Here is a 57,671-nt window from a genome sequence, read left to right on the forward strand (position 1 = left end):
TCGTGGCGCTCGCTCGACGCCGGACCTCGGTTCTTCCCGACCGCCGCGTGGTCTCAAGGGCGGTTGCGCAGGATGGGGAGCAGTGCGTCGAGCACGGAGGCGTCCTCGATGGTCGCGGGGACCGGCTCGTCCCGGCCGTCGGCGATACCACGCATGGTCTTGCGGAGGACCTTGCCGGAGCGGGTCTTCGGCAGTGCGGGGACGACTGCGACGTCGCGGAAGGCCGCGACGGGTCCGACGTCGCGACGGACGGCCGCGACGAGTTCGGTGCGCAGCTGCTCCGGGTCCGGGTCCGCGCCGGACTTGAGCACGACGAGGCCGTAGGGCACCTGTCCCTTGAGTTGGTCGGGGATGCCGATCACGGCGCATTCGGCGACCGCGGGGTGGGTGGCCAGGGCGGCCTCGATGGCACCGGTCGACAGGCGGTGTCCGGCGACATTGATCACGTCGTCGGTACGGCCCATGACGAAGAGGTAGCCGTCGTCGTCGAAGTAGCCGGAGTCGCCGGTGTGGTAGTAGCCGGGGAACCGGCTGAGGTAGGACTCCACGAATCGGTCGTCGTCGTCCCACAACGACTGGAGCGCGCCCGGAGGCAGCGGCAGCCGGATCGCGATCTCACCCTCCCGGCCTGGCGGCAGCGGTCGTCCGTCGTCGTCCAAGATCTGCACGTCCCAACCAGGGACGGGCACGGTGGCCGAGCCCGGCTTGACGGGCATCGCCTCCAGGCCACGAGGGTTGGCCGCGATCGCCCAGCCGGTCTCGGTCTGCCACCAGTGATCGGTGACCGGGACCCCGAGGACCTCGGAGGCCCAGTGGTAGGTCTCCGGGTCCAGACGTTCGCCGGCGAGGAACAGTGAGGTCAGGGAGGTGGTGTCGTACTTTTCGAGCTCCGCGGCGGCCGGATCGGCCTTCTTGATCGCCCGGATCGCGGTCGGCGCGGTGAAGATCGCCTGCACGCCGTACTCCTGGACCACCCGCCAGAAGGCGCCCGCGTCAGGGGTACCGACGGGCTTGCCCTCGTAGACCACGGTCGTGGCGCCGACCAGCAGCGGGCCGTAGACGATGTAGCTGTGGCCGACGACCCAGCCGACATCCGAGACGGTCCAGAAGACGTCGCCGGCGTGGATGTCGTAGATCGCGCCCATCGACCAGGCGAGCGCGACCGCGTGCCCGCCCGCGCTGCGCAGCACCCCCTTGGGGCGGCCGGTCGTGCCGGAGGTGTAGAGGATGTAGAGCGGATCGGTGGCCGCGACCGGGACCGGCTCCACGGGCCGCGCGCCGGGCACGACGTCGGCCCAGTCCAGATAGCCGGCGCCCAGATCGGCCTGGAGGGTCTCGCGCTGGAGCATCAGGGTGTGCTCCGGCTGGTGGGAACTGAGGGCAAGTGCCTCGTCCAGGATCGGCTGGTAGGCCACCACGCGGCTGGGCTCCAGCCCGCAGGAGGCGGCGACGACCAGCTTGGGACGGGCGTCCTCGATCCGGGTGGCGAGCTCCTTGGGCGCGAACCCGCCGAACACCACCGAGTGCACTGCTCCGATCCGGGCGCAGGCCAGCATCGCCATCACGGCCTCGGGGACCATCGGCATGTAGATGACGACCCGGTCGCCCCTGCCGACACCCAGTCCGGTCAGCGCACCGGCGAGACGTGCCACCTCGTCACGCAGTTCGCGGTAGCTGAACGACCGCTTCCCCGGAACCATCGCCGAGTCCCAGATCAGTGCCGTGCGCTCGCCGGCTCCGTTCGCAACATGCCGGTCCAGTGCGTTGGCGCAGGTGTTCAACTCGCCGTCCGGGAACCAGCGGTAGAACGGCGCACCACTGCTGTCGAGGGCACGCGACGGCGGCGCCGTCCAGTCGACCAGTCGCGCTGCCTCCAACCAGAAGCCTTCTGGATCGGTGAGGCTCCGGTGACGGCTCTCCCTGTAGGTTCCCACTGTCGTTCTCCTCTGATCTCAGCGCCGCCGCTGCATGAGGACCGCGGACGCGGTTCGCGTCCGAGGATCCCGCCGGCGCCCGACATCGATGCCGGTTTCGGTCCTTGAAGGTTCTAGCGGCCTGACGCCGTGACAGCACGGTCTTCGGCCCCTGTGGCGAGTCCTATGCTGCCGCGCGCGACCGGGGACCGCTCCGCCGGGTGGCACGCAGGGCCCTGCCACCACACGCGGCAATCCCGGACGGAGTTCCGGGCAGTCGGTCACAGGGCCGCCGCGCGCCATCGGCACCTCACAGGTTCACCGGCGTCGCCCCACGTTGACGTGGCTCCCCCTATCAGGGGGTCCCTGGAGGACTCCCGCTCACGCGTGTGCGCCGCCCGCTAGGAAGGGCACATGACCCAAGATCACGAGGCGGTACCCGCCGAAGGCTCCCTGTCCCGACGTCAGTTCACCGCGGCGGTCGGCACAGTCGCCGCGGGAACAGCCGTCGGCGGCACCGCCACCGCCACCGCCGCATCCGCCACGGCCGCGACCGTTCCCGGCGACGCGCCTCCCACCGAACCCGGCACGGCCGACTTCGAGCGGTGCCTGACGGTCGCCAGGGCGCTGCTGGTCCTGGACGGCCGCGATCAGCCCCTGGTGCCCCGGTACGAGCGGATCCTCAAGGACGGCCTGCCACGGCGGTCCGGTACGAGCAGGAAGATCCTCGTCATCGGCGCCGGACCGTCCGGCCTGGTCGCCGCCTGGCTGCTCCGGCGGGCCGGACACCGTGTCACCGTGCTGGAGGCCAACGGCAACCGCGCCGGGGGCCGGATCAAGACGTTCCGTGCGGGCGGGCACGAGAAGGCCGACCAGCCCTTCGCGGATCCCCGTCAGTACGCGGAGGCCGGAGCCATGCGCATCCCCGGCAGTCACCCTCTGGGTGATGGGCCTCATCGACCAACTCGGCCTGAAGAAGCGCCCGTTCCACTACCTGGACGTCGACCATGACGGCCGCCCCGTCGGCCGTACCTGGATCCATGTCAACGGCATCCGCATGCGCCGCGCGGACTACGCCCGCTCACCCCGCAGGATCAACCAGTCGTTCGGCGTACCGCGCGCCCACTGGGACACGCCCGCCGCGACCATCCTCCGCAGCGTTCTGGACCCGGTACGAGACGAATTCAGCCGCGTCGGTCCCGACGGCAGGCGGGTCGGAAAGCCGCTGCCCGAGCGTGTCCAGGGGTGGGCCCGGGTCGTCCAGCGCTTCGGCGACTGGTCCATGTTCCGGTTCCTCACCGAGCACGCCGACCTCGACGAACGCACCGTCGACCTGGTCGGCACGCTGGAGAACGTCACGTCGAGGCTGCCGCTGTCCTTCATCCACAGCTTCATCGGATCGTCACTCATCAGCCCCGACACTGCCTTCTGGGAGCTGGAGGGCGGCACGGCCGTGCTGCCCGACGCGCTGCTGCGGCAGGTCGGAGACACCGTGCGGTTCGACCGCCGGGTGACCCGCATCGAGTACTTCGACCCCGAGCAGCCCGACGACGGCTCAGGGCACGTCCGCCGAGACGGCCCTCACGTGTGGGTGGACACCGTCTCCGAAGGACGTGACGGACCCGTCGTACGCGAACAGTTCACCGCCGACGCGGCCGTCGTCACCGTCCCCTTCTCCGGGCTGCGGCACGTCCAGATCGCCCCGCTGATGTCCTACGCCAAGCGCCGGGCCGTCACCGAACTCCACTACGACAGCGCGACCAAGGTGCTCCTCGAGTTCAGCCGCCGCTGGTGGGAGTTCACCGAAGCCGACTGGAAACGCGAACTCGACCTCATCGACGCCGGACTGTACGACGCGTACCGCACGGGCCGTACCACCGCTGACGGAAGTCTGCTCGGCGCACATCCCTCCGTGCCGCGCGGCCACATCACCCCGGCCCAGCGCGTGCACTACGCCGCCAACCGGTTCACCACGCGTGACCAGCCCGAAGCCGCCACGCTCTTCGGAGGGGGCTCGGTGTCGGACAACGCGAACCGGTTCATGTTCAACCCTTCCCATCCCGTGCCCGGCAGCGATGGCGGCGTGGTCCTGGCCTCGTACAGCTGGGCCGACGACGCCCGGCGCTGGGACTCCCTCCCCGACGACGCCCGCTATCCGCACGCACTGAGCGGCATGCAGCAGGTCTACGGACAGCGCATCGAGGTCTTCTACACCGGTGCGGGCCGCACCCAGAGCTGGCTGCGTGACCCCTATGCGTACGGAGAGGCTTCCGTCCTGCTGGCCGGCCAGCACACCGAACTCCTCCCCGTCATCCCCACCCCCGAGGGCCCCCTGCACTTCGCGGGCGATCACACCTCCGTCAAACCCGCATGGATCGAGGGCGCCCTGGAGTCGGCGGTACGCGCAGCCCTGGAGGTCCACACCGTCTGACAGCCGGCCGAGCCGCCCACCGAACCGTGAACGGAACCCGGACCGGCGGAAGCGCGGTCTGTTGCGCCAGCGGGGGTGAGGCGGGCTCGTCGACGGTGATACCGAAGTCGGTGGCGAGCCCTGCCAGGCCGGAAAAGTATCCCTGGCCCCCTGCCCGGAACTTCCATGCGCCGTTGCGCCGATACAGTTCCCCGAGCACCAACGCCGTCTCCGACGTGGCACCCGTGGCGTCGAATCGCGCCGTCTCGGCGCCACTCTCCGCGTCCAGCACGCGCACGAACAGGCCGGGCACCTGACTGAACGTGCCGTCGGTGGAAGCCGCGAGGACCACGGTCCCGATCTCCTGCTCCACCGCGGACAGTTCCACACCGATCGTTTCGACCTCGCCGGTGCCGTCCTGGCGCTTGCCCTCGTGACGCACAGCACCACTGCGATGCACAGGCTGGTTGAGTAGAACACGAAGTCGTCATCCGACCGCACCTTGCCGGCCGCCGTCAGTAACAACGCTGACGCATCCACCTCAGGCGTCCCCGGCCCCCCTCGCCAACCCAACTCCACCCGGACCCTGGTGGTCGACACCTGTACGTCGGCACCTTTTTGCAACGACATGGTGGGGCTTCCCTCCGTGGCCTTCCAACCTCGGAGGCTTAGATGTCCGGAGTCCCGCACAACACCTGCCGGTCCGGGAGTGGCCGGCCGCCGGAGTATCGCAAGCGGCGCTCTCGTAAAAGATCTCGATGGCTGAGTCCGGCCACGCTCTGGCGTGGTTTATTCATGTAACTTCTCGGGTTACGTCAACTGAGTAATTAGGGGCTCGGCATGGGGCACCCATTCTTGGAAGGGGGATTTTCGCTTTACCTACTCTATGTGCAATCCGTCAGCGGTTTTCTCACCGAGCGTGGTCGCGTGTCCGGAGTTCTGAGTTGTGACACAAGCCATTGCATGGTCGAAACACCCCACCATAAAAGGTGCATACCGTGTCATGTCGTCTCGTCAGGCGTCACTCCATGGAGCGGAATGAATTATTCAGGCGTCGAATCGCAATGGCAGGACATTGCCGTCTCACTACCAACCATTGACCTTCATTGGCCGATACTCATAGCCTGCACGTCAATATCGGCGCCGGGGAGAACGGAGCGCCGGAACCCGGGCCTGATTCACTCTCAGGTGCCTGATCTGATTCGTGGGGGATCGCGTGTACGACGTCATTGTTGTGGGTGCCCGCTGCGCCGGCTCGCCGGTTGCCATGCTCTTGGCGCGACTCGGACACCGGGTCCTCGTGGTGGACCGGTCCTCCTTTCCCAGCGACACCGTTTCGACGCACTACATCCACCAGGCGGGGCTGCTGAAGCTCCAGGAGTGGGGCCTGCTCGACGAGATCGTGGCGGCGAAGACGCCGGCGATCCGCAAGATGCACTACTCGTACCGGGGAATCGAGCTCAACGGGTTCGCCGACCCCGTCGACGGCATCGACGCCGTGTACTGCCCGCGCCGCACCGTGCTCGACGAAATCCTGGTCAACGCCGCGCGCCGGGCCGGCGCCGAAGTGCTCGAGGGCTTCACCGTCTCCGACGTGATCGCCTCCGACGGCCAGGTGACGGGCATCCGCGGACGCGAGGGCGAAGGGCCGGAGCGGGAGTTCCGGGCCTCGCTGGTCATCGGCGCGGACGGATTCCACTCCACGGTCGCCAAGAAGGCCGGCGCGGAGCTGTACAACGTGCGTCCCGCGGCCGGATTCATCTACTACTCGTACTACAGCGGACTCGACTGGGGCCTGCACCACAAGACCGGCCTCAACGAGCGCTGGTTCGGCAGCTGGCCCACGAACGACGGGCTGAGCATGCTGGCCGTCATCTGCACCCGCAGCCAGCTGAAGGACTTCCGCCAGGACGTGGAGGCCCGCTTCCAGGCCGTCTTCGACGACGTCGACCCGGAGATGGGCGCCCAACTGCGCGAGAGCGGGCGGCGCGAGGAGGACTTCCGTCCCATGCGCTACCCGGACAACTACTACCGCCGCGCCTACGGCCCCGGCTGGGCCCTCGTGGGCGACGCCGGCTACCACAAGGACCCCTACACCGGGTGGGGCATCACCGACGCCTTCCTCCACGGCGAACTGCTCGCCGAGCGCATCCACCAGGCGCTGTCCGGAGAGCGTCCGATGGACGAGGCGCTGGCCGAGTACAACAAGGTGCGTGATGAGGAGAGCGCCGGCGTCTACGACTTCACCACCACACTCGGCGAACTCACCGAACTGCCGCCGTTCTTCAAGGCGACGATGAGCGCGATGAGCGCCGGCCAGGAGTGGACGAACAAGATGCTCGGCCTGATCGGCGGCGTGGTCCCGGACTACGAGATCTACGCGCCGGAGGCCCTGGAACGTCTCTACGACGACGCGGGCGTACCGCAGGAGGAGCGGGTCTACGATCCGGCCGCCTGACCTTCCGGCACCGCGGCCCCGGGCGGGCCGCGGACCGGTGCAGCGACCGCAGCGACCGCAGTGACCGAAGCGATCCATGCAGCCGAAGCGCCCCGAGCGCCGGGCGCCGTGACACCATGCGCGCACCACCTCGCGCCCCGGGCATCACGACCCGTACGGCGTGCGCCGCGTGGCGACGGGCGGCCGTGGGCACTGTGGTCCGCCGGCACGGTGGCGCAACGGCGCCGCCGGCCTGCCGATCGCCCAACCCTTCCCGTCGTTCCGTCCTGTCCCGGATCCCGGGCCGACCGATGCCGCCGCCGTCCATGGAGCCGCGCCGGTGCCTGCCACCAGGCACCCGAGCGCGCTCCACGGCACGGGCGCTCCGGTGCGCAGACCCACACGGCCCGGGGCCGGCACTCCGCCACCGCCTTCCACGCACCTCACCCCGAGGGAGCCCAGCAGATGACGCGCGCGTCCAGCATGTTCGACCTCATCAGCGAGCAGACCGAGCAGAGGCCCTACTTCGAGTCCGGCGGCATCGGCCGGTCGCACGAGTTCTACACCGGCGACGAGCAGTACCGGCGGGAGATGTCCCGCATCTATGGCCGGCACTGGCTCCCGGTGGACCATGCCTCCCGCCTCAAGGAGAAGGGCGCCTACAGCACCCTGAACATCGGCAGCGGATCCGTCCTGCTCCTCCACGGCGACGACGGCATCCAGGCGTACCACAACTACTGCCGGCACCGGGGCTACAAGCTCGTGGAGGAGGCCAGCGGCAAACGGCAGAGCCTCGTGTGCCTCTACCACTGCTGGGTGTACGACCGGAACGGCAAGCTCAAGAGCCTCAACGGCACGTACTTCGACCACTTCTTCGAGAAGGAGAAGAACGGTCTGTTGCCCATCCGCACCGAGATCCGTCACGGCGTCGTCTTCATCAACTTCTCCGACGACGCCCCTGATCTCGACAAGGCCCTGGGCGAGTTCGGGGAGTTCGCGCGCGTCTACGAACTCGCCGACCTGGAGTGCGTCCAGGCCAAGGACTACCCGGTCGCCTCGAACTGGAAGCTCGTCGCGCACAACGTCAACGAGAGCCTGCACTTCCCGACCGCGCACAAGGACCTGCACGGCATCACCGACTTCGACGACGCGGGCACGTACGACCTCGAGGGCGACATCGTCGGGGCCTGGCAGTCCATCCGCAGCGGCTTCAACTCCGTATCCATGACGGGACACAGCCGGCGTACGCCCATGCCGCTCGTGCCCGAGGCCGACCGGCAGAGGATCAACTGGATCACCATTCTGCCCAACCTGCTGTTCGGGTTCACGGCCGACTACGTGATGATGCAGTGGGTCTGGCCCGAGAGCCCCGGAACCTGCTTCGTGCGGCACTTCTGGCTGTTCCACCCTTCCGAGACCGCCAAGAGCGACTTCTCCCACGAAGCCGTCTTCGCCCTGTGGGACAAGGCGAACTACGAGGACTGGGAGATGTGCGAGCGCACCCACCGCGGTCTGTCGAACCCGCTGTGGACCCCCGGTCAGCTCTCCCTCGACGAAGAGGTGGTCTCCCAGATCGACGGCTGGGTCGCCGCCCGGACCGCGGACCCCGCGCAGGACGCGGACAGCAGGAACAGCCTGAACGGCACGCACAGCGTGAGCGGTACGCCCGGCACGAACGGTACGCCCGGCACGAACGGCACGCCGAACGCGGAGAGCACCGACCCGGCACACCCCGCCGAGCCCGCCGCGGCAGAGGGGTGAGCATGACGACCAACTGCTACATCATCGGGGGAACCAGGGTCCTCACCCAGTGCGCCGGGCAGCTGCTCGACGCGGGCGTGCGCATCGAGGGAATCCTCAGCGACGAGCCGGCGGTCGTCGCGTGGGCCGGCGAACACGCCGTGCCCGTGCTCGACCCGTACGGCGACCTGGCGGCGACGCTCTCCGGGCGGAAGTTCGACTACCTGTTCAGCATGGTCAACTTCCGTATCCTGACGGCGGACGTCCTGGACCTGCCCGAGGTCGCCGCGGTCAACTTCCACGACGGGCCCCTGCCCCGCTACTCCGGCAGCAACGTCCCGGCCTGGGCCCTTTACGAGGGCGCGACCCGGCACGCGGCGACCTGGCACCGGATGACGGAGGCCGTGGACGCCGGCAGCGTCCTGCTCGAACGCTGGTTCCCGGTCCGCGACCACTCCACCGCGCTCTCGCTGACGTACGAGACCGCCGAGGCCGGCATCGAGCTGTTCAAGGACCTCGTCCCGCACGTCGTGGCGGGCACCCTCCCCGACCCCGTCGACACCGCTGACCGCGAGCGGCGGTTCTACCGGCGGTCCGCCCGCATGGCCTCCGGCGGGCTCGTCCACGCCGGCACCTCGGCCGCCGAGGCCACCCGGATCTCCAAGGCCCTGGACCACGGCACCTTCCCGAACCCGCTCGGCGTACCCACGCTCGTCACCGAACAGGGCACCGTTCTCACCCGGCAGATCCGGCTCATCCCCCGGGACGAGACCCGCACGGACACCGTCGTGCGGTCGGTGACCACCTCGGCGCTGACCCTGTCCGCCCCGGACGCCGACCTCGTCCTCAGCGACTTCGCCGCCCTCGACGGCAGCGCCCTCAGCGGCCAGGCCGCCGCACAGCGACTCGGCGCCGTCGAAGGCGCACCCCTGCCTCCCGTCGGCGAGGAACGGCTCGCCGCCATCGCCGCCGCCCAGAAGCCGCTGCGGGCCCACGAACCGTGGTGGAGCGCGCGGCTGCGGGACCTGCGCCCGGCGCGGCTGCCCGTCGACGACTTCAGTGCCGGCGCGGCGCACTACGGCCGCTACGAGCTCGCGTTCGTCCCCGGCTCCCGCGAGGAGGCGATCGGTGTCGTCCGCGCCTTCCTCGACGTCGTGGCCGAGCGCGCGGGCGAGCGGACCTTCGACTTCGCCTGGTCGTCGTCGGCCGCCCGCGCACGGGCCGAGGAAACCCACGGCATCGCCGCCGCGCGCTTCCCCGTACGGTTCGACGGCGACAGCGCCCGTGCCCTGCGCGACAAGCTCGACGAGGCCGCCGCCCGGCACGGCTACGCCGCCGACCTCGAGGTCCGGCTCGGCCTCGCGGGACGCCCCCTGGGCTCCGGGGAGCCGACGTTCACCGATGTGATGGTCCTCGAACGCAGCGCGGGGGAGGAGGCGTCGGCCGAACCGCACACCGAGCTCGCGCTGCTGTGCCTGCAGGACGGCCCGCCGACCGTCTTCATCCGCGACACCGCGATGGGACGCGACGAGGCGCTGGAGTTCACCGAGCGGGTCGAGGACCTCGCCCTGGCCGCCCTGTTCCACGGCGACGAGACGCAGCCCGCGCCCCGGCCCGACGCCACCCGGCCGGAACCCGAGGAGACGACGGCGACGACGGCACCCGGCGGCGCGACCGTACTCGGCCTGTTCGCCGCCGCGGTCGCCGACCGGCCCACGGCCACCGCCGTGCGCAGCGGCACCCGCACCCTCGACTACGCCGCCCTGGACTCCTGGGCCGACGCGATCGCCGCCCGTCTGCACGACCAGGGCATCGAGTCCGGATCGGTCGTCGGTGTCCTGGTCGAACGGGGCATCCACCTGATCCCCGCCCTCCTCGGCATCCTCCGGTCCGGCGCCGCCTTCCTCCCGCTCGACCCGGCGTACCCCACGGACCGGCTGCGCGGGTACACCGAGGCCGCGCGGTGCGACCTGATCGTCACCGACCGCACCACCCACGCTCTCGGCGCCTCCCTGGGCACCGCCCTGCGCGTACCGGAGGCGGACGGGTCGGCACCGGCCGTGCCGCCGCGGGTCGGGACGGGCGACCTCGCCTACCTCCTGTTCACCAGCGGATCCACGGGCACTCCCAAGGGCGTCGAGATCGCACACGGGGCGCTCGCCAACTTCCTCACCGGGATCGGCGAGCGGCTGGGCTCCTCGGCCGAGGACGTCGTACTCGCCCACACGACGGTCGCCTTCGACATCTCCCTGCTGGAGCTGTTCCTGCCGCTGACCGTCGGCGCCACGGTCGTCCTCGCCTCCCGCGAGGTGGCGCGCGATCCGCAGCGCCTGGCCGAACTGGCCGGCGAGGTGACCGTCGCCCAGGCCACGCCGAGCATGTGGCGGCTTCTGCTGGCCACCGGGTGGACCCCGCACGCGGAGCTCACCGCCCTCTCGGGCGGCGAGGCCCTGCCGCGGAGCGTCGCCGAGGGCCTGCACGCCTCGGCCCGTGTCCTGTGGAACCTGTACGGCCCCACCGAGGCCACCATCTGGGCCTCCGCCCACCGCGTCACCTCCGTGGGCGCCTTCGTCCCGCTCGGCGAGCCGCTGCCGAACCTGCACCTGCACGTCCTGGACGAGCAGTTGGAGCCGTGCGCACCCGGTACGTCGGGCGCGCTCTGGATCTCCGGCGCCGGACTCGCCCAGGGGTACGCCCACCGGCCCGACCTCACGGCGGACGCCTTCATCGTCCACCCCGTCACCGGGGTGCGCCTCTACCGGACCGGTGACGAGGTACGGCTCCACACCGACGGCGCCGTCGAATGGCTCGGCCGTGCCGACGCCCAGGTCAAGGTACGGGGCAACCGCATCGAGCCCGCCGAGATCGAGCAGGTCCTGGAACGGTTCCCCGGGATCACCACGGCCGTCGTCGTCGCCGCCCGCTTCGAGGGCCGGGGTGAACCGCGTCTCACCGCCTATCTGGTCGGCGACGGCCTGCCGGCGAAGGCACGGCTGGACGAGTTCGTCGGCGCCACGCTGCCCGACTACATGGTGCCGGACGCGTACGTACGGATCGACGCGCTGCCCCTGACCGACAACGGGAAGGTGGCGCGGGCCCGGCTGCCGCTGCCGACACGCGACACGGTCCTTCGCGCCGATGCCGCGCCTGCCCCGTCCGTCACTGCTCCCGCACCTGATGTCGCCGCTGCGCCTGCCGTTCCCGCGGCCGCCGCCCTGACCACGGAGGCAGTGACCGAGCTCATCGCGCGTGTCTTCGCCGACACCGTGGGACAGCCCGGCTTCGCCGCGGACGCCAACTTCTTCGATCTCGGCGGCGACTCGGCCAACGTCACCGTCGCCGCCGTACGCCTCAGCCGCGAGCTGGGTGCGGAGGTCACCGCTCCGTCGATCTTCGCGACCGGCACGGCTACCAAGCTGGCCCGTCTGCTGGCCGCCGACGGACTGGTGCAGATCCCCGAGCCGGAGCCGGAGCCGCAGCCGGAGGCGCATACCGCCGTCTCCGCCGCCGAGCCCGTACGGGAGACGGCGGTGGACGAGAAGCGGCCTGTGACGGTTCTGGCGGAATCCGAACATCCGAGGCCCGGGCCCGTGCGGGAGGACGCCCCCGGCGGTGCGCTCGCCGTGGTCGGGATGGCGTGCCGGTTCCCCGGCGCCACCACCCCGGACGAGTTCTGGCTCAACCTGGTCAACGGCGTCTCCAGCGTCGGTGACGCGCCGGCGGGCCGGCGCGGCTGGGCCCACCTGTGGACCGATGCCGAGGCCGACGAGGTGCAGATGGGCTGGGCCGACGGAGTCGAGTACTTCGACCCCGCACGCTTCGGCCTCACCGACCGCGAGGCCCGGCGCCTGGACCCCCTGCAGCGCATCCTGCTGAGCGTGACCGCCGAGGCGCTGGAGAGCAGCGGCCACGACCACGTGTCGCTCGGGGCCGACACCGGCGTCTTCATCGGCACGATCGCGAGCGACTTCCCGGAGCTGGTGGCGCGGAGCATCGGCCACGGCGACCCGCACGTCGCCACGGGCACCGCGATCTCCATGGTCGCCAACCGGCTGTCGCACGTCTTCGACTGGTCGGGACCGAGCGTGGCCGTGGACACAGCATGCTCGTCGTCCCTCGTCGCCCTGCACCAGGCCGCCATGCACCTGCGGTCGGGTGACGTCGACGCCGCCGTCGTGGGCGCGGCCAACCTGGTCCTGACGCCGGACAAGACGCGCTCCTTCGCACGCAACGGCATGCTGTCCCCCCAGGGCCTGTGCCGGGCCTTCGACGAGGGGGCCGACGGTTACGTCCGCGGCGAGGGCTGCGGCGTCGTCGTCCTGAAGCGGCTCGCGGACGCCCGGCGCGACGGGGACCCGGTCCTCGCCGTGCTCCGCGGTACCGCCGTCAACCACACCGGCGGCAGCGCCGGCTTCCTCACCGCGCCCAGCAGGCCCGCCCAGACGGCGGTGCTGCGCAAGGCACTCGCGGCCTCCGGGGTCGCCGCCGGCGACATCGGCTACGTCGAGGCGCACGGCACCGGCACACAGCTCGGTGACCTCATCGAACTCGAAGCGCTGCACGCGGTCCTCGGCAAGGAGGCCGCGCACCCGGTCCCCGTGGGATCGGTGAAGACGAACATCGGCCATCTGGAGCCCGCCGCCGGCATCGCGGGACTCATCAAGACGATCCTCGCCCTCCAGGCCGGAAGCATCCCGCCGTCCCTCAACTTCACCACCCCGAACAAGTCGTTCGACTTCGCGGCCTCCCCGCTGTTCGTCGCCGACCGGCACCTGCCCTGGGAGGGGCCGCGGATCGCGGGCGTCAGCAGCTTCGGCTTCGGCGGCGCGAACGCCCACGTGGTGGTCGAGGCAGCTCCCCGCGTCGAGGAGGACGCCGCGGACCGCGACCGGCTGCTCCGGCTGCTGACCCTGTCGGCGGTGTCGGAAGCGGCGCTGCGCACCCTGGTGCACCGCCTCGTGCTGATGCTGCGGTCCCCGTACTGCCCGTCCCTCAGGTCGCTGAGCGAGGCGAGCCGCAGGCGTCCGGGGGCGGCACACCGGCTCGCCTGCGTCGTCGACAGCCTCGAACAGCTCGACGACAAGCTGCGGCTGTTCCTGGCCGGAGTGGACGACGCCCGCTCCCTCTACCTGGGGGTGGCCGACGGCTCCGGGCACACGGAGAAGGCGGCGGCCCAGGACTGGGCGAGCCGGGAGGAACTGGAGGCGGTGGCCCGGCAGTTCGTCACGGGCGCCGACCTCTCCACCGGGCCGGGCCGGGCGGGCGTACGCTTCCCGACCGCGCCGCACGACGAGAAGTACCTCTGGCTGGAGCCGACCGGACAGCCGCAGCCGCAGCCGACGCCCCCGGCGCCGGGCGAGGCTCGCCCCCGCGCGGCCCAGCAGGGTGACGTCCGCAGCGAGGCCGCCGCGACCAGTCGTACGACCGACTCGTGGGCGGAACTCCCCGAGGCCGCCGAGCACGTGGTCCTCGGCAGGCCGACCCTGCCCGGGGCGGCCTACCCCGGCAAGGTGGCCGAGTTCGTCGGCCGCGAACGGTTCGGCCTGCGCGACCTGACGTTCCGCAGAGGCGTCGAGACCCCCGCGACCCTGTCGGCCGAACGAGACGGAGCACAGGTCACGTTCCGCGACGGCAACGGCGCCCTCGTGTGTACCGCCGAGCTGACCGCGCCGGAACAGCCGGTGCTCCCCGTCCCGCCGTCCGGCGACGGCTTCACCACCGTCGAACTCGACGCGCTCTACCGCGCGTTCGAACGCGACGGACTCTCCTACGGCTCCGCCTTCCGGACCGTCGCCGCCCTCTCCACCGCACCCGGTCAGGCGACGGGCGTGCTCCGCGCCGGGGCCGCCCCCGACGGTGTGGTCGACGCGCGGCTCCTCGACGGCGCCTTCCAGGTCGCCCTCACCGCGTGCGGCGCGCAGGGCCTGTACGTGCCGTTCGCCGTCGAACGGCTCACGGTTCTCGGCCGTGTCCCGGCCACCGTCCGCGTGTACGCCCGGCGCGACCGGGAGACCCGTCCCGACTCCGGTCTGCTGACCGCGAGTCTGGTGATCCTCGACGGTGATGAGCCGGTGCTGGAAGCCCGCGGCATCACCTGGAAGCGGCTGTCCAGCACGCCGTCGGCCGGTGCCCCGCGACCCGTCACGGCCCGGGGCGCCGGCGCCGGTTCCGGCCGGCCCGTGGTCCCGGCCGCCGAAAGCAACGGTCACCGCCCCGTGCCCGCCCGGCCCGCGCCCGGCACCGGACAGGGCGACGGTCTTGACGCCGCCCTGGCCCGGTGGGTGGCCGACGCCCTGGAGACGGGGATCGACGAGCTCGAACCGGACCGCCCGTTGCAGGAGCAGGGGCTCGACTCCGTGCTCGCCGTCGCGCTGGCGCAGGACCTCCGCGACAGGCTGGGCGTCGACATCCCCGTGACCCTCGTCCTCGAAACCGGATCGGTCGACCGGCTCGCCGCCGAGCTCCGTGAGGAGTACGGCGTCACCGCCGTTCCCGGCGAGGCCGCGCACACCGCGGAGCCGGGAGACGCCACGTCCACCGCGGAGCCGGGAGACGCCACGTCCACCGCGGAGCCGGAAGATGCCACGTCCACCGCGGAGCCGGAGGACGCCACGTGCTCGGATCCTCGGGACCAGGAACTCGCCCCCCTGGCAGAGCCGTTCGTCACTCCCGCAGCGCCGGCCGCCGGCACGCCCGACCCGGCACGGCGCGACATCGCCGTCATCGGCGTCGACGGTGTCTTCCCGAACGCCGCCGACACCGGGGAACTGTGGCGGGTCCTGCTCGACGGTGAGGACTGCCTCAGCGAAGTACCCGCCTCCCGCTGGGACATCGACGCCTACTACGGCACCGACGGCAGGCCCGGCACCGTGTACCTCAGGCGGGCCGGCTTCGTCGACGGGCTGACCGACTTCGACCCCGGGTTCTTCCGGCTGTCACCCGCCGAAGCGCAGTGGATCGACCCGCAGCAGCGGCATCTGATCCAGTCGGCCTGGCGCGCCCTGGAGGACGCCGGGCTGGCGGGGAAGCCGCACCGCTCCACGGGCGTGTTCGTGGGCGCCAGTTACCAGCACTACCGCGACGTGGTCGTCGACGACGTCGTCCAGACCGCGGCCGGCCTCGGCAACCACAACGCGATCCTCGCCAACCGGCTCAGCTACTTCCTCGACCTGCACGGCCCCAGCATGACGGTGGACACGCTCTGCTCGTCGTCGCTGGTGGCCCTGCACACGGCGGTGCGGAGCATCCGCAACGGGGAGTGCGAGCAGGCGATCGTCGCCGGTGTGCACATGGGGATGTCGCCCCAGTACTTCCAGCTCGGCTCACGCCTCAGGTCGTTCTCGCCCACCGGCAGGTCGCGTGCCTTCGACGCCGGTGCGGACGGGTTCGTACCGGGCGAGGGGGTCGTGTCGGTCGTGGTGAAGCCCTTGGCGGCGGCGCTGCGCGACGGGGACCGGGTGCGCGGTGTGATCCGGGGGACCGCGGTCAATCACGGCGGCCGCACGAGCGGCCTCACGGTTCCCAGCGGTGGGGGGCAGCAGGAGGTCGTGGCCGCGGCTCTGGCGGACGCGGGGGTGTCGCCGGAGTCGATCGGTCTGGTCGAGGCGCACGGCACGGGCACGGGACTGGGCGATCCGATCGAGGTGGAGGGGCTGACGCGGGCGTGGCGCCGCTTCACGGCGCGGTCGCAGTTCTGCGCGCTCGGCTCCCTGAAGAGCAACATCGGCCACCTGGAGCCCGCGGCAGGGCTCGCGGGCCTGGTGAAGGTCCTGCTGGCGCTGGAGCACGGGGTCGTCCCGCCGACGGTGAACGTGTCGCGGCCGAACGACCACATCCGCTTCGAGGGAACGCCGTTCTACCTCGCGGACCGGCCCGTCGAGTGGCCGCGTACGGGCGGACCGCGTCGTGCGGCGGTGAGCGCCTTCGGCATGGGCGGCGTCAACGCGCACGTCATCGTCGAAGAGGCACCGGACGTGCCCGCCCCTGCGGGCCTGGTGCAGGACAGCCATCTCGTACGGGTCACCGGCGCCGACGAGGCCGCCGTGCGTGCCCTCGCCGCCGCCTACGCCGACCACGTGGCCGTCACGCCCGAGGACCGGCTGGGGCATCTCGCCTTCACCGCGAACACCGGCCGCGCCGCGCAGCGCCACCGTGTCGCCGTGCACGGTGCCACTGCCCGGGAGCTGGCCGGCCGGCTCGCCGATGTCGCGGCCGGCCGTGCACCCGTCGTCCGGCGCACCGGCAAGCCCGCCACCACGGCCTTCCTGTTCACCGGCCAGGGCGCCCAGTACCCCGGCATGGGCCGGGACCTGTACACCACGGAACCGTACTTCCGCGACGCGCTGGACGAGTGCGCCGACCTCCTCGTCCCGCACACCGACGTCCCGCTGCTCGACCTGCTGTGGGGCGACGCCCAGCACCTGCTGGACCAGACCCGGTACGCGCAGCCAGCCATCGTCAGCGTCGAGGTGGCCCTGGCCCGGTTCCTGCGGGCCGCCGGGGTGCGCCCCGACGCCGTCGCGGGGCACAGCCTCGGCGAGCTCACCGCCGCCTGGGCCGCCGGCGTGCTCTCCCTGCCCGACCTGCTCCGCCTGACCGCCCTGCGCGGACAGCTCATGCAGGACCGGCCCGCGACCGGCGCCATGGCGGTCGTCCACACCGACACCGACACCCTCACCGCCGCGCTACGGGCCCATTCCGGCCTCGAGATCGGCGCCTACAACGCGCCCCAGGTCCACACCGTCACGGGCCCCGCCGACGCGCTCGCCCGCTTCCGCGAGGAGACCCCGCACCGGACCCAGCTCCTCACGGTCAGCCACGCCTTCCACTCCGCCGACATGGAACCGGCCGTCGCGCCTTTCGCCGAGGCCGTGGCCGCCACCGCCCTCAAGCCGCCCGCCGTCCCGTTCGCGGCCACCCTCACCGGGACCTGGCACACCCCGGACTCCGCCGTCGACGCCGGGCACTGGGCCGAGGCCATCCGCCGGCCCGTCCGCTTCACCCAGGCCCTGACGGCCCTCGCCGAGACCAGCCCGCAGGCCGTCTGGGAGATCGGCCCCCACCCCCACCTCACACCCCTGGCCCGTACGACCCTCGCCGAGCCGCACCCCCTCTGGCTCACCACTCTCCACCGCGGGCGCAAGGACCAGGTCCAGCTCCACACCGCCCTGGCCGCCCACCACAACCGCACGGGCGCCGACCTGAACTGGAGCGCGCTCCACGAGGGCAAGCAGCACCGCACGACCACCATTCCCACCTATCCGTTCCACCGAGAGCCGCTGGCCGCGCCCCCCGCTCGCCGCCGCGCCGTGACGAACGCCGTCAGCCACCCGCTGTTCGACCGCCACTACGAGCACCGGAGCGAGGGACAGTGACGCACCGAGCCGAGACCTATGAGAAGACCTTCGCGGGACACGAACCCCTCATCGCCCAGCACCGCGCCGCGGGCACCGGACTGCTGCCCGCCGCGGTGCAGATGGAGATGGCGATGGTGGGCGTCGCCCGGCTCGGGCCGTTCACGCCGCTGGAGCTCACCGACGTGGCCTTCCTCAGGCCCCTCACCATCGCCGACGACGCGACGGCGGCCGTCCGGCTCGACGTCAGCCACGACCCGGACACCAGCTTCGAACTGAGCATCGTCGTGGCCGGGGAACGCAAACAACTGTCCACCGGCCGCGGCCGGCGGCTCCCGGACGGCTCGACGCCCAGGGCCGTCCCACAGGTGACCGGCACGCGCACGATCACCCCGGACGACCTGTACGAGAGCTGGTCGCGCGCCGGCCTGCGGTACGGGCCCGACTTCCGCACGGTCCGGGAGCTCACCGTCGGGGAGGGCGCCGCCCGAGGCGTCCTCCGCAGCGACGCCGAGCCCATGCCGTGGTTCGCCCACCCCCTGCTGACGGACGGCGTGTTCCAGGTCGTGAGCTGCGCACTCCAGGACCTCTCGGGAGCGACCGGACCGCAGCCCATGCTGCCGATCGGCGTGGCGCGCGTCGCCGTCTACACCGATCTGTCGGCCCTGTCGTCCGGGGCCGGCGTCCTGGTCCGCCGGACCGGTGTCGACGGCGCCTACTCGACGGCCGACGCCGTGGTCCTCGGGCCGTCGGGCGAGGTCGCCGCGGAGTTCGAAGGTGTCCGCATGCGCCGTACGGCCGCGGTGCCACGAGGTCCCGTAGCTGGGGGTACCTCCCAGGCGAAGCTCTGGGGGAGCGTCGCGGGCCCGACAGGATCGCCCGTACCGGGCCTGGGAGCCGGGCCGTCGGGGCAGGCCGTGCAGCCCGTCTCCCGCATCCACTGGCGGCCCGCGCCCGGCCCCGAGCGCGAGCCCGAGCAAGGCACCTGGGTGGTCCTCCACCACGGCGACGCCTCCGGCGAGCGCACGGCCCGGCAGCTGCGCGCCGAGGGTGCCCGCGTGATGGAGGTCGGCCTCGGCACGTCCGCCGCGCACCCGGCACAGGACCGCGACCACCTCGTCCTGCCGCACGCCGACGAGGACGGATTCCGGCGGCTGTGGGAGGCCGTCGGAGACCCGGTGGCGGGAGTCGTGCACCTGTGGAACGCCACCGAACCGGCCGATGACAGCGCGGAGGACACCGAACTCCGCGCCGGACTGTACGGGTGCTTCGCCGCCCTGAAGACGCTCGGCGAGCGGCAGCGCAAGTCCCGCTTCCTCGTGGTGACCCGGCACGCCCAGCCGGTGGCGGACGACGACACGCCCGTGCCCGCCCGCGCGGCCCTGTGGGGTCTCGTCCGCACGGCGGCCATCGAGTACCCCGGCCTGCGCCCCCGGCTCGTCGACCTCGACGACGCCGACGACGACGCACTCACGGCGGAACTCGGCGACGGCCCCACGGAGGTCGGCTACCGGCGCGGCGTCCGCCACGAGCCCGTCCGCCTGTTCGACGAGCAGGCCCGCCCGGTGAGCCGGCCCATCAGGCAGGGCGGCCGGTATCTCGTCCTCGGCGGGCACGGGGGACTGGGCCTGGAGGTGGCCCGCCGGTTCGCCGCGGAGGGCGCCGGACTCGTCGCGCTCGTCAGCCGGAGCGGCGCGGCGGGCGCCGACCGGTCCCGCCTGGCCGGGATCGGATCGGCGGGATGCACCGTCGTGTCGTACGCCGCCGACATCACCGCCCCCGGTGAGCTCCGGGCCGTCGTGGAACGCATCCGCGGCGAGCACGGCGAGCTGCACGGCGTGGTCCACGCGGCGGGCACCCTCAAGGACGGACTGATCCGGTCCACCACCGCCGAGGACATCACCGCGGTCATGCGGCCCAAGTCCGACGGCGTCCGCGAACTCGCCGCCGCCGTCGCCGGAACGGACCTCGACTTCGCCGTCCTGTTCGCCTCCGTCTCCGGCACCTTCGGCAACCTCGGCCAGGGCGGGTACGCCGCCGCCAACGCTTACCTGGACGCCTTCGCCCACGCGCGCGGCACGCCCTGGCTCAGCGTCGACTGGGGCCTGTGGGGCGAGGTCGGCATGGGCACGGCGGTCGCGGACCAGCTGCGGCGCCGGGGCGTCCGGCCACTGGGCACGGCCGAGGCCCTGGACGCGCTGATCGCCGTCCTGGGCGGGGACGCCCGCCAGGTGGTCGTCGCCCATCCCGACGGCACGGAGCCCCGGCCGAACGCCGGCGACCGGCGCGCCACCGCGGCCACGCGGACGCCGGCCTCCCCGGAACACGACGACTTGGGTGGCGTACACGCCGAAGAGGGCCGGGAGCGGGTGGAGGACGAGCTGGAGGGCTTCCTCGCCGAACGACTCGGCGTGGCCTCCTTCGACCGCCGTACACCGCTCGCCGACTACGGCATGAGCTCCATCATGAGCGTCGAGCTGTCGGAGGAGCTGTCCCGCCGGTGGGGCCTCCACCTCCCGGCCACCCTCTTCCTGGAACACGGCGACTTCGCGGAACTCGCACGGGCGTTGACGGACCGGTACGGTGCGGCCGGCGCGGTGCAGGCGCCGGCCGCCCGGGAGACCCGGGAACCGGCGGCGCCGGCCACACAGGACGTGCGGGAGCCCGAGCCGGAGGCCGCCCCGGCTGCCCGTCCTCAGCGGGCGGACACCGGGCGGGGCACGGACGTGGCCGTGGTCGCCGTCTCCGGCGACCTGCCCGGAGCGCCCGACGTGGCCGGTCTGTGGCCGCTGCTGCGCTCCGGCGGACACGCTTTCACCGAGATCCCGGCCGAACGCTGGGACATCGACGCGCACTTCGAGCGACGCGGCCCCCGCATGACGGGGACCTACTGCCGCACCGGCGCCTTCCTCGACGACATCGACCGCTTCGATCCGTCGTTCTTCGGCATCTCCGCGCGCGAGGCCGAGGAGATGGACGCCCAGCAGAAGCTGCTGCTCGAACACGCCTGGGCGGTACGCGACGAGAGCGGTCTCGCCGGCCGCCGCGACATAGGCGTCTTCGTCGGCGCCACGTACACCCACCACCGCGACGCCCAGGGCCTGGACACCGTCGGACCGCACACCGCGCTCGGCTCCCTGAACGCCGTGCTGGCCAACCGCATCTCCTACGCGCTCGACCTGACGGGCCCTTCGCAGACCGTCGACACCCTGTGCTCCTCCTCCCTCGTCGCCGTCCAGCAGGCGGTCGCCGCGCTGCGCGCCGGAACCTGCGCCGCCGCGATCGTGGCGGCCTGCCACGTCGGGCTCACCCCCTGGTACTACCGCAGCCTCAGCCAGCTCGGGGCCCTGTCGGAGACCCTGCCGCGCCCCTTCGACAACCGCGCCGACGGCTTCGTCCCCGGCGAGGGAGCGGTCGCCGTCATGCTCAGGCGTCTTGAGGACGCCGAGCGCGACGGTGACCGGATCTGGGGCGTGATCCGCGGGACGGCCGTCAACCACGGCGGCCGCGGCAGCGCCCTGCCCGTGCCCCGCAGCGAGGCCCAGACCGCCGTCATCCGCGCCGCCCTCGATGACGCCCGCGTAGCCCCGGCGGACATCTCCCTGATCGAGAGCCACGGCACGGCGACCCGGCTGGGCGACCCGATCGAGATCGCCGCGCTCACCGAGGTGTTCGGCGACGACCCGGACCGCCGTACGCCGGTGCACATCGGCTCGGTGAAGGCCAACGTCGGCCATCTGGAGCCGGCCGGCGGACTCGCCGGACTGGTCAAGGTCCTCCTTTGCCTGCGGCACGGGGAGATCCCGCCCCTCGCGGGCTACGAGACCCCCGGCGCGCACCTCGACCTCACCGGCGGGCCCTTCGTGATACCGACGGAACCGCGGCCGTGGCGCTCCGACGGGCCGCGCCGCGCGGGGATCAGCGCCTTCGGCATGGGCGGCACCAACGCGCACATCGTCGTGGAGGAGTACTCCGCCGCACCGCCCGCCGCGGACGCCCCCGTGCCCTCCCGTCTGGGCGAACACCTCCTGCTCCTGTCCGCGCACACGCCGGAGGGACTGGCCCGGCGGGCGGCGGACCTGGAACGACTGCTGCGGGCCGAGCCGTCGGCCGCGGGTGCGCTGTGCCGATCGGCCGCCGTGGGACGCGAGCACCTGCGGTACCGCGTCGCGGTCCTCGGCTCCACGGCCGACGCCCTGCTGGCCGGGCTGGCGCAGACAGCGCGCCGGGGCGGCGAGGCCCACGGATCCGTCCTGCGCGACGGGACGGTCCTGGAGAACGGAGCCCGTACGGCCGACGCCGCGCTCGCCGCCCGCACGGCTCCCTTCACGTCGCACACCCCCGAAAGGCTCGCGGCTCAACTGCGCGTCCCGGACGACCGGTTGAGCACCGGACTGGCCTTCTTCCACGTCGGCGGCGGAACCGTCGACTGGCGCCAGGTGCACGAGGGGACGCCGGTCCGGCGGGTCACTCTGCCGCCCTACCCCTTCCGGGCCGAATCCTTCCGGACGGGCTCCACGGGGACGGAGGACACGGACGACGGCACGGCCGACGTGACCGGGACCGTCCACCGGCTGTCCCGCGCCCACCGCGTGTTCGGTGAGGAGACCGTGCCGGGGGCGCTGACGCTGGCCCTGGCACTCGGGAGCGCCGACGTCCTGCGGCGGATCGCGTTCGTGGGCCGGGGCACCGGACTCCACGCCCTCACCAGCGACCTGGACGATCCCGCCCGCACGGGGCCGGTCACCTTCCGGCACGGCGACCGGATCGTCGCCCGTCTCGAAACGGGCCGCGCGGACGAGGTGCTCGGCGACACGTCCGGCGACCGTGACATCGACGCCCTGCGCGCCGGGCTCGACCGGACGCTGGAACCCACGGGCCTGTACGCCTGGTTCGCGGCCACGGGGATGGACTTCGCCGCACCCCTGCGATCCCTCGCGGAAGTGCGCTTCGGGCCGGCCCGCGTGCTCGCCCGGGTCGACGGCTCCACCGGCGACGACCTGGAGAGGGCCGCGGTCGCCCTCGACGCCGCCCTGCAGAGCATGGCCGTCCTGACCCTGGCCGACCCGGCCGCGGCGTCGGCGACGTATCTGCCGGTGTCCATCGGGCGGGTCGTACGGCGGGACGATCCGGTGCGGACGGCCTACGTACTGCTCGACGCCGACGACACCGCGCCGGACGGGTTACGGCGCGGGCACGCCACCCTGCTATCCGCGGAAGGCCGGGTGCTGGTGCGCCTTGAGGACGTGGAGTACCGGACGGTGACGGGGAATGGCGTACCCGAAGCGGCCGAGGAGCCGCGGCAGGACGTGCCCCGGCCGGCCGTGACCGCGTCCTCGCCCGCCCCCGGGGCCGGAATCGAGGCCTCGGTGGTCGCCGTCGTGCGCAGCGCCCTGCACGATCCGAGCGTCACGGCCACCACCTCGCTGTCCTCCGCCGGGCTCGACTCGATGCTCGCGACGGCCATCGCGGCCGACATCGAGGAGACCCACGGCGTAAGGCTGAGCCCCACGGACGTCCTGGACGCGGCGGACTGCCGCGCCCTGGCCTCACGTGTCGCCGAGCAGACCGACGCGCCCGGGAGGACCGCCGCACCCGCCACGCCCACGGTCACCGCCGAACCCACGCCCGATCCGAAGGACATGGCCGTCATCGGCCTCGCCCTCGCCCTGCCCGGCGCCCGGAACCCGGCAGAGTTGTGGTCGCTGCTCACCCGGGGAGGCATGGAGATCAGCCCCGCGCCCGCTCACCGCTGGGGGCCGTACGCGGAGGGCTCGGAGTCCGACGTGGGCGGCTTCCTCGGCAATGTCGAGGAGTTCGACGCCCGCTTCTTCGACTTCTTCCCCAAGCAGGCCGACGCGCTCGACCCCCAGGCCCGCTGGCTGCTGCGGACGACCTGGGAGGCACTGGAGTCGGCCGGCCTCCCGCCGCGTCAACTTCCCTCGTCCACGGGCGTGTTCGTGGGCGCCAGCTACCAGCACTACCGCGACTACAACATCGCGCCGGAACTGGACGCCCAGAGCGGCCTCGGCAACCACAACGCCTTCCTCGCGAACCGGCTCAGTCACTTCCTGGACCTGCACGGTCCGAGCATGACGGTGGACACCTTGTGCTCGTCGTCGCTGGTGGCCCTGCACACGGCGCTGCGCAGCATCAGGAACGGCGAGTGCGAACAGGCCGTCGTCGCAGGTGTCCGGGTCGCCATGTCGCCGCTGCACTACGTGGCCATGAGGAACCTGCGGGCCCTGTCGCCTTCGGGTGCGTCGCGTGCTTTCGACGCGGCGGCGGACGGGTTCGTGCCGGGTGAGGGTGTGGTGTCGGTGGTGGTGAAGCCGTTGGCGGCGGCCCTGCGTGACGGGGACCGGGTGCGCGGTGTGATCCGGGGGAGCGCGGTCAACCACGGGGGCCGCACGAGCGGGTTGACGGTGCCGAGCGCTCGCGCGCAAGGGGACGTCGTCACCGAGGCTCTGCGGGATGCGGAGGTCTCGCCGGAGACGATCGGGTTGCTGGAGGCGCATGGTACGGGGACGAGTCTGGGTGATCCGATCGAGGTCGACGGGCTGACCCGGGCCTGGCGGGGGCATACGGGTCGCGCGCAGTTCTGTGCGATCGGGTCTCTGAAGTCGAATATCGGTCATCTGGAGCCGGCTGCGGGTCTGGCGGGTCTGGTGAAGGCCCTGTTGGCGATGGAGCATGAGGTGATTCCGCCGACGCTGCACGTCACCCGTCCCAATGACCACATCCGTTTTGAGGAGACTCCGTTCTACCTGGCCGATCGCCTGCGGCCCTGGCCGAGGGGCGGACATCCGCGGCGGGCCGCGATCAGCGCGTTCGGCATGGGCGGTGTCAACGCCCATGTCATCGTCGAGGAGCCACCGCCGGTGCCGGTCCGTGCGGGGGCGGTCCAGGACAGCCATCTGGTGCGGGTGACCGGCGTCGACGACGTCGCCGTACGCGCCCTCGCCACCGCATACGCCGACCGCTTCGACACGGCACGCGACGACTGGGAGACCGCCGACCTCTGCCACACGGCCAACGTCGGCCGCTCGCCCCTGGAGTTCCAGACGGCCGTGAGCGGTCGCGACGCCGCCGAGCTCGCGACGGCGCTGCGTGCCGTCACCGCCGGCAGAGTGCCGATCGCCCGCGTCGACAGCGGCCTGACCGCCGAACAGGCCCTGGCCCTGGCCCTGGGGGACACGGTTCCGGCCGGGGAACCGGACCGCCACACCGCCGTCGTCGCCATGGTGAGAGCCGGATACGCGCACGTCGAGTGGGCGGCGCTCTCCGCGCCCGGAGCACGGGTCACGGACCTGCCCACCTATCCGTTCGTTGCGCAGAAGCACTGGCACATGCACGAGGCCGTGGCATCGCCCCTCCCCGAGGCAGCCGCAGCCGGAACCACAGCCGCAGCCGGAACCGCCGCCGCGGCCGGAGGCACGACGGCGGAAGCAGGAGCCCGGCTCCGCCCCGAAGCCCGCCCCGAAGCCCTCCGGGTCGAGTGGCGCTCCGGCGAACTTCCCTCTGCCATCCCCCCGTTGCGGCATTCTTCGGTGCGCCTCGTCACCACGGACCCCGCCCTGCGGGACGCGCTCACGGCCGCTCTTCGCGACCGGGGCACGGTCGTCGAGGAGACCGGGCTGAGCGCGGACACGGTCGTCGTGGTGGACACCCCGGGCCGACAGGCCGCCGAACCCTACGACCTGAGCGCTTTCTGGTCCGAACTCGGCGCCCTTGTCCAGGCGTTGCCCGCACACGGGAAGCTGCTCTGGGCGGGACATCATGGCGCGGCCGTGCACGAGGCGGAACGCGGACGGCTCCGTCCGGAGGCCGCCGCCATGGCCATGGCCGTACGGGCGGCCTGTGCGGAGAGCCGGAAGCACTCCGCCGTCGTCGACCTGGACCCGGCAGACCCGGCCGGCGTCCGGGCCCGGCAGATCGCCGCCGAGTACGCGGCCCTGCTCCACTGCCCCGACGCCGGTCCGGGCACGGACCCGCTCTCCGGCACCTTCGTGGCCTACCGCCACGACATCAGGTACGTGCCGAAGACGGTCACCGCCCCGCCCGGTCCGTCCTACGAGCCGTCCGGTGACGGCTACTACCTGGTGACCGGCGGACTGGGCGCGGTCGGACGGCATCTGATCCGCCGGCTCGTCGACCGGGGAGCGCGTCGCATCGGCGTGGTGGGGCGGTCCGTGATCGACGATGCCCACTCCGTACCGCTGCGGGAGCTGTCGAGGCAGGCAGAGGTGAAGTACCTGCCCTGTGACGTCTCCGACGCGTCGGCTCTGGCCGCCGTGGCGCGGGAGTTCGGGGCGCGATGGGGCCGCCTGCTCGGTGTCGTGCACTGCTCCGGCGGAGTCAACCCCTTCGGTGCGATGCACCGCCGGCCCTGGAGCGACGCCGCGAAGGTCCTCGCCCCGAAGGTCCCGGGCTCGCTGAACGCCGTACGCCTGGCTCAGGAGCAGGGCGCCGACTTCGCGGTCCTGGTGTCCTCGATCGCGGGCACGCAGGCCCGGGCCGGCCGGGGCCTGGTCGACTACAGCCTGGCCAACGCCTACCAGCTGGCGTTGGCCGAGAGCGAGAACGGCACCGCCACCACGGTCACCGCGCACGCGTGGCCCAACTGGACGGCCACCGGCATGGAGGCGGACGCCTCCTATTCCGCCGCGCACTCCATCGGCACCGGAGAGGCGGCAGACGCGTTCCTCGACCACGTACGGTCGGGCGGCGCGGTCGTCTTCCCCGGCACCGCTCCCACGCCCGCAGAGCCCGGCGCTGCCGCCGTGCCGGCGCGGGTCGCGGCGCCGTCCGGGACGTGGGGCGCGGCCACCGAGATCCGTACCGTGATCTCCCCACCGACGACCGGCGGACGGGACCACGAGGTGATGCGCGGTCATGTCCGGGACGCCTTCGTGCACGTGCTGGGCGAGGACCCGGGCGACCGCCCGATCCAGGCGCTGGGACTGGACTCCCTGGTCATCGCCGAGCTGACCACGGCCCTGGAGCAGCGCGGCGGCCTCACCGTCGATCCGTCCCTGCTGATGCGGGCCCGTACGGCCGACGACATCGCGGCCGGTCTCGCCGGGGCCGCTTCGGGCCGGTCCACGGCCCCCGCGCAGGAGGCGTCCCCGGTTCGCTCCGTGGCCTCCGACGACCAGCGCGTCTCGGCCCTGAGCGCCCTGCTGCATCCGCTGCTGACCCGTGACCGGGACCGGTGACGCCATGACGACGGAGCCGAACGAAAGGACTGCTGTGAGCGAGCGCGACAGCCGCATCGCCGTGATCGGCATGGCGCTGCGGCTCCCGGGGGCCGAGGACGTCATGGACTTCGGGGCCCTGCTGAGGCACGACGGGGTCGAGGTCGACGAGGTCCCTCCGAGCCGCTGGGACCGCAGGCTGTACCTCGGGGGCAGCGCCCACCAGGGCACGCATCACCGTGGTGCCTTCCTGCTGGACCCGTTCTCCTTCGACCACGAGGCGTTCGGCATGACCGCCGAGGACGCCGTCCTCCTCGACCCGCAGCAGCGCGTGATGCTCGAGGTCGGTGCCCGGGCCCTGGAGGACTCCGGTTACCTGAGGGCCCGTCGGCGGCTCGACGCGGGCGTGTTCATCGGCGCCCGTATGAACGCGTACGGGTTCGACCACGGGCGGGGCCTGGGCGCCGACGGCACGCAGGGCCCGGTCGGCGTCGCCCCGGCACCCGGCCCTGCCGACGAGCCGCGGGCCGCCTCCCTCTGGGGACGGTCGCAGAACTTCATGGCGGCCTGGCTGTCCGACCGGTTCGATCTGGCGGGCCCGAGCCTCGTCGTCGACACCGCGTGCTCGTCCTCCCTGTCGGCCGTCTGGCTGGCCTGCCAGAGCCTGACGGCGGGGGCCTGTGAGCTGGCCGTTGCCGGCGCGGTCGACCTGCTGATCGACCCGCTCACGTTCGTCCTGCTCTCCCGCTCCGGGGCCCTGTCCCCGGACGGCCTGTGCCGGACCTTCGACCGCAGGGCCAACGGCTACGTGCCCGGCGAGGGAGCAGTCGCCCTCGTCCTGAAGCCGATGAGGGCGGCACTGTCCGACGGCGACCTGGTCCTCGGCGCCATCGCCGCGACCGCGGTCAACAACGACGGCCGCACCATGGGTGTCACCTCGCCGAACCTGGAAGCCCAGGTCGAACTGCTGGGCAAGGTGTACGAGCGGATCGACCCGGCGACCGTCCAGTACGTCGAGGCCCACGGCACCGGCACCGCCATCGGCGACCCGATCGAAGCGCGGGCGCTCACCGAGGTGTTCGGCCGGCTCGGCGTGCCCCGCAACTCCGTGGCGCTCGGCTCCCTCAAGCGCCGCATCGGCCATCTGCACTCGGCGTCGGGCCTGGCGGGACTGGCCAAGGTGATCGTCATGCTGCGCGACGGCATCGTCCCGGCGCTCACCGTCGAAGAACCCAACCCCCGCCTCAACCTGGCCGACAGCCCTTTCCGCCTCCCCGCCACGCACAGCCACTGGCCCGAGGTGCCCGTGCGGCGGGCCGCGGTGAGCGGATTCGGCTTCGGCGGGACGAACGCGCACGTCGTCGCCGAGGCCGTACCCCCGGCTCCGCGCGAGCGGGGCCGCACCGACGGGCCGTCCCGCCCGGTCCACCTCCTGCCCCTGTCGGCCGACACCCCGTACGCGCTGCGGGAACTGGTCGCGCAGTGGATCGAGTTCCTGCCCACCGTGGCCGGCGACCTCGACGACGTGTGCGCCACCGCGCGGCTGGCGCGTCCGCACCGCTCCGAGCGGGTGGCCGTCTCCGGGGCCGACGCCACGGAGCTGACGTCCGCCCTGCGCGCATGGCTCCTCCGCCACGCTGCTCCCGACTCCGCCGCGCCCGGGGGGCTCGCCGTACGGGTCCGTCCCGAGGCGGACGAGGCACCCCCCGCCTGGCTCGTCGCCCTCGACCGCTCGGTGCCCCCCGTGCACGAGATCATCGGCCTCCTCGAGACGGCGACCGGTGTAAGCCTGGCCGACTTCTCCGGCGAACTGCTGCGCATCAGCGGGGGAGTCGCCCTCACGGTGGCGCTGCGCGACGTGGGGCTGCCGGAAAGTGCGGTGGACCTGCCGCCGGGGTGGGAGGCGGTCCGGGACTTCGCCTGGGGCCGCGTACCACTCGAAGAGGCACTGGCCGACGTCCTCCGCCACGACGGCGACCCGGCCCCCGAGCCCGTGCACGAGCCCACTGCCGACCGCGAGCTGTGCGCCCGCCTGGCCCGGGCCCACGACGACCGGGAGGTGGCCGCGATGCTCGCCGCGATCACCGCCGACCTCTTCCGGGCGGGCCAGGACATCGACTGGGCCGCGCACCAACGGGACACGGCGTGGCGCAAGCGCCTGCTGCCGTCGGCCCAGCCGCGCGGCCGGGCCCTGGACCTGCGCGAGCCCCTGCGCTCGCCCGGACCCGGCGCGCCCGCGGAGCTCGTGCGGGACGAGGGAGCCGCCGGACACGTCTTCGCGCGGGTCTTCGGTCCGGGCGAGGCGCCCGTCGCCCAGCACGCCGTGTACCGAAGGATCATGCTGCCGGGTGTGGCGTGGTTCGAGTTCCTGCGCGAGGGTGCCGCGTTGCGCGGCGAACCCTTCCACGGAGTACGGGACCTGCTGTTCCACCGCCCGCTGATCCCCTCCGACGCGTGCCGCGTGGTGTGCCGCGTCGATGCGCAGGGGCAGTTCACGGTGGAGGACGACCGGAACGGGGGCCCCTTCGTCACCGGCCGGCTGCTGCGCGAGCCCGCCGCCGAGCCGGCCCCCGTACCGGTCGCCTCGCTGCTCGGTTCCTGCGCGGAGGTGCACGCCGGCTCGGGTCTCTACCGGTGGCTGCGGCGGATCGGCTACCACCACGGCCGCTACTACCGGAACATCTCCTGGGTGGCGGGCCTCCCGGACGGCGGCACGCTCGCCCGCGTCGAGGGGCGGCGCCAGCGGGAGATGAACGCGCCCGGCGTCCAGCTGTTCCCGGGTCTGCTCGACAGCGTCACCATCGCCGCGATCGCCCCGGACAACCCGGTGTTCGGCGCTGCCGACGCGTCCGCGTTCATTCCGCTCTCGGCCGGCAGGGTGGAGGTCCACGGCCCGCTGGACGACGCGGCCTACGTCCGCACGGAGATCGCCTTCTGGAACGAGGAGGCCTGCCGCGTCACGCAGACGGTGACCGACGCGGAGGGCCGGCCGCTGCTGGTCTTCGGCGACATGTCGTCCAAGCGGGTGCCGCTGGAAGCGTTCAGCGGGGAGGGGGCGCCGGCTGAGCGAGCCGCCACGACACTGCCGCCTGATCGGGCCGCGGCGCCCGGCAGTACGGCTGAGGCGGCTCCCGGTGAGACGGCCGTGACGGCGCCCGGCAGTACGGCCGCAGGAGGCAGTGCCGCCGCGACGGCGCCCGGAACCCCGGCTGCGGCACCGCTCACCCGCCCCACCCCCGCGGCGCGAGCCGACCGACCGCCGGCACCCGGGCGGGTGCTCGCCTGGTTCCTGGAGCTGACGGGCACCTCGGCGGAGAACGCCGACACGGAGTTCCTGTCCGCGGGGTTCGACTCGGTCGGCCTCGTGTCGCTGAGCGAGCGGATGTCACAGGAGTTCGGGCTGTCCCTCTACCCGACGGTCTTCTTCGAGTACCCGACGCCCCGCCGGTTCGCCGACTTCGTCCTGACCGAGGCGCCGGACCTGGCCGCCACGCTGGCCCCGTCGCCCCGCCCGGCCGACAAAACGTCAACGCCCGGCGAGCCGCCCGCGGTTGACGCGGTGCCCATCGCACCCGGAACGCCCGCGGACTCGACCCCCACCCCCCGCCCACCCACCACGACGCCCGCAGCCCGCCCCGTACCCTCACCCGGCCTTGTCCCCGCATCCACGCCCACGCCCGGCACTCTCCGCTCCCGCGACATCGCCGTCGTCGGCGCGGCGGTCCGCCTCCCCACCGCACGCACCCTGACCGACTTCGCGGGCCTCCTCCGCGAAGGGCGGGACACCGTACGCCCGTTGCCCGACGGCCGCTGGAGCCGGGCGCCGCACGGACCCGCCCCGTACGCCTCGTTCCTGGAGGCCGTGGACGAGTTCGACCCGGGCCCGTTCCGGATCTCACCCCGGGAAGCGCCCCTGATCGACCCCCAGGCGAGGATCGTGTACGAGACGATCTGGGAGGCCCTGGAGGACGGGGGACGGGCCGGCGAGCGGGCCGAGGGCAGCCGGACCGGTCTGTGGATCGCGTACAGCCACGACCACTACCACGAGGAGCGGGCGCGCCACGGCGTACCCGACGGCCGAGGCCTGGGCCTGGAGGCGATGATCGCGAACCGGCTGTCCTACCTGATGGACTGGCACGGCCCGAGCGGACTCGTCAACACTCTCTGCTCCTCCTCGCTGGTGGCCGTGCACACGGCCCTGCAGCACCTGCGCGCCGGAGACATCGACACGGCGGTGATCGGCGCGGTGCACGCCGCCATCAGCCCCGAGTACTTCCGCTCGATGGGCGATCTGATGGCCCTGTCACCGCGGCACCGCTGCCGTGCCTTCGACAGCACCGCCGACGGCTTCGTCCCCGGAGAGGGCGCGGTCGCCGTCGTCCTGCGACGCCACGAGGACGCCCGACGGGACGGCGACCGGATCCGGGGCCTCATCAAGGGCGCGGCCGTGAACCACGGCGGCCGTACGACCCGTTACTCCGCCCCGAGCCCCCGCGCGCAAGGGGACGTCGTTACCGAGGCTCTGCGGGATGCGGAGGTCTCGCCGGAGACGATCGGGTTGCTGGAGGCGCATGGTACGGGGACGAGTCTGGGTGATCCGATCGAGGTCGACGGGCTGACCCGGGCCTGGCGGGGGCATACGGGTCGCGCGCAGTTCTGTGCGATCGGGTCTCTGAAGTCGAATATCGGTCATCTGGAGCCGGCTGCGGGTCTGGCGGGTCTGGTGAAGGCCCTGTTGGCGATGGAGCATGAGGTGATTCCGCCGACGCTGCACGTCACCCGTCCCAATGACCACATCCGTTTTGAGGAGACTCCGTTCTACCTGGCCGATCGCCTGCGGCCCTGGCCGAGGGGCGGACATCCGCGGCGGGCCGCGATCAGCGCGTTCGGCATGGGCGGTGTCAACGCCCATGTCATCGTCGAGGAGCCACCGCCGGTGCCCCAGGACACCCCGGCCCCGCAGGACAGCCACATCGTGCGGGTCAGCGCGGCGGACGAGGCCTCCCTGCGCGACCTGGCCGGTGCCTACGCCGACCACCTGGCCGGCACCGCCGAGGACCGGCTCGGCGACTTCGCCCGTACGGCCAACACCGCACGGACCGCCCACCGGTACCGCACCGCCGTGCACGGCACCACCGGCGGCGAACTGGCCGCCCGGCTGGCCGAGGTCGCCTCAGGGACCACCCCGCCGACCCGGCACATCCGGACGGCGACAACCACCGCCTTCCTCTTCACCGGGCAGGGCTCGCAGTACGCGGGTATGGGCCAGGGCCTGATGGCGACCGAGCCGCACTTCCGCGACGCGCTCCACGAATGCGCCGACCTGCTCACCCCCTGGACCGACGTGCCCCTGCTGGACCTGCTGTACGGCGACGCCCGGCATGTGCTGGACCGGACCCGGTACGCGCAGATCGGCATCGTCAGCGTCCAGGTCGCCCTGGTCGCGTCCCTGCGGGCGGCCGGGGTCCGGCCCGACGTGGTCGCCGGGCACAGCCTGGGCGAACTGACCGCGGCCTGGGCGGCCGGCGTGCTCACCCTGCCCGACCTGCTGCGGCTGACCGCGCTCCGCGGCGAGCTGATGCAGGCCCGGCCCGCCACCGGCACGATGGCCGTCGTCCACACCGACGTCCACTCGCTCACGGCCGAGCTGGAGGCCTACCCCGGCATCGAGATCGCCGCCCACAACGCGCCGCGCGTCCACACCATCAGCGGCCCGGAAGGGGTGATGGCCCGGTTCCGCGAGCAGAGCTCCTCCCGCGTGCAGCCCCTGACGGTCAGCCATGCCTTCCACTCCGCGGTGATGGAACCGGCCCTCGCCCCCTTCGCGGACGCCGTGGCCGCCACCCCGCTCGCGCCGCCCGCGATCCCCTTCGTCAGCACCCTTACCGGCACCTGGCACAGCGACGTCACCGTCACCGATCCCGGGCACTGGGCCCAGGCGATCCGCCGCGCCGTCCGCTTCAGCCAGGCCGTCACCACGCTGGCCGAGACGGGCCCCCACGCCGTCTGGGAGATCGGTCCGCATCCGCAGCTGATCCCGCTCGCCCGCGCCACGCTCGCCGAGGCGCGCTCCGGTCTCGACCCCGTGTGGATCACCACGCTCCAGCGGGGCCGCGAGGACCAGCCGCAGTTCCACGCCGCGCTGACGGCCCACCACAACCACACCGGCACGGACCTGAACTGGACCGGTCTCCACCACGGCAAACGCCAGAGCGTCACCACCGTCCCCGGCTACCCCTTCAGGCGCCGCCGGTTCTGGATCACACCCGGCGCGCCCGATGCCCCGGGCCCCGGCACCACGACCATCGACAGCACCCACCCGCACGAGACGAAAAGGCCCGAGCACCATGGCTAGCGAATACGGACTGAAGCGACACTTCAACGGTGACGCCGCGCGCCTCATCGGCGGCAAGCTCCGCGCCGTCCACCCCGAGTTCGACGTCGAGGGTTACGCCACGGAAGTCGAACAGCGCATCCCCGGCAAGGAACTGAAGGACCGCGTCCTCGTCCTGACCGAGGGACTGCGCACCCGGCTCCCCGAGGACTACCCCACCGCCGTGGCCGTGCTCGTGTCGATCCTCGGGGACGAACTCGCCGAAGGCGAGGGCATGTTCAACACCAGTTGGTTCCTCATGCCGGTGGCCAGGTTCGTGGAGGAGTACGGCCGGGACCACCCCGAGGTGTCCCTGGACGCCATCGAGGAGATCACCCGGCGCCACACCGGCGAGTACGCCATCAGGCCCTTCGTCGACGACCACTACGCGATGACGATGAAGCGCGTCGCGGAGTGGGCCCACAGCCCGAGCCACAACGTGCGGCGCCTCGCCAGCGAGGGGATCCGCCCGCGCCTGCCCTGGGCCCGCACCCTCGACGTCTTCGTGAAGGACCCGCAGCCCGTCCTGGAGATCCTCGAACCCCTGCGCAGCGACCCCTCCGAGTACGTGCGCAAGTCCGTCGCCAACAACCTCAACGACATCTCCAAGGACACCCCCGGCGTCGCGCTCGCCACCGCGCTGCGCTGGCTGGAGGAGAGCCCCACCCCCGAGACGAACTGGATCGTGAAGCACGCCCTGCGCACCCTGGTGAAGAAGGGCGACCAGCAGGCCCTGGCCATCCTCGGGGCGACGGGCGGCGAGCTCGTCCACGTGTCCGGCCTGCGCGTCACCCCCGGGGCGGTGGCCGTCGGGGACACCCTCGTCATCGACTTCACCGTTGAGAACGCCGACGACCGGGCCCACAGCGTCACCGTCGACTACGTGGTCCACCACGTGCGCAAGAACGGCCGCAGCATCCCCAAGGTCTTCAAGCTGACGACCCTCGAACTCGCCGCCGGAGAACGGCGGGTCGTCCAGAAGACCCACACGCTCAAGGAGGTACAGACCCGCCGGTACTACGCGGGCGAGCACGCCCTCGACATTCAGGTGAACGGCCTGGTCAAGGCCACCGAGCGGTTCGACCTCCGGACATGAGCGGCGCCCGGATCCACCTCGCCGCCACCGATCCGCTGGTCCACGACCACCGGATCGGTGACACGCCCGTCGTCCCGGCCGCCGCCCAGATCGACGCCGTGCTGACCGCCTGCGACGCCCGACGGCCCGACCGCGTGTGGACGCTGGAGAACGTCACCTTCCGCGCACCGCTGCGGGTGACCGGCCCCGGCGTCGACCTGAGGGTGGTCACGGCCGACGACGGGCAGTGCTCGCTCCGTTCGCTCGACGCCGACGCGGGCGGCGCGCCGGTCGAGCACAGCACGGCGCGGGCTCGCGGGGTGCCCCTGCCGCCGCCCCGCTACGTCGACCTGGCCGGACTGCGGGCCGGCTGCACGCGGTCCGTCCCGCTGGCGGACGTGGCGGCGTGGCGGCAGGCCAGCGGCATCACGTACGGGCCCGCCTACCGGGCGATCCGTTCCGCACACCGGGGACAGGAACGCATGCTGGTGGTCCTGCGTGCGGACGACGACCTGCAGGGGACCCGGTTCGTGCCACCGCCCCTGCTCGACAGCGTCTTCCAGGCCCTGGGCATGCTCGACGGCGGGGCGGCCGGGGCGTGCCTGCCCTGGTACGTGGGCCGGCTCGTCGCCCGCCGGCGGATCTCCGGCACCGTCCTCGCCCTCGTCGAACGGGACGCGACGACCGGATCCCGGGGCGGTGCCGTACGGGGGAGCGCCACGGTCTGCAACCAGCAGGGCGAGGTACTGCTGGAACTGGACGCCATCACGCTCAAGTCACCTGCGGCACAAGCGCGGGCCAGAGCGGCGGGGGAGCAGGGCCGGTCCGCGGCGGGTTCGATCGAGACAGTCGTCTGGCGGGAGACCGGACCGGCCGTCGCCCCACGGGCGTCCGAAGGCGCCCTGCTGCTGGTCTCGCCGCAGCCGTTACCGGCGCCGCAAGGCCGGTCCGTCGTCCATCTGACGCCGGCGGAGCTGACCCAGGAGCGCCTTGACGACCTTCTCGACGGGACCCCCGTGGGCGCGGTGGTGTACGCGGCGCCGCGCGGTCTGGTGAGCGAGGACCGGGTGAGGGAGGCCCTGCAGGGCGTCTTCACCCTGGTACGGCGGCTCGCGGCACGTCCGCCGATGCCGGATCTGCTGATCGTCACCAGCGGGGCCCATCAGGTGGCGGGGGAGGAGACCGTCGACCCCTTCATGACCTCCTTGTGGGGGCTCGGCCGCACCCTGCGCGTGGAACACCCCCGCACCACCGTGCGTCTGGTGGACCTGGAAGCCGGTGCCGACCTCACGGCGACCGCACTGGAGGACGTGCTCGGACACGCCGAGCCGCAACTCGCCCGCCGCGCGGGCAGCTGGTACCGGCCGGCACTGGAACCGAGCGAGCCCGCACCGGAGCCGCCGTCCGGCAGCGGCGCGCAGGCTCCCCGGTTCCGTGACGGACGCTTCCTCATCACCGGCGGCATGGGCGGCATCGGTCTGCGGGTCGCGGAGTTCCTGGCGGCCGAAGGCTGTGCCCATCTGACGCTCGTGGGCCGGACTGTCCCGGACGCGGGGGAGGCGCGGGCGCGGCTCGACCGGCTCGGTGCCCGCTGCGACCTGGACACCGTGGCCGCGGACGTCCGTTCCCTGCCGAAGGCGCTCGACGGTGCCGAACGCTACGACGGCGTGTTCCACGCCGCCGGAGTGCTGCGGGACGGCCTGGCCCGCAACCTGACGCCGGAGCAGGTCGAAGACGTCCTCGGCCCCAAGGTCGGCGGGGTGCACGCGATCGCCGACCTGATCGCCGGGAGCGGCCCACCGGACTTCGTCGCCCTCTTCTCGTCCGTGGCCTCCGTGCGCGCCAATCCCGGGCAGAGCTCCTACGCCACGGCGAACGCCTACGTGGACGGCTACGCCGCCCGCAGGCGCGCCGGCGGAGAGCCCTGGTTCAGCCTCGGCTGGGGCCTGTGGAGCGTCGGCATGGGCGAGGACATCGCCCCGAAGGCCGCCGCGCACGGCGTCCCGGTCCTCACGGCGGATGGCGGTGTCGCCCTGCTGCGCACCGTCCTCGGCCGTCCTCCCGCGCACTACGTCCTGTCCGCCGCCGCCGACGCGAAGGAAGAACCGATGACCGCTGTGACACCGGAACGCGGGCTGTGGCTGTCGCTGACCACGGCTCTGAAGAAGGTCCTGCACGTCGATGACGTGGCGCCCGAGGACGATCTGCTGGAGCTGGGACTCGACTCGATGATGGCGGTCGAGCTGTCCGCGTCCCTGTCCGCCGACGGCTTCGAGGCCGACCCGATGGTCTTCTTCGAGCACAGCACGGTCGGCGCGCTGGCCGGCCACCTCGAACCGTCGGCCCGTACGACCGCGGCGGCCCAGGCCCCGGCGACCGTGGCCACTGCGGCGGCCCAGGCCCCGGCGACCGTGGCCACCGCGCCGGTCGAGGCCCCTACGGCCCCGGCCCCGGCCCCGGCCCCGGCCCCGGTGCACCCGGCACCCGTACGCCCGGCCCCGGTACCACCGGCCCCCGAGCGCGAACGGCCGGCACACGCCGCCGCCGTGCACCGGAGCACGGCCGACGCCTTCGTCCCCGACTGGGACCGCTTCCGCGACCCGGCACCCGCCCGCTCCGAGGGCAGCCCGGCCCCGGCCCGCCCCCTCCCGGCCGCCGCGCACACCCCGCACCCCGCGGAGGCGGTGCCTCCTGCGGCCCCGGCCCCCGAGGCGTCCCGCCCCGTCACCCGCACCCTGCGACGCACCCTCCCCGGCCGTCTCTCCAGCAGGCCCGACGGCACCTTCCTGGACCGGCGCATCGACGCCCTCTCCGTGGAGGACCGCGTCGTCGTCGCCAGGGACGAGTACTTCTACGAGCCCGTCATCGAGGAGGCCCGGGGCGCTCACATCAAGTTCGACGGCCGCTGGTTCCTCAACTTCGCCTCGTACAGCTACCTCGGGCTCATCGGGCACGACTACATCGAGCAGCAGGCGTTGCGTGCCGTGGAGCGGCACGGGACCGGCGCCCACGGCGTGCGGCTCCTCGCGGGCACCCTCCATCTGCATCGCGAACTGGAGCTCGCGCTCGCCCGGTTCCTCGGCACCGAGGACGCCGTCGTCTTCTCCAGCGGCTACATGACGAACGTGGCGACCGTGGGCGCGCTGGCCGGCCCCGGCGACGTCATCATCGGCGACGTCTACAACCACGCCAGCATCCTCGACGGCTACCGGCTCTCGGGCGCCAAGGTCGTCACGTACGCGCACAACGACCTCGCCGACCTGGAGCGTGCCCTGAAGAAGGCGGGGGACGCTGGCCGGCTGGTGGTCACCGACGCGGTCTTCAGCATGGACGGCGACGTGGCCGACCTGCCGGGCATCGTCGAGCTGTGCGAGCGGTACGACGCTCCGCTCATGGTGGACGAGGCGCACAGCCTCGGTGTGCTCGGCCGCACCGGACGCGGTGTCACCGAGCACTTCGGCATCGACCCGGCCCGCGTCGACGTGAAGATGGGCACGCTGTCCAAGACCGTGCCCAGCGCGGGCGGTTACGTCGCCGGAACGAGCGACCTCGTCTTCGCGCTGAAGAACAACGCGCGCGGCTGGATGTTCTCCGCGGCCGCGACCCCGGCCCAGGTCGCGGCGGCCAGGGCGGCGATCGAGGTGATCGACGCCGCGCCGGAGCGGCCCCGCGAACTACGGGCCAGGACCGCCCGCTATCGGGAGCAGTTGCGGGCGCTGGGCTTCGACACGCTCACCAGTGAGACGCCGGTCGTGCCGATCATCTGCCGCAGTGCCGAGCAGGCAGGCGCCATGGCTCGGGCCTGCCAGCTCGACGGGCTGTTCGTCCAGCCGATCGTCTACCCGGCGGTGCCGCGGACGCTGCCGCGGCTGCGGACCATCGTCAACCTCAGCCACTCCGAGGCCGACCTCGACACGGCCGTCGCGACGCTGGAGAAGGCCGGCCGCTCCTGCGGCCTCATCACCTGACCACGGACTCGCACACGGACCCGGGCGCGGAGCGAGGAGCCGCATCGACCGGACGGCACGGCATCACGGCACGTCGCACGACCACACGACGACCAAGGGGGAATGGACATGACGGACATCGACAAGGCTGCGTTCTTCTCGGCGGTACTGAAGACCATCGCCTCGACCCGTAACCACGGCACCGACCAGGACGAGCACACCAAGGGCGTGGTGGAGCCGGCCGTGCGCATCCGCGCCGTCGAGGAGGAGGTCGGAGAGGGGCAGCTCACCTCCGGCGAGACCGGTGAGGTGCTGGACCTGCTGGAGACCACGTTCCGCGCCAAGCGCACCCCGGACGAGGAGCGGGAGTACTACCTCCAGTACATCGAGAAGGTCTCCGGCGTCAGCCGGGCCTCGTTGGGCGTGTCCGCCGGGTGAACACGTCCGGTCTCGCGTGGTACAGCCACGAGATGTGCTTCTGGCACGACCCCGGGCCCGGCTCGGGGTACGTGCCGGTGGGGCCGGGCGTCGAACCGCTCCGCCAGTTCGCGGTCGACCCCGATCTGCGCCGGGCCGAGGGGCTGGTCAAGGCGTCGGGCCTGATGGACCGGTACACCTGCGTCACGCCGACGCCCGCCTCCGACGAGGACCTGCTGCTGGTGCACGTGCCGGAGCACATCGAGCGCGTCGAGGCGGTGTCGGCGTCCGGCGGGGGTGATGCGGGCGTGTACGCGCAGGTGAACTACCACAGCGCACAGGCCGCCAGGCTCGCCGTGGGCGCCTCGGTGCAGGCCACCGAGCAGGTCCTGGACGGGCGGTTCCGGCGGGCCTACTGCCTGGTCCGCCCGCCCGGCCACCACGCGGAACCCGACCGGGCGATGGCCCTGTGCCTCTACAACAACGTCGCCGTCGCCGCGCGGGCCGCGCAACGCCGCGGGGTGCGCCGGGTGATGATCCTGGACTGGGACGTGCACCACGGCAACGGCATCCAGCGGGTGTTCTACGACGACCCCGACGTGCTGTACGTGTCGATCCACCAGGACGGGCTGTTCCCGGCGGCGTCCGGCCTCGTCATGGAGACGGGCACGGGCGCCGGCACGGGCAGCACGCTCAACGTCCCGCTGCCGCCGGGCACGGGGCACGACGCCTACCTCGCCGTCGTCGGCCGCGTCGTGGAGCCTGCGGCACGTGCGTTCGGCCCCGATCTGATCCTGGTCGCGGCGGGCGTCGACGCGAGCGGTCACGACCCCATGGGCCGGATGATGTGCACCAGCCGGACGTTCCACGCCATGACGTCGGCGCTGTGCCGCCTCGCCGACGAACTGACCGGGGGCCGGATCGTCTTCGTCCACGAGGGCGGCTACTCGGCGTGGTACCAGCCGATGCTCGTGCTCGGCACGGCGAGCGCGATCGCCGGCCTGCCCGCCCCGCAGGACCCGTTCCTGCACTCGCTGGACCACCTGCCGGGCCAGCGTCTGCAACGCCACCAGAGCCGGGTGATCGAGCACCTGGAGGCCCGTCACCGGCTGCTGGCCCCCCACTTGACCAGCACCGCCCCGGGACGGGGAGCGGCCGATGAGTGACTGGTGGATGACCGTCGGCGCCGGCGCCCGCCCGGCGCCCCGGTTCCGCGTGGTGGCCTTCCCGCACGCCGGCGGGTGGCCCTCCGCGTTCCGTTCCTGGTGGCAGGTCCTGCCCGAGGACGTCGAACTCGTCGTCGCCCAGCTGCCGGGCCGGGGTGCCCGTCTCAACGAGCAGCCGCTGACCCGCGTCGCACCGCTCGTCGACGCGCTCAGCCGGGGCCTCGCGGACCTGCCCGAGCTGCCGTACGCGGTCATCGGGCACAGCTTCGGCAGCGTGCTGGCGTACGAACTCACCCGGGCGATGGAGCAGAAGGGCCTCGCGCCGGGGCTGCTGGCCGTCTCGGCGCGTCAGCCCCCGTGCTTCCCGGGCGAGCCGCCTTTCGGACACCTCAGGAGCGACGCCGAGCTGCTGGAGCACCTGCTGGACATCGGCGGCATGACGCCGCAGCTGATGAACCGGGCCGACCTCGTCAAGCCGTCGCTGCGTGCCATCCGCGCGGACCTGGAGGCGATGGAGCGGTACGAGCGGCCGCTGTCGGGCACCGGCGTGCCCATCCTGGCGCTCGGGGCGGTCGACGACCCCGTCGTCGTCGCCGAACGGCTGCACCTGTGGTCCCTGGAGACGACCGGCGGCTTCAGCCGGCTGATGTTCACCGGCGGCCATTTCTACCTCTACGAGCCCGCGCACGCCGCGGCCGTCGCCCACCGCCTCGTGGCCGGCCGCCCCGGTGCACCGCACACGGGTCCCCCGTACGAGGGCCATGTCCCTCGTCCGTCCCGCCACCCGGCATCCGTTCCGGGCGGCGATTCGAAGTACCCCTAGAAGGAGACAAGTTGAGCACCATCACCGATGCCCCCCGCCAGGCCGGACCACGGGAGTGGCTGGGCCTGGCCGTGCTGGCGCTTCCCACGCTGCTGCTGTCGATCGACGTGAGCGTGCTGCACCTCGCGGTTCCGCACATCAGTGAGGGCCTGAACCCCTCGGCCTCCCAGATGCTGTGGATCATCGACATCTACGGCTTCCTGATCGCCGGCTTCCTGGTGACCATGGGCACGCTGGGCGACCGCATCGGCCGCCGGAAGCTGCTGCTGACCGGCGCCGCCGCCTTCGGGGTCGCCTCGGTGGCCGCCGCCTACGCCAACGGCCCGGCCGCGCTGATCGCGGCGCGCGCGGCGCTCGGCATCGCCGGTGCCACCCTGATGCCGTCCACCCTGGCGCTGATCAGCAACATGTTCCGTGACGCCCGGCAGCGCGGGGTGGCCATCGCCGTCTGGGTCACCATGTTCTCCGTGGGCATCGCGCTCGGCCCGGTCGTGGGCGGCGCCATGCTGGAGTACTTCTGGTGGGGTTCGGTCTTCCTGCTCGGCGTGCCCATCATGGCGCTGCTGCTGGTGGCCGGTCCGGTGCTGCTGCCGGAGTACCGCGACGAGCAGGCCGGCCGGGTCGACCTGGTCAGCGTGGCCCTGTCCCTGGCGGCGGTCCTGCCGGTGATCTACGGCCTGAAGGAGATCGCCAAAGACGGGGTGTCCGCGCTGCCGCTGCTGGTCCTCGTCGCGGGCCTGCTCGTGAGTGTCGTGTTCGTCCGCCGGCAGCGCACGCTGGAGAGCCCGCTGCTCGACTTCCGCCCGTTCGGCAACCCCGCGTTCCGTACGTCCCTGGTGACGCTGCTGCTGAGCATGCTGGTCGCGGGCGGCACGTACCTGTTCGTGACGCAGTACCTGCAGCTCGTCGGCGGGCTGTCGCCGATGAAGGCCGGCCTGTACCTGCTGCCCGCGGCCTTCGCGCTGATCGTGACGTCCGTCGTGTCCCCGATCGCCGCGAGCAAGTTCCGGCCCGCGTACGTCGTCGCCGTCGGCCTGGCCGTGTCGGCGCTGGGCCACGTCATGCTGGCCCTCGCGGACAGCACGTCCGGGATCGCGCAGGTCGTGACCGGCTTCGCCTTCGTGTACGCCGGTGGCGGCCCGCTCATCGCGCTGGGCACCGACATCGTGGTCGGATCGGCGCCGCCCGAGCAGGCCGGGTCCGCCGCAGCCATCTCCGAGACCAGCACCGAGCTGGGCATGGCGCTCGGAGTGGCGATCCTCGGCAGTGTCGGCACCGCTGTGTACCGCAGTGAGGTGGACGTTCCCGCCCGGGTCCCGGACGGTGCCGGTGACACTCTCGCCGTGGCGCTGGAGGCGGCGAAGGGCCTGTCCTCGGACGTGGCCGCGGCGTTCGTCGACTCGGGCCGGGCCGCGTTCACCGAGGGAATGAACGTCATAGGTTTCATCGGCGCGTTGCTGGCACTCGGGACGGCCGTGCTCGTGGCGGTCGTCATCAAGAGCCCTCCCACGGGCGCGGCCGAGGAGCCGGCCGGGGAGCCTGTCGAGACCTCTGTCGCGCCCGCGGAGCAGCCCGCCTCCTGACCCGGGAGCGGACTGCCCGCCCTCAGGTGCCGGGGCGCTCCGTGTAGGCGGCGGCGTACTCGGCGGTGGGGGCGATGGGCGTGATGACGTCGATGAGCACACCGTCGGGGGCGGCGACGATGAAGTGCCGTTGCCCGAAGTCCTCGCTGCGCAGGGGGAGTTCGGGCTTCAGGCCGAGTCCGTCCACGAGCCGGGCGTACTCGGCGTCGACGTCGGTCACCTCGAAGTTGAGCAGGACGCCCTGGGCGGGGCGGCGGAACGCCTGCGGGATCGTCTCGTGGGCCGCGTCGACCAGGGCGAGTTCGTAGTGCGGCGGCTCGGGTCGCCGGAGGCTGACGTACCAGTCGTTCTCGAAGGTCGTCTCGAATCCGAGCAGGGCCGTGTAGAACTCCACGGATTCCCGGAGCCGCGGGGTGCAGATCACCGGGTAGAAGCTGGTCATGGCGGAGGACGTCATCGGTTCACCGTTCTGAGGTGGGCGCAGGTCGTTCGGGCGCGGGCGGCGTTCGTCGTGTCAACGAGGAACGCCACCCGCCGTCACGTCCGCCGGGTGTGAAAGCGGGGGGCACATGACGGCGGAAGCGCAAAGGGAACCGGATCGTCCGCAGGTGTGGGCCGTGCGGAATTCACCTCCGTGGGACGAGGCGCTGAGCCTTTCCCTGCTGGACCCGGGAGAAAGGCGGAGGGCTCTCTCCTTCCGGCGCGAACCCGACCGTTCGCGTTACATCGCGGCGCACGCGGCACTCCGTCTGCTGCTGGCCGCGTATCTTGAATGCCACCCCATTGACGTCCTTTTCGGACGTGAGCCGTGCGCGCGGTGCGGCGGCCCGCACGGCCGGCCTGTTCTCCTCGATCGCGAGGCCGGCCTGCATTTCTCGCTCTCCCACTCCCCGGGCCTGTCCCTCGTCGCGATCGCCGGCGTGCCCATGGGGGTGGACGCCGAGCGTGTACCCGGACGCAGGGCCGTCGAGTTGTGCCTGGAACGCCTGCATCCGGACGAGCGGCGCGAGGTGCTGGCGGTCCCCGAGGAGGAGCGGCCCCTGGGGTTCTGCCGGCTGTGGGCGCGCAAGGAGGCCTATCTGAAGGCCCTCGGGACCGGGCTCGGCCGCGGACTGGAGCGGGACTATCTGGGACACCGCGAGGGTCCCGGGGCGCCCCGGCGCCCGTCCGGCTGGATCGTTCGGAACCTGCCCTGCGGCCCTCAGAACACCACTCACGCCGCGGCCCTGGCCGTCCCGGCGGGCACCCGCGTGCCCAGCGCGCCACCCGATCTGAACTGGCTTGTCTTCCAAGATGACTTGCACGAGCAGGCGGTGGCCGGCAGGTAGCGACCTTTGTTGACATACCGATGGTACGTCACTACGTTTCACTCGCATACCTTCGGTACGTGACTGGAGATGGCACTGCATGCTGACCAGCCCCTGTCCGGTGATCTGCACCTCACGCCTCGAGGAGTCCCGCGAGTTCTACACCAAGCTGTTCGGTTTCCAGGTCGCTCACGAAACGGAGTGGTACGTCGGCCTCGGCCGGCCCGGGCTGCCGCCCCGTGAACTCGCCCTTCTCGACCACACCCACCCGGCTCTCCCGGAATCACGGCGACGGCCGGTGCGCACGGTCAGTTTCACCCTCGAAGTGGAGGGCGGGGAACGGGAGCTGGAACGCATTGCCGCCTGCGGTGAATCGGCCGGAAGGCGATTACTCGGCACCGGAGGGCCGAAAGGGAACGACCTGATCGTCACGGATCCGAATGGAGTACGGATCCACGTCATCGCACCGAAATGACCCATCGGTGCTCGCACGAGATCGGCAGTCAAGGGGGTAGGGCAGACATGTCCGGAAGAATCGATCCTGAGGTGGCGGTCGCAGTCATGCGCGCCGCGGGACTCGAACCACTGGAGCCTTATCCCGGGGCGAATGTGGCCTGGAACAGCCGTTGCACCAAGAACGCGCACCACGTCGCACCCACCCTCACCTCGGTGCGCATCGGCGCGAGCGCCGGATGCCGTTACTGCGGACGCATCGCCGCCGGGGAGCGGCGACGGGCCGGCGGCCGGGAGCAGGCCGAGGCGGACATGCGCGCCGCGGGCTTCGAACCGCTGGAGCCGTACCCGGGGGCCAGGGTCAGATGGTCCTGCCTGCACGTCGTCTGCGGCCGTATCGTCCACCCGCGGCTCTTCGGGATCCGCGCCGGAAAGGGCGGCTGCCGCGCCTGCGCGGGGCGGGCGCCGGTGGACTACGAGGCCGCCGAGGCGGAGATGCGCGCGATCGGCATGGAACCTCTGGAACCCTTCCCCGGCCGTGTGCGCGACAAGTGGATGTGCCGCTGCATGACGTGCGGTCACATCGGCGCCCCCGCTCTCAACAACATCCGCCGCGGACAGGGTGGCTGCTACGCCTGCGCACGCCGCACCAGCCGCCCCCTGCGCGCGAGCTGACGAGCTCGCTCGTACGGACGAGGCGCCCCGCACTCGGCGGGGCGCCTTTCCATGTCACTTGACCCGCAGGGCTTCCAGCATCGCCACCAGCGCGTCCTGGGTGTCGTCGAGATCGCGGGGGTTCGTCGACGAGGCCAGCCACAGCGCCGCCTCGTTCATCGCGCCCGACAGCAGATGGGTGAGCGGCTCGACCGGTTGCGCGGCGATCGTCCCCTCACCGATCAGATCTCCGAGCACCTGCGCCAGGTGTCGCCCGGAGGTCGTCTCGTTCATGACCCGCCACTCGCTCCAGCCGAGGACCGCGGGACCGTCGACGAGCATGATGCGCTGGATCGCCGGATCGGTGGACACGGTGAGGAACGCCTGGCATCCGGAGACGAGCTGGTCCCAGGTGTCCTCCCGGGCGTCCGCCGTCTCCGCGATTCGCTCGGCCACCTCCTGCTGCACCTGCTCCAGCACGGCCCGGAACAGCTCGGCCTTGCTGGAGAAGTGGTGGTACAGCGCGCCCTTGGTGACACCCGCCGCACGTACGATCTCCGACAGCCCCACGGCTCCGTACCCCAGCGTGGAGAACAACCGTCTGCTCTCCCGCACCAGTGCCTGCCGAGTCTGCTCCCGCTGCTGTGCCCGAATCCCTTGAGTCATCCTCTACCCCCGTCCTTCACGTACTGAAGGTACGTGAGATTCCCCCCAGGTGGCGATCCGCCCCCCCGGACCCGCCCCCGACCCGGCCTGCCCGGGCCGGCTGCAGGCCGAGCCTTGTGGCGCAGTGGTCCGTTGAGCTGCCTCACCAACTGCGGCGGGCGATGCGATCCGGCTGCGGCTGACGCGCAGCATCCTTGACCGCGAGTCCGGTCTCCGTGATGCTGTTGTTGCGGTGAATGGAATGCGTGCCGTAATGAGCAACTCGTGCTCCAGGGATTCAGACCAGTCGAGGAGTGGCCATGGCTCACCAGGTCCGTGCTGTTGTCGCGCGGGGCAAAGGCGCCCCCGTCAGCCTGGAAACGATCACCGTGCCCGACCCCGGCCAGGGTGAAGCTCTGGTGAAGGTCGAGGCCTGCGGGGTCTGCCACACCGATCTGCACTATCGCGAGGGCGGCATCAACGACGACTTCCCCTTCCTGCTCGGCCACGAGGCGGCGGGCCGGGTCGAGGCGGTCGGCGAGGGGGTCACCGACCTCGAGCCGGGCGACTTCGTCATCCTGAACTGGCGTGCGGTCTGCGGTCAGTGCCGGGCCTGTCTGCGGGGGCGGCCTTGGTACTGCTTCAACACCCATAACGCCAAGCAGAAGATGACCCTCGCCGATGGCAGCGAGTTGTCCCCGGCCCTGGGAATCGGCGCCTTCGCCGAGAAGACGCTCGTGGCGGCCGGGCAGTGCACGAAGGTCGACGAGAGGGCGTCGGCCGCGGTCGCGGGACTCCTGGGCTGTGGTGTGATGGCGGGCATTGGCGCCGCGATCAACACCGGCCAGGTCGGCCGTGGCGATTCCGTCGCCGTCATCGGCTGCGGTGGCGTCGGCGACGCGGCGATCGCCGGGTCCCGGCTCGCCGGCGCGGCGAAGATCATCGCGGTGGACATCGACGCGCGGAAGCTGGCCACCGCGAAGAAGCTCGGCGCCACCCACACCGTCAACTCCAAGGAGACCGATCCGGTGGAGGCGGTCCGCGAACTGACCGGCGGCTTCGGTGCGGACGTGGTCATCGAGGCCGTCGGCCGTCCGGAGTCGTACCGACAGGCCTTCTACGCTCGTGACCTGGCCGGGACCGTCGTTCTCGTCGGCGTCCCCACCCCCGACATGAAGCTCGAACTGCCGCTTCTGGATGTCTTCGGACGCGGCGGAGTGCTCAAGTCTTCCTGGTACGGCGACTGCCTCCCCAGCCGCGATTTCCCGATGCTGATCGACCTCCACTTGCAGGGGCGACTGGATCTGGAGGCGTTCGTGACCGAGACCATCGCACTCGACGACGTCGAGAAGGCCTTCGAGCGGATGCATCGCGGTGACGTCCTGCGCTCGGTGGTGGTCCTCTGATGGCCGCCGGCATCACGCGACTGGTCACCTCCGGCACCTTCTCGCTGGACGGCGGCACCTGGGACGTCGACAACAACGTGTGGATCGTCGGCGACGACAGGGAGGCGGTCGTCATCGACGCGGCGCACGACGCGGACGCCATCGTGGACGCGCTCGCCGGCCGTACGCTTCGCGCGATCGTCTGCACACACGCCCACAACGACCACATCGACGCCGCCCCGGCGCTCGCCGACCGAACCGGCGCTCCGATCCTGCTGCACCCGGACGACCTGCCGCTGTGGAAGCAGACCCACTCCGAGCGGCTGCCCGACGCCGAACTGGCGGACGGGCAGGCCCTGACCGTGGCGGGTGCCGATCTCACCGTGCTGCACACACCCGGCCATGCGCCCGGCGCGGTCTGCCTGTACGCACCGGCTCTGAACGCGCTGTTCAGCGGAGACACGCTCTTCGCGGGCGGGCCGGGGGCGACGGGGCGGTCGTACAGTCACTTCGGCACCATCATCGAGTCGATCCGCGACCGGCTGCTGACGATGCCCGGCGATACCGTCGTGCACACCGGCCACGGGGACACGACCACCATCGGCGCGGAGGCCCCGCATCTGCAGGAGTGGATCGACCGCGGGTTCTGACGCGGGTTCCGATCGCCTCGCGACGGGCTCGGGTCAGCACTCGACGACGTTGACCGCGAGCCCTCCGCGCGAGGTCTCCTTGTACTTCACCTTCAGTCGGATCCCGTCTCGCGCATGGTCGTGATGACCTTGTCGAGCGAGACCACACTGACCTTCAGGGGGTCCGCGAGCTGCACGTCCGCGGTGAGGGTGCCGGCGCGCACCTCGCTCTCGCTCCGCCAGGACGGTTCGTTGGCGAGCATCACCCCGCTGAGGGGGCAGGCCGGACTCGTAGGCACGCGGCAGCAGTTCCGACGCGGAGCGGAAGCGAAGCCGTACGGCGGTTTCGTCGGGCTTGATCCGGTCGGCTCCCGTCGCGGCCTCGTCGACGACGAAGGCGCCGCCCACCGGGTAGTACGCACGTGTCCTCAGCTCACCGCCGTCGTGTCCCAGGGCCTGGAACCGCCGCACCGGGCCGACGTGGGGCGGCATGCCGTCATCGTCCAGCGCGGTGACGAAGAGGCGGGCTGCTTTCCTGGGCCTCACGATGTGTGAGCTCGACGGCCCGAAACCGACTTTGAACAGGTCGAAGACGCTGATCGGCACGTCGTTTTCTCCGAACCAGGCGTTGTGCTCTGCGCGCAACGTTGCGTAGGGAGCAACATAAAGCAAGGGGTCGGAGTGTCTGGGGGACGCCTTGACAAGGGTTTGGGGGGACCCCAAACTGACGTTGCGCTTACCGCAATCCGTTTCGCTATATGCACCGAGGTGTCATGATGATTCCCGCGTGCCGTCTCGCGGATCTGCCACGAGGCGAGGCCTGCCGGCTCGACATCGATCCGCCCGTGTCGGTGTTCCACACCGATGAGGGCGAGATCTTCGCCATCGACGACACGTGCACCCACCAGGACGCGTCGCTCGCTGACGGCTGGCTGGAGGGGTGCGAGGTCGAATGCCCGTTGCACGCCTCGAAGTTCGACCTCCGGACCGGGGCCGTCGATTCGCCGCCGGCCAAGCTCCCCGTCCGCACCCACCAGGTCCTTGTCGAGGACGGCATGATCTATGTCCTGCCGTCCACGGAGGCCCCGAACCTGCCGCCCTGCATTGCGGCGCGGCTCGCCGGAGGTCCCGCGTGAGAACCGTGGCCGTGGTGGGTGCCTCGCTCGCCGGACTATCGGCCGCACGCTCACTGCGTAATCAGGGCTACGACGGACGGCTGGTCGTGATCGGCGACGAGCCGCACCGCCCCTACGACCGACCGCCGTTGTCCAAGGAGTTCCTCGCCGGCGAGATCGGTGAAGCGGATCTCGCGCTGGAGACGGAGGGAGAGGACCTGCAGGCGGAGTGGCTGCTCGGTGTGCGGGCCGCGGGACTCGACCGCACTGATCGCGCCGTGCGGCTCGCCGACGGCCGGTCCGTCCGGGCCGACGGGGTCGTCATCGCCACGGGTGCGACCGCGCGCATGCTGCCGGGCGGCGACGGCCTCGCCGGCGTGCATACGCTGCGCACTCTGGACGACGCCCGCGCCCTGCGGGCCGACCTGGCCCGGGGCGGGAATCTGGTGGTGATCGGCGGCGGGTTCATAGGCGCCGAGGTCGCCTCGACCGCGTACGGCCTGGGGCTCGATGTGACGGTCGTCGAGGCGGCGCCGACACCGCTGGCCGGACCGCTCGGCGAGGTCATGGGAGGCGTTGTCTCCACGCTCCACGCGGACCACGGCGTACGCCTGCTGTGCGGCGTGGGTGTCCTCGGGTTCTCCTTGGCGGAAGGTGGCCGGAGGGTGGGTGCCGTCCTGCTGGAGGACGGTCGGCGGCTCCCGGCCGACACCGTCGTCGTCGGCGTCGGCGCCCGCCCGTGCGTCGAGTGGCTGGACGGGAGCGGCGTCGTGCTGGACGACGGCGTCAAGTGCGGTGCAGACGGTCGCACCAACGTGGCTGCTGTGGTCGCGGTCGGGGACTGCGCTTCCTGGTACGACCCCGTCGCCGGGGTCCATCGTCGCGTCGAGCACTGGACCGGCGCACGGGAACGGCCCGACGCGGCCGTGGCCGCACTGCTGTCCGGCGGTACGGCAATGCCGGGGGTGCCCAAGCCGCCGTACTTCTGGTCGGACCAGTACGGGGTACGGATCCAGTTCGCCGGGCATTCCGCCGGCGCCGACAGCGTGACGGTCGAGGAGGGGCTCCCCGACGACCGCAGCTTCCTCGCGGTCTACCGGCGGTCGGGGCATCCGGTCGCGGTCCTCGGCATGAATCAGCCCCGCCTGTTCACCCGCTGGCGCAAGCAGCTCGCTGCCGCCAGGCCTTGACGCCACCGGTGTGGCGACCGGCACTGATGCCTGTAACGCCATTCGTTGCGTATTGCACAACGCCGTTCGGGCCTATCCGTCCCCGGCGTGACGACCGAACGACGACGTTTCCCGCGAGGAGTGCACTGTGACCTCGACCAGCCTGCCGGACAGCCTGATCGCCACCCTCCCCGGCTCCTACTACACCGATCCCGGGATCTTCACCCAGGAGCAGGAGCACATCTTCGAGACGATGTGGTTCTGCGCCGCGCGCTCCTCCGACCTGGCCGGGCCCGGCGCCTTCCGGACCGTCGACGTAGGCCGCGAGAGCATCCTTGTCACGCGGGCCAGGGACAACTCCGTCCGTGCCTTCTTCAATGTCTGCCGGCACCGTGGCGCCAAGCTCTGCACGGAGCCGACCGGCGAGGTCAAGCGTGCCTTCCAGTGCCCGTACCACGCATGGACGTACGACCTGACGGGCAAGCTCGTCGCTGCGCCCAACCTCACGAAGATGCCCGATGTCGGCCGTGTCGAGTACGGCCTGGCGAGTGTGGCCACGCGTGAGTGGCTCGGCTACGTCTGGGTCTGCCTGGCCCGGACGCCGCCCTCCTTCGAGGAACAGGTCGTCGGCGAAGTCGTCGCACGCCTCGGCGACGTGGAGTCGATCGACCATTACGACATGGGGAACCTCGAGGTCGGCAGGCGGATCGTCTACGACGTCAAGGCGAACTGGAAGCTCATCATCGAGAACTTCATGGAGTGCTACCACTGCGCCACGATCCACCCGGAACTCACCGAGGTCCTGCCCGAGTTCGCCGATGGCTACGCCGCGCAGTACTACGTCGGCCACGGCGCCGAATTCGGCGCGGAGATCAAGGGCTTCACCGTGGACGGCTCCGAAGGCCTGGACCGCATCCCCGGGGTCTCCGAGGACCAGGACCGCCGCTACTACGCGATCACCGTCAGGCCGCAGGTGTTCATCAATCTCGTCCCCGACCACGTGATCTTCCACCGGATGTACCCGGTCGCCGCCGACCGCACGATCGTCGAGTGCGACTGGCTCTACGTCAAGGGTGTGGTGGACAGTGGCAGGGACGTCAGCCGCTCCGTGGAGCTCTTCGACCGGGTCAACCGGCAGGACTTCGACGCCTGTGAGCGCTGTCAGCCCGCGATGAGCTCTCGCCTGTACGCCAAGGGCGGCGTGCTCGTACCCAGCGAGCACCACATCGGCGCGTTCCACGACTGGATACACGAGCGCCTCGGCACCCGGCAGTCCGAGTAGACCCCGGAGCGGGAGAAGCAGAGACGGCGCGCACGGCACCGCGCGAGGACCGGAGACGACGCCGCGGGTGCGGCAGGGAGACGCGCGGGGACGATGCTGCCGAGAACGGCAGGGAGCAAGACCTGGGCCGCCGCCGGGGACCCCGCGGCGACCCACGCCCTGCGCATGGGGCGCGACCGGGTGGTCAGCCCAGGTACCCCATCCGGTGGCTGATCTCCTCCGCCCCGCCCAGCAGCAACGGGGCGACCTCGCGCATGCGCTCCTCGGTCAGCCGGTACGAAGGTCCGGAGGCACTGAGCGCCGCGATGACGTCGCCGTCCCGGTTGCGGACGGGCGCGGCCAAGGCGTGCAGCCCGATCTCCAGCTCCTCCAGGGTCCAGGCGTATCCGCGTTCTCTGGCCTCGGCGAGGTTCTTCTCGAGCTTCGTCTTCGCGGTCAGCGTGCTCGGGGTCACCTTCTTCATGCCTGCCTGCGCCAGGAGATCGGCACGTTCCTTCGCGGGCATGTGCGCCAGCAGGATCTTGCCGCTGGAGGTGGCGTGCAGCGGTGTCAGCTGGCCGACCCAGTTGTGCGCCGCGACCGCCGCCGGCCCGCGAACCTGGAAGAGATTGATCGCGAAGTGCTCCTGCATCACGGCGATGTTGACCGTCTCGCCGATCTCCTCCGCGAGGCGCTCGCAGACCGGTCGGCCCTGCTGCGTGATGTCGATGCGGCCGGTGACTGCGCCGGCCAGGCGGACGATGCCGAAGCCGAGGCGGTATTTCCCGCGCTCGCCCGCCTGCTCCACCAGGCCGCGCGCCTCCAGCGCGCCGAGCAGGCGGAATGCGGTGGACTTGTGGACCTCGATCTCGGCCGCCACGTCGCTGACGCCCGCCTCACCCTGCTGGGCAAGGATCTCCAGCACGCTGATGGCGCGGTCGACGGACTGGACCCCGCCGGGCTGCGTTCCTGTCGTTTCGGTATCTGCGCTGTAGTTGCTCACAGCGAAACTATACGCGCAGTAAACAACGACTGCCCTGAGGCTCACGACCTCAGAAGTTGCGTGGCTCGCAACCTGGTGCGTATAGCGGTACCGGTATTAGCATGCCACGCGTATCGAACCGCGCGATCGAGACGAGGCAGCCATGGCTCCCCTGCAGTACGACTTCGTCATCGTCGGCGGCGGATCGGCCGGCAGCGCACTGGCGAACCGGCTCTCCGCCGATCCGGGCAACCGCGTGCTGGTGCTGGAGGCCGGCCGGCCCGACTATCCGTGGGACGTGTTCATCCACATGCCCGCGGCGCTGACCTTCCCCATCGGCAGCCGCTTCTACGACTGGAAGTACGAGTCCGAGCCCGAGCCCCACATGGGCGGCCGGCGCGTCTACCACGCCCGCGGCAAGGTGCTCGGCGGTTCCAGCAGCATCAACGGCATGATCTTCCAGCGCGGCAACCCCATGGACTACGAGCGCTGGGCGGCCGACCAGGGGATGGAGACCTGGGACTACGCGCACTGCCTGCCGTACTTCCAGCGGATGGAGAACTGTCTGGCGGCCGGACCCGACGACGAGTTCCGGGGCCACGACGGCCCCCTCGTCCTCGAACGCGGCCCCGCCTCCAGCCCGCTCTTCCCCGCCTTTCTCGAGGCCGTCCAGGAGGCCGGGTACCCCCGTACCGACGACGTCAACGGTTATCGGCAGGAAGGCTTCGCGCCCTTTGACCGCAACGTCCACCGCGGGCGCCGTCTGTCGGCTTCGAAGGCGTACCTCAAGCCCGTGAGGAGGCGGCCGAATCTTGACGTCAGGACCCGTGCCCTGGTCACCCGCGTGATCTTCGAGGGCAAGCGTGCCGTCGGTGTCGAGTACCAGCGCGGCAGGGGACGGGTCCAGCAGGTGCGGGCCCGCGAGGTCATCCTCTGCGGCGGTGCGATCAACTCCCCGCAGCTGCTGCAGCTCTCCGGTGTCGGAAACGCCGGGGAGCTGCGCGCCCTCGGCGTCGACGTCGTCCACCATCTGCCGGGCGTCGGCGAGAACCTGCAGGACCACCTGGAGGTGTACGTCCAGTACGCCTGCAAGCAGCCGGTCTCCATGCAGCCGTACATGAAGTGGTACCGCTATCCCTCCATCGGAGTGCAGTGGCTCTTCCGCAAGGGTCCGGCCGCGACCAATCACTTCGAGGCCGGCGGCTTCGTCCGCAGCAACGAGGACGTGGACTACCCCAACCTGATGTTTCACTTCCTGCCCATCGCGGTCCGCTACGACGGGTCCGCGCCTTCCGGGGGGCACGGCTACCAGGTGCACGTCGGACCTATGTACTCCGACGCGGTCGGCTCGGTGAAGATCAAGAGCAAGGACCCGCGGGAGCACCCGGCCCTGCGCTTCAACTACCTGTCCACAGAACAGGACCGGCGTGAGTGGGTCGAGGCGCTCCGGGTGACTCGCAAGCTCCTGAACCAGCCCGCGCTCGCCCCGTACAACGACGGAGAGATCTCGCCCGGGCCGTCCGTGGAGAGCGACGAGGAGATCCTCGCCTGGGTGGCGAAGGAGGGCGAGACCGCTCTGCATCCCTCCTGCACCTGCAAGATGGGCACCGACGAGATGGCCGTGGTCGACCCGGAGAGCATGCGGGTGCACGGCGTGGAGGGGCTTCGCGTCGTGGATGCCTCCGTGATGCCGTACGTGACCAACGGCAACATCTACGCACCCGTGATGATGATCGCGGAAAAGGCCGCCGACCTCATTCTTGGCAAGGAGCCGCTGCCGCCCTCCAAGGCCCCGTACTACCGGCTCCGTGACCCGCGGTGAGAACACTGCTGAAGAGCGTCCGCTACGAGGTCCTGCCGGCGAAGTCCACGTACGACAAGGTCCTCGCCCATGTGCCGCCGGACGTGGTGGTCACGGTCACCGCGTCCCCGGTCAAGGGGCTGGAGCCGACGCTCGATCTCGCGACCCGGCTGGCAGCGCACGGTTACCGAGTCGTACCGCATGTGCCGGCCCGGCTGCTGCGGGACGGAGCCCATGTGGCGGAGGTGGTGCACCGGCTGCGGGAGGCGGGGGTGGACGACGTCTTCGTACCGGCCGGTGACGCCGATCCGCCCGCCGGCCCGTACGAGGGTGCGCTGCCCGTGCTGCGGCGGCTCGGCGAACTGGGCAGCCCCTTCGCCAGGGTCGGTATCACCGGCTACCCGGAGAGTCATCCGCTCATCGACGACGACATCGCCGTTCAGGCGATGTGGGACAAGCGCGCCCATGCCACGTACATCGTCAGCAATCTCTGCTTCGATCCGCGCCTGCTCGGGGAGTGGGTGACGCGGGTACGGCGGCGCGGTGTCACGCTGCCGATGCATGTCGGGGTGGCCGGGCCCGTCGAACGGACGAAACTGCTGTCGATGGCGGCGAAGATCGGTGTGGGGGAGTCGACGCGCTTCCTGGCCCGGCACGCCTCCTGGTTCGTGCGCTTCGCCGCGCCGGGCGGCTACGCGCCGGAGCGGTTGCTGCGGCGCGGTGCAGCGGCGCTGACCGCGCCCGAAGCGCTGGTGGCGGGCCTGCATCTCTTCACGTTCAACCAGATCGCCGAGACCGAGCGCTGGCGGCGCGGCATGCTGGAGTGCCTCGACGGTTGGTAGTTCCCGCAACCGGGCTCGGTACCCTGCGCCTCGATCCGCCGATGGGACTCCATGGAGCCCCGCCGACGGATCGAGGACACGCCCGAAGGGCGGAACAACGCCCGCCGGCGACCGCGTACGGCTCAGCGGAAGACGATGGTCCGGTTCCCGTGCAGCATGACGCGGCTCTCGCTGTGCCACTTCACCGCATGCGCCAGCACCTGTGCCTCCACGTCCCGCCCGACCGTGACCAGCGCGTCGGGGGCGAGTGCATGATCGACGCGGACCACGTCCTGCTCGATGATCTGCCCCTCGTCCAGGTCCGGCGTCACATAGTGCGCCGTGGCGCCGACGAGCTTCACCCCGCGCTCGTACGCCTGCTGGTAGGGGCGCGCGCCCTTGAAACTTGGCAGGAACGAGTGGTGGATGTTGATGGCGCGGCCCTCGAGCTGCTTGCACAGGTCGTCGGAGAGGATCTGCATGTAGCGGGCGAGCACCACCAGGTCGACGTCGAGCTCGCGCACCAGCTCCAGAAGCCGCGCCTCGGCGCCGGCCTTGGTGTCCCTGGTCACCGGGATGTGGTGGAAGGGGATGCCGTACGTCCCGGCCAGCTCCTCGAACTCCTCGTGGTTGGAAACGATGGCCGGGATGTCGATGTTGAGCGCGCCGGTGCGCCGGCGGAAGAGCAGGTCGTTCAGGCAGTGGCCGAACTTCGAGACCATGATGAGCGTACGGGTCGGGGTCCGGGCGTCCCGCAGGGTCCACGAGATCCGGTAGGCCTCGGCCACCGGGCCGAAACGGTCACGCAGATTCTTCACGTCGGTGTCCGGGTCGGACACCTCGAAGTGGACCCTCATGAAGAAGCGTCCCTGAAGCCGGTCGTCGAACTGCTGGCTCTCCAGGATGTTGCCGGAGTTCCTGACCAGGTAGCCGCTCACGGCGTGAACCAGCCCCGCCCGGTCCGGGCACGAGAGCGTGAGGATGTATTCACGGCCAGGTTGCGGTCGAGGGGACATGAGCGGCCTCCGTTGGTGCGTATTGCACAACACGGCGAGTGATGCGCAACATGGTCGGGCCGGCGCGGCCCTTGGTCAAGGGCGGCGGTGCAACTGGCCCCCTGGGTGGAATCCGCCCGTCTCGCCCTCTTGACGCAGGTCACGCCTTCGGGTCAAGGTGTTCCACCACAAGCAATGCGGTGCATGATGCGCAACGAACTTCGCTCGAAGGGCTCCGCTCGTGGCAGACCTGTATCTGGACGGAGAGTGGTGCGATCCGGTGGCCGGAGGCCACCGGGAGATCCGCTGCCCCGCGGACGGCACGCTCGCTGCGGTCGTCTCCGAAGGGACCCGGGCGGACAGCGAGGCCGCGATCGACGCCGCCCGCCGGGCGTTCGACGCAGGACCCTGGCCGCGCACCCCCGAGCGGGAGCGCGGCGCGCTGCTGCTGCGTACCGCCGATCTGATCGAGCGCGACGCCAAGGAGTTCGCGCGCGCCGAATCTCTGGACACCGGCAAGCGGCTGGTGGAGAGCGAGTACGACATCGCCGATGTGGTCTCCTGTTTCCGCTACTACGGCGGGATCGCGGGCACCGGAGCGGGCCGGGTGGTCGACACCGGGCGTGACGACGCCGTCAGCCGCGTCACCTACGAGCCGGTCGGCGTATGCGGGTTGATCACCCCGTGGAACTACCCACTGCTGCAGGCCTCGTGGAAGGTCGCTCCTGCTCTGCTGGCCGGAAACACGATCGTTCTGAAGCCGAGCGAACTCACCCCCTCCACCTCGATCCTCCTGATGCGGGCCCTCGAGGAGGCCGGTCTGCCGGCCGGGGCCGCCAACCTCGTACTGGGCTCCGGTCCCGAGATGGGCGCACCGCTGTCCGAAGCGCCCGCCATCGACATGATCTCCTTCACCGGGGGCCTGGACACCGGCCGGCTGATCATGGCCACCGCCGCCGCCACCGTGAAGAAGGTCGCTCTCGAACTGGGCGGCAAGAACCCCAACGTCGTCTTCGCCGACGCCGATTTCGAGACCGCGGTGGACTTCGCTCTCACTGCGGTCTTCCTGCACTCGGGGCAGGTGTGCTCGGCCGGGGCCCGTCTGATCGTCGAGGACTCCCTCCACGACGCCTTCGTCGACGAGGTCGTGCGCCGTGCCGGTCGCATCCGCCTGGGCGGCCCCTTCGACCCCGAGGCCGATACGGGACCGCTGGTCTCCGCACAGCACCGGGAGAAGGTCGAGGCGTACGTCGCGGCGGGCCTTGCCGAGGGCGCCGTACTGCGCTGCGGCGGCAGCCGCCCCGAGGACCCCGCGCTCCGCAACGGCTACTACTACCCGCCCACCGTGCTCGACGACTGCCACCAGGGCATGCGCGTGGTGCACGAGGAGTCCTTCGGCCCCGTGCTGACCGTCGAGCGCTTCAGCGGCGAGGACGACGCCGTACGCATCGCCAACGACACCGAGTACGGACTCGCCGGAGCCGTATGGACGCAGGACGCGGGCAAGGCACAGCGCGTGGCTCGGCGGCTGCGCCACGGCACCGTGTGGATCAACGACTACCACCCCTATGTGCCGCAGGCGGAATGGGGCGGCTTCGGGCACTCGGGCGTGGGCCGGGAACTGGGCCCGACCGGTCTGGACGAGTACCGCGAGCCCAAGCACATCTGGCAGAACATCCAACCCCGGCCGCAGCACTGGTTCCGCGGCTGAATGCCGAAGAGAGGCCGACCGTGACCCCAGCACAGACCGAACTGCCGCAGCCGCGCGGTATGTCCAAGGACCAGGACCGGCCCCCGGTCATCTCCGTGCGCGGGCTGTGGAAGGTGTTCGGGCCGAAGGCCGACCAGGTGCCGGAGTCCGAGGAGCTGTGCGGGCTCACCCGTCGCGAGCTCATGGACCGCACAGGGTGCACCGCCGCCGTACGGGACGTGAGCTTCGAGGTGTCGCCCGGCGAGGTCTTCGTCGTCATGGGCCTGTCCGGCTCAGGCAAGTCCACGCTGGTGCGATGTCTCACCCGGC

At 71.7% G+C, this 57,671-nt stretch carries 29 protein-coding genes and 4 pseudogenes (1 of these 33 only partly in view); 25 read left to right on the forward strand and 8 right to left on the reverse strand.

Features of this window, described 5'->3' with window-relative positions; genetic code table 11:
• Positions 1-53 precede the first annotated feature (53 nt).
• The gene (locus AC0699_RS27625; RefSeq protein WP_478665311.1) at positions 54-1,934 is read right to left on the reverse strand and encodes a propionyl-CoA synthetase; all 1,881 of its coding nucleotides are present in this window, start codon (positions 1,932-1,934) and stop codon (positions 54-56) included.
• Positions 1,935-2,327: 393 nt separating this feature from the next.
• Here AC0699_RS27625 and AC0699_RS27630 point away from each other — a divergent pair.
• A pseudogene (locus tag AC0699_RS27630) lies at positions 2,328-4,344 on the forward strand (flavin monoamine oxidase family protein).
• Here the strand turns inward: AC0699_RS27630 and AC0699_RS27635 are convergent.
• Positions 4,295-4,953, reverse strand: a pseudogene (locus tag AC0699_RS27635) (TerD family protein); the annotation flags it as partial. The pseudogenes AC0699_RS27630 and AC0699_RS27635 sit on opposite strands and share 50 nt — an antisense overlap.
• A 574-nt stretch (positions 4,954-5,527) precedes the next feature.
• On the opposite strand from AC0699_RS27635, the gene AC0699_RS27640 reads away from it, so the two are divergent.
• The 11 genes from AC0699_RS27640 to AC0699_RS27690 all read left to right on the forward strand — a co-directional run bounded on the left by AC0699_RS27640 (position 5,528) and on the right by AC0699_RS27690 (position 42,434).
• Positions 5,528-6,781, forward strand: coding sequence for an NAD(P)/FAD-dependent oxidoreductase (locus AC0699_RS27640; protein ID WP_478665314.1), 1,254 nt, complete (start codon positions 5,528-5,530; stop codon positions 6,779-6,781).
• A gap of 444 nt (positions 6,782-7,225) precedes the next feature.
• Positions 7,226-8,521: an aromatic ring-hydroxylating oxygenase subunit alpha gene (locus AC0699_RS27645; RefSeq protein WP_478665315.1), complete on the forward strand. Its 1,296-nt coding sequence runs from the start codon at positions 7,226-7,228 to the stop codon at positions 8,519-8,521.
• A 2-nt stretch (positions 8,522-8,523) separates the two neighbouring features.
• Positions 8,524-17,874 (forward strand): amino acid adenylation domain-containing protein, encoded by a 9,351-nt coding sequence (locus tag AC0699_RS27650; RefSeq protein WP_478665317.1) that lies wholly within the window; start codon positions 8,524-8,526, stop codon positions 17,872-17,874.
• Positions 17,871-27,071, forward strand: coding sequence for an SDR family NAD(P)-dependent oxidoreductase (locus tag AC0699_RS27655; protein WP_478665322.1), 9,201 nt, complete (start codon positions 17,871-17,873; stop codon positions 27,069-27,071). Before AC0699_RS27650 ends, AC0699_RS27655 begins: the two co-directional genes overlap by 4 nt.
• A 34-nt stretch (positions 27,072-27,105) precedes the next feature.
• Positions 27,106-33,405: a beta-ketoacyl synthase N-terminal-like domain-containing protein gene (locus tag AC0699_RS27660; protein ID WP_478665323.1), complete on the forward strand. Its 6,300-nt coding sequence runs from the start codon at positions 27,106-27,108 to the stop codon at positions 33,403-33,405.
• On the forward strand, positions 33,398-34,519 hold the full coding sequence (locus AC0699_RS27665; protein ID WP_478665326.1) for a DNA alkylation repair protein: 1,122 nt from the start codon (positions 33,398-33,400) through the stop codon (positions 34,517-34,519). Before AC0699_RS27660 ends, AC0699_RS27665 begins: the two co-directional genes overlap by 8 nt.
• Positions 34,516-38,466 (forward strand): aminotransferase class I/II-fold pyridoxal phosphate-dependent enzyme, encoded by a 3,951-nt coding sequence (locus AC0699_RS27670; RefSeq protein ID WP_478665330.1) that lies wholly within the window; start codon positions 34,516-34,518, stop codon positions 38,464-38,466. Before AC0699_RS27665 ends, AC0699_RS27670 begins: the two co-directional genes overlap by 4 nt.
• A 108-nt stretch (positions 38,467-38,574) precedes the next feature.
• Positions 38,575-38,883: a hypothetical protein gene (locus AC0699_RS27675; RefSeq protein ID WP_453668802.1), complete on the forward strand. Its 309-nt coding sequence runs from the start codon at positions 38,575-38,577 to the stop codon at positions 38,881-38,883.
• Complete coding sequence (locus AC0699_RS27680) at positions 38,880-40,028, forward strand: class II histone deacetylase (protein ID WP_478665332.1); 1,149 nt, start codon at positions 38,880-38,882, stop codon at positions 40,026-40,028. Before AC0699_RS27675 ends, AC0699_RS27680 begins: the two co-directional genes overlap by 4 nt.
• The gene (locus AC0699_RS27685) at positions 40,021-40,851 is read left to right on the forward strand and encodes a thioesterase II family protein (RefSeq protein ID WP_478665333.1); all 831 of its coding nucleotides are present in this window, start codon (positions 40,021-40,023) and stop codon (positions 40,849-40,851) included. The genes AC0699_RS27680 and AC0699_RS27685 overlap by 8 nt, the downstream gene beginning before the upstream one ends.
• Positions 40,852-40,862: 11 nt before the next feature.
• A complete protein-coding gene (locus tag AC0699_RS27690) occupies positions 40,863-42,434 on the forward strand; it encodes an MFS transporter (RefSeq protein WP_478665335.1) in 1,572 nt (523 codons plus the stop codon).
• A 22-nt stretch (positions 42,435-42,456) separates the two neighbouring features.
• On the opposite strand, the gene AC0699_RS27695 is transcribed toward AC0699_RS27690, so the two are convergent.
• Entirely contained in the window at positions 42,457-42,891 is a 435-nt protein-coding gene (locus AC0699_RS27695) for a VOC family protein (protein WP_478665337.1), read from the reverse strand.
• Positions 42,892-43,051: 160 nt separating this feature from the next.
• Here AC0699_RS27695 and AC0699_RS27700 point away from each other — a divergent pair, with 160 nt between their 5' ends.
• The 3 genes from AC0699_RS27700 (at position 43,052) to AC0699_RS27710 (ending at position 44,869) form a co-directional block, all read left to right on the forward strand.
• Positions 43,052-43,762 (forward strand): 4'-phosphopantetheinyl transferase family protein, encoded by a 711-nt coding sequence (locus tag AC0699_RS27700; RefSeq protein ID WP_478665339.1) that lies wholly within the window; start codon positions 43,052-43,054, stop codon positions 43,760-43,762.
• Between the two features lie 79 nt (positions 43,763-43,841).
• The gene (locus tag AC0699_RS27705; RefSeq protein WP_478665343.1) at positions 43,842-44,216 is read left to right on the forward strand and encodes a VOC family protein; all 375 of its coding nucleotides are present in this window, start codon (positions 43,842-43,844) and stop codon (positions 44,214-44,216) included.
• Positions 44,217-44,263: 47 nt separating this feature from the next.
• Complete coding sequence (locus AC0699_RS27710; RefSeq protein WP_478665346.1) at positions 44,264-44,869, forward strand: hypothetical protein; 606 nt, start codon at positions 44,264-44,266, stop codon at positions 44,867-44,869.
• Between the two features lie 54 nt (positions 44,870-44,923).
• Here AC0699_RS27710 and AC0699_RS27715 read toward each other — a convergent pair whose 3' ends face one another.
• Positions 44,924-45,514, reverse strand: a complete 591-nt coding sequence (locus AC0699_RS27715) for a TetR/AcrR family transcriptional regulator (protein ID WP_478665349.1) — start codon at positions 45,512-45,514, stop codon at positions 44,924-44,926.
• Positions 45,515-45,813: 299 nt separating this feature from the next.
• On the opposite strand from AC0699_RS27715, the gene AC0699_RS27720 reads away from it, so the two are divergent.
• Together AC0699_RS27720 and AC0699_RS27725 are read left to right on the forward strand one after the other, a co-directional pair.
• Positions 45,814-46,899 (forward strand): S-(hydroxymethyl)mycothiol dehydrogenase, encoded by a 1,086-nt coding sequence (locus AC0699_RS27720; RefSeq protein ID WP_478665355.1) that lies wholly within the window; start codon positions 45,814-45,816, stop codon positions 46,897-46,899.
• A complete protein-coding gene (locus AC0699_RS27725) occupies positions 46,899-47,528 on the forward strand; it encodes an MBL fold metallo-hydrolase (protein ID WP_478665358.1) in 630 nt (209 codons plus the stop codon). The genes AC0699_RS27720 and AC0699_RS27725 overlap by 1 nt, the downstream gene beginning before the upstream one ends.
• Before the next feature lie 33 nt (positions 47,529-47,561).
• On the opposite strand, the pseudogene AC0699_RS27730 reads toward AC0699_RS27725, so the two are convergent.
• Positions 47,562-47,674 (reverse strand): annotated as a pseudogene (locus AC0699_RS27730) (L-serine ammonia-lyase, iron-sulfur-dependent, subunit alpha); the annotation flags it as partial.
• Between the two features lie 85 nt (positions 47,675-47,759).
• Between AC0699_RS27730 and AC0699_RS27735 the strand changes: the two are divergent.
• Entirely contained in the window at positions 47,760-48,062 is a 303-nt protein-coding gene (locus AC0699_RS27735) for a hypothetical protein (protein WP_478665362.1), read from the forward strand.
• Here the strand turns inward: AC0699_RS27735 and AC0699_RS27740 are convergent.
• Positions 48,042-48,113 (reverse strand): annotated as a pseudogene (locus tag AC0699_RS27740) (serine dehydratase beta chain); the annotation flags it as partial. The gene AC0699_RS27735 and the pseudogene AC0699_RS27740 sit on opposite strands and share 21 nt — an antisense overlap.
• Positions 48,114-48,280: 167 nt before the next feature.
• Here AC0699_RS27740 and AC0699_RS27745 point away from each other — a divergent pair.
• From AC0699_RS27745 to AC0699_RS27755, 3 genes are all read left to right on the forward strand, one after another.
• On the forward strand, positions 48,281-48,643 hold the full coding sequence (locus AC0699_RS27745) for a bifunctional 3-phenylpropionate/cinnamic acid dioxygenase ferredoxin subunit (protein ID WP_478665365.1): 363 nt from the start codon (positions 48,281-48,283) through the stop codon (positions 48,641-48,643).
• On the forward strand, positions 48,640-49,812 hold the full coding sequence (locus AC0699_RS27750; protein ID WP_478665369.1) for an NAD(P)/FAD-dependent oxidoreductase: 1,173 nt from the start codon (positions 48,640-48,642) through the stop codon (positions 49,810-49,812). The genes AC0699_RS27745 and AC0699_RS27750 overlap by 4 nt, the downstream gene beginning before the upstream one ends.
• A gap of 127 nt (positions 49,813-49,939) precedes the next feature.
• Positions 49,940-51,073: an aromatic ring-hydroxylating oxygenase subunit alpha gene (locus tag AC0699_RS27755; protein ID WP_478665371.1), complete on the forward strand. Its 1,134-nt coding sequence runs from the start codon at positions 49,940-49,942 to the stop codon at positions 51,071-51,073.
• A 184-nt stretch (positions 51,074-51,257) separates the two neighbouring features.
• Here the strand turns inward: AC0699_RS27755 and AC0699_RS27760 are convergent, their stop codons facing one another.
• On the reverse strand, positions 51,258-52,055 hold the full coding sequence (locus AC0699_RS27760) for an IclR family transcriptional regulator (RefSeq protein WP_478665373.1): 798 nt from the start codon (positions 52,053-52,055) through the stop codon (positions 51,258-51,260).
• Between the two features lie 142 nt (positions 52,056-52,197).
• Between AC0699_RS27760 and betA the strand changes: the two genes are divergently transcribed.
• Positions 52,198-53,856 carry a choline dehydrogenase gene (gene betA / locus AC0699_RS27765; RefSeq protein ID WP_478665376.1) on the forward strand — a complete coding sequence of 553 codons (1,659 nt, stop codon included), beginning with the start codon at positions 52,198-52,200 and terminating at the stop codon, positions 53,854-53,856.
• Complete coding sequence (locus AC0699_RS27770; protein ID WP_478665378.1) at positions 53,853-54,677, forward strand: methylenetetrahydrofolate reductase; 825 nt, start codon at positions 53,853-53,855, stop codon at positions 54,675-54,677. Before betA ends, AC0699_RS27770 begins: the two co-directional genes overlap by 4 nt.
• Before the next feature lie 122 nt (positions 54,678-54,799).
• On the opposite strand, the gene purU is transcribed toward AC0699_RS27770, so the two are convergent.
• Positions 54,800-55,672: a formyltetrahydrofolate deformylase gene (gene purU, locus AC0699_RS27775; RefSeq protein WP_478665381.1), complete on the reverse strand. Its 873-nt coding sequence runs from the start codon at positions 55,670-55,672 to the stop codon at positions 54,800-54,802.
• Positions 55,673-55,892: 220 nt separating this feature from the next.
• On the opposite strand from purU, the gene AC0699_RS27780 reads away from it, so the two are divergent.
• A complete protein-coding gene (locus tag AC0699_RS27780; protein WP_478665383.1) occupies positions 55,893-57,362 on the forward strand; it encodes an aldehyde dehydrogenase family protein in 1,470 nt (489 codons plus the stop codon).
• A 20-nt stretch (positions 57,363-57,382) separates the two neighbouring features.
• Positions 57,383-57,671, forward strand: partial view of a quaternary amine ABC transporter ATP-binding protein gene (locus AC0699_RS27785; RefSeq protein WP_478665385.1) — the beginning only. It continues 800 nt past the right edge of the window; 289 of the gene's 1,089 nt are visible here — the first part of the coding sequence; its start codon is at positions 57,383-57,385; the stop codon falls past the right edge of the window.

The sequence above is a fragment of the Streptomyces sp. NPDC043870 genome, from assembly GCF_056435785.1.

Bases quoted from the DNA above. Each gene is read 5' to 3' on its own strand.
- AC0699_RS27685 (WP_478665333.1), top strand. From the start codon at position 40,021: ATGAGTGACTGGTGGATGACCGTCGGCGCCGGCGCCCGCCCGGCGCCC.
- AC0699_RS27670 (WP_478665330.1), top strand. From the start codon at position 34,516: ATGAGCGGCGCCCGGATCCACCTCGCCGCCACCGATCCGCTGGTCCAC.
- AC0699_RS27650 (WP_478665317.1), top strand. From the start codon at position 8,524: ATGACGACCAACTGCTACATCATCGGGGGAACCAGGGTCCTCACCCAG.
- AC0699_RS27705 (WP_478665343.1), top strand. From the start codon at position 43,842: ATGCTGACCAGCCCCTGTCCGGTGATCTGCACCTCACGCCTCGAGGAG.
- AC0699_RS27675 (WP_453668802.1), top strand. From the start codon at position 38,575: ATGACGGACATCGACAAGGCTGCGTTCTTCTCGGCGGTACTGAAGACC.
- AC0699_RS27715 (WP_478665349.1), bottom strand. From the start codon at position 45,514: ATGACTCAAGGGATTCGGGCACAGCAGCGGGAGCAGACTCGGCAGGCA.
- AC0699_RS27710 (WP_478665346.1), top strand. From the start codon at position 44,264: ATGTCCGGAAGAATCGATCCTGAGGTGGCGGTCGCAGTCATGCGCGCC.
- AC0699_RS27645 (WP_478665315.1), top strand. From the start codon at position 7,226: ATGACGCGCGCGTCCAGCATGTTCGACCTCATCAGCGAGCAGACCGAG.
- AC0699_RS27665 (WP_478665326.1), top strand. From the start codon at position 33,398: ATGGCTAGCGAATACGGACTGAAGCGACACTTCAACGGTGACGCCGCG.
- purU (WP_478665381.1), bottom strand. From the start codon at position 55,672: ATGTCCCCTCGACCGCAACCTGGCCGTGAATACATCCTCACGCTCTCG.
- AC0699_RS27745 (WP_478665365.1), top strand. From the start codon at position 48,281: ATGATGATTCCCGCGTGCCGTCTCGCGGATCTGCCACGAGGCGAGGCC.
- AC0699_RS27695 (WP_478665337.1), bottom strand. From the start codon at position 42,891: ATGACGTCCTCCGCCATGACCAGCTTCTACCCGGTGATCTGCACCCCG.
- betA (WP_478665376.1), top strand. From the start codon at position 52,198: ATGGCTCCCCTGCAGTACGACTTCGTCATCGTCGGCGGCGGATCGGCC.
- AC0699_RS27725 (WP_478665358.1), top strand. From the start codon at position 46,899: ATGGCCGCCGGCATCACGCGACTGGTCACCTCCGGCACCTTCTCGCTG.
- AC0699_RS27720 (WP_478665355.1), top strand. From the start codon at position 45,814: ATGGCTCACCAGGTCCGTGCTGTTGTCGCGCGGGGCAAAGGCGCCCCC.